The organism is Streptomyces sp. NPDC000345 (assembly GCF_042898825.1).
In the GTDB taxonomy this organism is placed as follows: domain Bacteria; phylum Actinomycetota; class Actinomycetes; order Streptomycetales; family Streptomycetaceae; genus Streptomyces.
On record NZ_JBIAZE010000008.1, the window covers coordinates 158,000 to 215,670 of the forward strand.

The window sequence follows — 57,671 nt, forward strand, 5'->3', positions numbered from 1 at the left end:
CCTGCGGGGTGGGGGGGGGGGGGGGGTGCCCCCGGGCCCCCCCCCCGCGGGGGGGGGCCCCCCGGGGGGCGCCCCCCCCCCACCGCTGTGCTCGCGGGTGATCTCAGACGTTGAAGCCGAGCGCGCGCAGCTGCTCGCGGCCGTCGTCCGTGATCTTGTCCGGGCCCCACGGGGGCATCCAGACCCAGTTGATGCGCAGTTCGCTGACGAGGCCGTCCGTGGCGGACTTGGCCTGGTCCTCGATGACGTCGGTCAGCGGACACGCCGCCGAGGTCAGGGTCATGTCGACGGTCGCGATGTTCGCGTCGTCGACGTGGATGCCGTAGATCAGGCCCAGGTTGACGACGTCGATGCCCAGCTCGGGGTCGACGACGTCCATCAGGGCCTCGCGGAGCTCCTCCTCCGAGGCCGGCTTCATTTCGATGGTCTCACTCATGCCGTCTTCCTTTCGGCGTCGGCTCCGCCCAGGGCCTGGGCCGTCGCGTCCTTCCACGCCATCCAGCTGAGGAGGGCGCACTTGACCCGGGCCGGGTACTTGGAGACACCAGCGAACGCGACCGCGTCCTCCAGCACCTCCTCCATCGCGTCGTCCGGTTCGATCCGGCCCTTGGACTGCATCAGCTCCAGGAAGGTCTCCTGGATCCTCTGCGCGTCCGCCAGGTCCTTGCCGACCAGGAGTTCGTTCAGGACGGACGCACTGGCCTGGCTGATGGAGCAGCCCTGGCCCTCGTACGAGACGTCCTCGATCCTCGTGCCGTCGTACTTCACGCGGAGGGTGATCTCGTCACCGCACGTGGGATTGACGTGATGCACCTCGGCGTCGCTATCGCGCAGACCACGCCCGTGCGGGTTCTTGTAGTGGTCCAGGATGACTTCCTGGTACATGGAGTCCAGCTTCACCTTTTCAGCACGCCCCTCAGCCGAAGAAGTTCCGTACGTGCTCCAGGCCGTCGACCAGTGCGTCGATCTCTGCCGGCGTGGAGTACAGATAGAACGACGCTCGCGTGGTCGCGGGAATTCCGTACCGGAGGCAGACCGGGCGGGCGCAGTGGTGCCCGACCCGGACCGCGATGCCCTGCTCGTCCAGTACCTGGCCCACGTCGTGCGGGTGGATGTCGCCGAGCGTGAAGGAGATCGCCGCACCCCGGTCCTCGGCCGTGGTCGGGCCGATGATCCGCAGGTCGGGGACCTCGCTCAGCCTCTTCACCGCGTACTCGGTGAGCGCGTGCTCGTGAGCGAGGATCTTGTCCATGCCGATCGACTGCAGATAGTCGATCGCCGCGCCCAGACCCACGGCCTGAGCGATCGGGGGCGTGCCCGCCTCGAACTTGTGGGGGGCCGGCGCGTAGGTCGAGGAGTGCATCGACACCGTCTCGATCATCTCGCCGCCGCCGAGGAACGGAGGCAGGTCCTCCAGGAGCTCCTGGCGGCCCCACAGGACGCCGATGCCCGTCGGGCCGCACATCTTGTGGCCGGTGAAGGCCACGAAGTCGGCCTGCAGGGCCTGTACGTCCATCGGCATGTGCGGCGCGGCCTGCGAGGCGTCGATGCAGACCAGCGCACCGACCTCCTGCGCGCGGCGCACTATCGCCTCGACCGGGTTGACCGTGCCCAGGATGTTCGACACCAGCACGAAGGAGACGATCTTCGTCTTCTCCGTGATGATCTCGTCGATGTCGGACAGGTCGAGGCGGCCGTCGTCGGTGAGGCCGAACCACTTCAGCTTCGCGCCCGTGCGCTGCGCCAGCAGCTGCCACGGCACGATGTTGGAGTGGTGCTCCATCTCCGTGATGACGATCTCGGTCTCGCGGTCCACCCGGTAGGGCTCGTCGGCCCAGCCGAGCATGTTCGCCACGAGGTTGAGCGACTCGGAGGCGTTCTTGGTGAAGATCACCTCGTCGCGGCTGGGCGCGTTGATGAACGCCGCCACCTTGTCGCGCGCGCCCTCGTACAGCGCCGTGGCCTCCTCGGCGAGCACATGCACACCGCGGTGGACGTTGGCGTTGTAGCGCTCGTAGTACTCGCTCAGGGCGTCCAGCACCTGGCGCGGCTTCTGCGAGGTCGCCGCGTTGTCCAGGTACACGAGCTTCCGGTCGTCGTGGACCTGGCGGTCCAGGATGGGGAAGTCCTTGCGGATCGCCTCTGTGTCGAGGAGGCCCGGCAGCTGTGTCACTCGGATGCGCCACCCTTCGTGTAAGCCTCGTAGCCCTCGTTCTCCAGCTTGTCCGCGAGCTCGGGACCGCCGGACTCGACGATCTTGCCGGCGGCGAACACGTGGACGTGGTCGGGCTTGATGTAGCGCAGGATGCGCGTGTAGTGCGTGATCAGCAGGGTGCCGACCTCGCCGGTCTCGCGGACGCGGTTGACACCCTCGGAGACGATGCGGAGGGCGTCGACGTCCAGGCCGGAGTCCGTCTCGTCGAGGATCGCGATCTTCGGCTTGAGCAGTTCGAGCTGGAGGATCTCGTGGCGCTTCTTCTCACCGCCGGAGAAGCCCTCGTTGACGTTGCGCTCGGCGAAGGAGGAGTCCATGTGCAGGCGCTCCATGGCCTCCTTGACCTCCTTGACCCAGGTGCGCAGCTTGGGGGCCTCGCCGCGGATCGCGGTGGCGGAGGTGCGCAGGAAGTTGGAGACCGAGACGCCGGGGACCTCGACCGGGTACTGCATCGCCAGGAACAGGCCCGCGCGGGCGCGCTCGTCGACGGACATCTCCAGGACGTCCTCGCCGTCGAGCAGCACGGTGCCGCTGGTGATCGTGTACTTCGGGTGACCCGCGAGCGAGTAGGCGAGGGTCGACTTGCCGGAGCCGTTGGGGCCCATGATGGCGTGCGTCTCGCCCTGCTTCACGGTGAGGTCGACGCCCTTGAGGATCTCCTTCGTGGCGTTGTCGGCCTCGACGGTGACGTGCAGGTCTCGGATTTCAAGCGTTGCCATGGTGGCCTCAGGACTCCTGGGTGAGGGAGACGAGCACGTCGTCCCCTTCGATCTTGACGGGGTATACGGGGACGGGACGCGTCGCGGGAAGGCCGGACGGCTTGCCGGTGCGGAGGTCGAAGCTGGAGCCGTGCAGCCAGCACTCGATCTGGCATTCCTCCACCTCGCCCTCGGAGAGCGAGACGTTCGCGTGGGAGCAGATGTCGTAGATGGCGAACACCTCCCCCTCGGTACGGACGACCGAGACCGGCGTGCCGTCGAGTTCCACCCGCTTGGGGGTGTCCTCCTCCAGCTCGCTCAGTCCGCAGGCGCGTACGAAGCCGGCCGTCGGCGCGGTCACGACACGATCTCCAGCTCGTTCTCGATCCTGGCGATCAGGCGCTCCTCGATGTCCGGGACACCGATCTGCTGGACCAGCTCGGCGAAGAAGCCGCGGACCACCAGGCGGCGGGCCTCGTCGGCCGGGATGCCGCGGGCCATCAGATAGAAGAGCTGCTCGTCGTCGAAGCGGCCGGTGGCGGAGGCGTGTCCGGCGCCCACGATCTCGCCGGTCTCGATCTCCAGGTTCGGCACCGAGTCGACGCGCGCGCCGTCCGTGAGGACCAGGTTGCGGTTCATCTCGTAGGTGTCGGTGCCCTCGGCCGCGGCCTCGATCAGCACGTCCCCGATCCACACGGCGTGCGCGTCCTCGCCCTGGAGGGCTCCCTTGTAGACGACGTTGGACTTGCAGTGCGGGACATTGTGGTCGACCAGCAGGCGGTGCTCCTGGTGCTGGCCGGCGTCGGTGAAGTACAGGCCGAACAGCTCGGCCTCGCCACCGGTGCCCGCGTACCGCACGCGCGGGTGGAGGCGTACGAGGTCACCGCCGAAGGTGACGACGACCGACTTGAGGGAGGCGTCGCGGCCGACGAGCGCGTTGTGCTGGGCCACGTGCACGGCCTTGTCGTCCCAGTCCTGGACCGAGACGACGGTCAGCTTGGCGCCGTCGCCCAGGAGGTAGTCGACGTTGGCGGCGACCACGGCGTCACCGGTGTGGTCGATGACGACGACGGCCTCGGCGAAGGCCTTGAGCTCGATCACCTGGTGGGCGAAGGAGGTGCCGCCCTCGCCGTGCACGCGGATCCGGATCGGCTCGCTGAGCACCGTCTCCTTGGGGACGGTGATCACGCCGGCCTTCTCGAACGCCGAGTAGGCCTGGGCGGCGATCCGGTCCACGGGGGTGCCCGCCCGGCCGATGCGCGGGTCGTCGCGGTCCACGACCTCGACGGTGACGCCCTCGGGGGCCTCGACGGCGACCCTGACGCCCTCGCCGGTCGCGACGGCGGTGCCGTCGTGCAGACCGCGCAGGCGCTCCAGCGGGGTGAACCGCCACTCCTCCTCGCGGCCGTGCGGGACCGGGAAGTCCGCGACGTCGAAGGACGGGGGCGCGCTCATGCGCGTGGCGACGGTCGACTCGGCGGCGACCGCGATCGCGCCCGCGGTGGTCGATCCCACGGGTGGGGGTCCCCCCGCCCGAACGGAGTTGAGGGTGGGGGAGTTCTGAGCCTCAGCCATGGCTGTCGGTTTGCTCTCTTCCTGCGTCAGAAAATCTGCTGCTGCTTCTCGGGAGGGCGGTCAGCCGACCGCGCCTTCCATCTGCAGCTCGATCAGCCGGTTGAGCTCCAGCGCGTACTCCATCGGCAGCTCCTTCGCGATGGGCTCGACGAAGCCGCGCACGATCATCGCCATCGCCTCGAACTCGGAGAGACCGCGGCTCATCAGGTAGAAGAGCTGGTCCTCGGAGACCTTGGAGACGGTCGCCTCGTGGCCCATGGACACGTCGTCCTCGCGGACATCCACGTAGGGGTACGTGTCGGAGCGGGAGATGGTGTCGACGAGCAGCGCGTCGCACAGCACGTTGGACTTCGAGCCGTGGGCACCCTCGCCGATCTCGACGAGACCGCGGTAGGAGGTACGACCGCCGCCGCGCGCCACCGACTTGGAGACGATGTTGGAGGAGGTGTTCGGCGCCATGTGGACCATCTTGGAGCCGGCGTCCTGGTGCTGGCCCTCGCCCGCGAAGGCGATGGAGAGGGTCTCGCCCTTGGCGTGCTCGCCCATGAGGTAGACGGCCGGGTACTTCATCGTCACCTTGGAGCCGATGTTGCCGTCGATCCACTCCATGGTGGCGCCCTCGTAGGCGACGGCGCGCTTGGTGACCAGGTTGTAGACGTTGTTCGACCAGTTCTGGATGGTCGTGTACCGGCAGCGGGCGTTCTTCTTGACGATGATCTCGACGACCGCGGAGTGCAGCGAGTCCGACTTGTAGATCGGGGCGGTGCAGCCCTCGACGTAGTGCACGTAGGCACCCTCGTCGACGATGATCAGGGTCCGCTCGAACTGGCCCATGTTCTCCGTGTTGATACGGAAGTAGGCCTGCAGCGGGATCTCCACGTGGACGCCCGGCGGGACGTAGATGAAGGAGCCACCGGACCACACGGCGGTGTTCAGGGCCGCGAACTTGTTGTCACCGGCGGGGATGACGGTCCCGAAGTACTCCTTGAAGAGCTCCGGGTGCTCCTTCAGCGCGGTGTCGGTGTCGAGGAAGATGACGCCCTGCTCCTCCAGGTCCTCGCGGATCTGGTGGTAGACGACCTCCGACTCGTACTGCGCGGCGACACCGGCGACCAGGCGCTGCTTCTCCGCCTCGGGGATGCCGAGCTTGTCGTACGTGTTCTTGATGTCCTCGGGCAGGTCCTCCCAGGACTCCGCCTGCTTCTCCGTGGAGCGCACGAAGTACTTGATGTTGTCGAAGTCGATGCCGGAGAGGTCGGAGCCCCAGTTCGGCATGGGCTTCTTCTCGAAGAGCTTCAGGCCCTTGAGGCGCAGCTTCGTCATCCACTCCGGCTCGGACTTCTTGCCGGAGATGTCCTTGACGACGTCCTCGTTCAGACCGCGCTTCGCCGCTGCACCGGCCTCGTCGGAGTCGGCCCAGCCGTATTCGTACTTGCCCAGACCCTCGAGTTCGGGGTGGGCAGTCTCCGTGGGGAGAGTCATGCGGGGTTCCTCCCGGCCGTGCTAGCAGATGCGTTGTGGCTCTGGTGATGGGTCTGGGAAATCTTGGGGATGAACGTCGTGCAGACGCCGTCGCCGTGGGCGATGGTCGCCAGTCGCTGGACGTGCGTTCCGAGCAGCTGGGAGAAGATCTCGGTCTCGGCCTCGCAGAGCTGCGGAAACTCTTCCGCGACATGGGCGACGGGGCAGTGGTGCTGGCAGAGCTGCTCGCCCTTCTGGGGGAGCGGCGCGCTGCGTGCCGTAGCAGCGTACCCGTCGGCGCTCAAGGCCTTGGCCAGGGCTTCCGTCCGCTCCTCGGGGGCGGCGGCCTCGACGGCCCTGCGGTAGGCGTCGGCCTGCTCGGCGATCCTCGCGCGCGCGAAGGCGACGACGGCCTCGTCCCCGCCGAAACGCTGCTGGATCCAGCGCAGGGCGTCCGCGGCGAGCCTGTCGTAGGACTGGTCGAAGGCGTCCCGGCCGCAGTCGGTGAGGGCGAAGACCTTGGCGGGGCGCCCGCGGGTCCGCGCTCCGTACACCCGCTGCTCGCGGGCCTCCACGACGTCGTCGGCGACCAGTGCGTCGAGGTGCCGGCGTACGGCGGCGGGGGTGAGCCCCAGCCGTCCGGCCAGCTCGGTCACGGTCGACGGCCCGTGGTCCAGGATGGACCGCGCGACCCGGTTGCGCGTCGAACGATCCGAGCGCATCCCAGCCGCGAGCTCCTCCTGAGGGGCACCCGTGGAGGTCGCCCGAGCCTCGCCGACGTTTTTCACAACGCCATTGTTGCGTAATTCCTCGGAGGCAGGCAAGCCGCGTCCGGATCACCCGACGGTGCCCTGCGTCACTTAGGCATACCTAATCTGACCTGCGGAAACGATCAGTGGACGATCAAGGGACCCGTGGAACCACGGACCCTCCGCACCCCCGCCGGAACGCCGCACCACCATGCCCGCACCCCCTCCCACCGGCCCACTTGTCACCCGGGGCACCCTCACGGCACAGCTGCGCCGACCGGGCGCGGAACCGGGGGAGACGCTCTTCGTCCGCTCCTCGTCCGCTTCTCCCCCGGCCCGCCCGGCCGGGTCCGCGAAGACGCCGGGAGCGATACGCCGACCGGGTCTCCACCGACCCCGCGAGGAGACCGGGTCTCCACCGGTGAGGAAGAGGGGGCGTCCGGGGCTTCTGAGGGCCGTGAGCCCGGTGTGGCAGAAGGGGATGATTCCTCCTATTTTGTAAGGACTGCCGCACTCGGTAGGGATGGCGATGGACTCTTCGCACGCACGCGTACACGTTCTGCTGATCGAGGACGACCACGACGTCAGCGCCCTGCTGGAGCGGCATCTCAGCGGTCTGGGATGCCGGGTGAGCATCGCGGACTCGGGTGAGGAGGGTCTGGACCTGGCGTTCGCCGATCCCCCGGACATGGCCATCGTCGACGTACTGCTGCCCGGCATCGACGGGCGCGAGGTCATCCGCCGACTGCGAGCCGACGAGCGGACCGAGCGGTGCCACCTCGTCGTGTCGTCCGTGCTCGACCCGGAGGACCTGTCCGAGCTCGCGACGGACGAGATGCTGACCAAGCCGTTCCGGCAGGCGGCGGTGGCGCGGCTGCTCGACTCCTACCGCAGCTCCGTATCGCAGGAGGAGTAATGGCTCGTGTCCTGATCGCCGACGACGACGCCGACATTCGGGACCTCGTGGCGTTCAAGCTGGTCCAGAGCGGTCACCAGGTCACCGCCGTGGAGGACGGCATGGCCGCGCTGCGGACGGTGCGCGAGCAGCCGCTGGACCTCGTGCTCCTCGACATACGCATGCCGGGGCTGTCGGGGCTGGACGTGTGCCGGGAGCTGCGCGCCTGCGACGCCACCGCGTCCCTGCCCGTCATCCTCATCACCGCACGGTCCCAGGAAGGAGACGTCGAACTCGGCTTCGCCGCGGGCGCCGACGACTACATCGTCAAGCCCTTCAGCCCGCGTGAGCTGTCCAGCCGGGTCACCGCGGTGCTCACCCGGGTCGAGCGGTGATCCCGGTCCCCGCCGGCCTCGTCACCGGCGCGCTGACGGGGCTGCTGGCCGTCGCCCTGGCGCTGGGCCTGCTGACCGCGGGGATCAGGGGCGTCCGGACGTACCGCCGGCGCCGGCACGAGCGGATCGCGGCGCCGGTGCGCGGGCTGCTGCTGGAACTGCTGTGCGAGCCGGACGACGAGCAGAGCGAGCTGCCGGACCGCATCGCGCGGACCGACCGGCGGACCTGGGCCGCGCTCGAGCCGACGGTGACCGCGATGCTGGGCAAGGTCACCGGCCGGGCGCGCGCGGCACTGGTCCTGCTGTGCGAGCGGCGCGGCTCCGCGGTGGCCGCAACCGCCGACCTGAACAGCCGCAGAGCGCCCCGGCGGGGGCGTGCCGCACAGGTGCTGGGACAGCTCGGTCACCGCCCGGCGGTCCCGGCGCTGTGCCGGCTGCTGGACGACCGTGACCCGGAGGTGCGGCTCGCGGCGGCGCGGGCCCTGGGCCGCATGGGTGAGCCGGTGGCCGTGCCGCCGCTGCTGGGGAGCCTGCGCGGACCGCGGCCGGTGCCCCCCAAGGTGGTCACCGCGGCGCTGACCTCGCTCGGCTCCGAGGCGTGGCCCGGCGTCGTCGCGGGGCTGCGGGACCCGGCTCCCCTCGTCCGGGCGGTGGCCGTCGAGGTGCTCGGGGTGACCGGCGCCCTCGCGCAGACCCCCTGGATCGTCCGGGCGCTGCGCGAGGATCCCGACACCGAGGTGCGCGTCCGGGCGGCCCGTGCGCTGGGCAGGCTCGGCATGCCCGAGGGCCTCGCGCCGCTGCTGGACGCCATCAGGCCCGGCCGGCCCGACGCCCTGCGCATCGTGGCCGCCGGGTCCCTGGGCGGTCTGGGCGCCGTCGCCGCGACGGTCCCCCTGACGAAGCTGCTCGGCGACGCCGACGCCCATCTGGCGGGCACCGCGGCGCGAGCGCTGCTGCGGCTCGGCCCGACGGGTGAGGCGGCACTGCGCGAGGCCGCGGACGGCCGCCCCGGCACACCGGCCACCGCCCAGGCCAGGGCCGCGCTGGCGGAGCGGGCCGTCGGCGGCAGCCGCCACGACGTCCTGGTCGAGGTGACCCTGTGAGCGCGGCGGGCGGGCAGCTGTGGGACGGGGTGCTGGGCACGCTGCACGCGGTGATCGCGGTGTGCGACACCGCGATCATCCTCTACTTCCTGGCCATCAACACCGGCTATCTGGTGCTGATCCTCCTCGCCCTCGCGGAGCTCGTACGGCGGCTGCGCCGGGCCTCCTTCGCCGGGTACGACGACGCCGCCGGCAGCCCGTTCACTCCGCCGATCTCCGTGATCATGCCCGCCTGCAACGAGGCGGCGGGCATCACGGAGGCCGTACGCGCCATGCTCCTGCTGCACTATCCGGTGTTCGAGGTCGTCGTCGTCGACGACGACTCCACCGACGGCACGCTCGACGCCCTCACCGAGGCGTTCGACCTCGCCGCGGTGGATCACGTCGTACCCGAGGACGTCCCCGTGCGGGGCGCGGTCACCTCGCTGCACCTGCCCGCGGGAGGACCGGTGCCGCTGGTGGTGGCCCGCAAGGCCAACGGCGGCAAGGCCGACGCGCTCAACGTCGGGATCAACCTGGCGCGCTACCCGCTGCTGTGCATGGTGGACGCCGACTCCATCCTCGACTCCCAGGCCCTGCTGGCCGTGGCCAAGCCGTTCAGCGACGACCCGCTGCGCGTGGTGGCCAGCGGTGGGGTGGTCGGCATCGCCAACGGCTGCACCGTCGAGGCCGGACGCGTGGTCGAGGCGCACGTCCCCACGGACCTGCTCGGACGTGCGCAGGTCGTCGAGTATCTGCGCGGCTTCTTCCTCGGCCGGACCGGATGGTCCAAGGTCGGCGGTCTGCTGATCATCGCCGGCGCCTTCGGCCTGTTCCGGCGGGACGCGGTGGTGGCGGTGGGCGGCATGGACCCGGACTGTATCGGCGAGGACGCCGAACTCGTCGTCCGTCTCCACCGGCACCTGCGGGAACGGGGCCGCCGCCACGGCGACTACCGCATCGTCTTCGTCACCGAGCCGATCTCCTGGAGCGAGGCCCCCTCGGGACTGCGCGTCCTGGGGCGCCAGCGGCGGCGGTGGCAGCGCGGTCTCACGGAGATCCTGCTCAAGCACCGGCGGATGATCGGCAACCCGCGCTACGGCCGCGTCGGTCTGCTGGCCCTGCCGTTCTACGTGCTCTTCGAACTGCTGGCCCCGCTGGTGGAACTCTCCGGGCTCGTCCTGGTGCCCCTGGGCGTGCTGATCGGCGCGGTCGACACCGACTTCCTGTGGCGCTTCCTGCTCGCCGCCTACGCCTACGCGATGGTGGTCAGCCTGGTGTCGGTCGCCGTCGAGGAGTACGCCTACCACCGCTTCTCCCGGTGGCGGGACATGTGGGGGGCGTTCGTCGGCGTGGCCGTCGAGAACATCGGTTACCGCCAGTACACGGCGTGGTGGCGTCTGCGCGGGCTGTGGGACGCGCTGCACCGGGCCCCGCAGGTGTGGGGGGCGATGACCCGCACCGGATTCGGCCCGGGTGAGCGGGTCGGGCAGGGCGGGGACCGCCCATGAGGATCATCGGTGACCGTGTGGCAAGCCGGCTGACCGGAGCCTTCGGGCTGCTGATCGCGCTGCTTGTGCTGCTGGGGGCGGGGGCCCTGACCGCGGCCCTGGTGGTGGACCGGATCCATGACGAGGTCGTCACACAGCTGGAGCCGGTCGCCCGGGACAACTTGCGGGTGCGTGAGCAGGCCACCCGGATGCACCGGGCCGTGCGCACCTATCTGCTCACCGGGCGCGCGGCGGAGCTGACCGCCTACCGCCAGGCGCGCGACGAGCCGTTCGCCACCCTGGCCGCGGCCGGACGGAACGCCACCGACGCGACCCGGCGGAATCTCGCGGCGCAGGACCGGGAGCTGCGCGACTACGTACGGGTGGCCGACCAGCAGGCGAAGGCCGCACCCGGCAGCATCCGGGCGGCGGAGCTGACCGAGGAGGCCGCCGGGCGGTTCGCGGTCTTCGACAGCACCAACCGACGGCTCGACTCGCAGCTCAACGGGGCCGTCGAGCGGGACGAGGACCGGGCCGACGCCGTCCTCGAAGGCAGCATCGTGGGCATCGGCGTCCTGCTGGCGGCAGGCGGGACCCTGGCCGTCCTCGCGGCGGTGCACACCACGCGTGCCCTGACCCGCCCGCTGCAGAGCACCGCCCGGACGCTGGACCGGCTCGCCTCGGGCGACCACGCGGCGCGGGCGGAGGAGAAGGGTCCGCAGGAGATCAGAGCGGTGGCGCGGTCGGTGAACGCGCTCGCCGACGAGAGCGACCGGATGCGGGCGATCGAACAGGAGCGCACCCGACTGACGCAGACCGCGCGGGCCGTCGGTGTCCGCATCCGGGAGCACCTCGGTGTCGAGCAGCTCCTCGACACGGCCTGCGCCGGTATCGGCGAGGGGCTGGAGGCCGAACACGCCTTCGTCCTGCTGACCGATCAGGACAGCCCCCTCGTGCGCACGGCACGCGCCTGGAGTTCCGAGGCGGGGCTGCTGCCTCCTGAGGAGCAGCCGATCCCGCCCGTTCCCCTCGACGTGGTGCGCGAGCACTACCGGCGGGGAACGGCCTGGTGCCACAACGATCTGCCGGCCGTGCTGGCCGAGGGGGCACCGCTGCCGGGGGCGCCGGGCTCCTTCGGCGAGGGCGGTCTGCCGCGGGACGCCCGGGCGGCGGCCGAGACACTGGGCCTGGTGGGGGTGCTCGTCGTCCCGGTCGGCGTCGGTGACGAACCGCTCGGCGCCCTCTTCCTCGCGCGCGGCCGGCGGGACCGTCCGTGGCGGCCGGTGGAGATCGAGATCGCCGAGTCCATGGCCGCCGGAGTCGGCCGCGCGCTGCACAACGCGCTGCTCTACGAGCGGGAGACACGTCTGGTCGACAAGCTGCGCGCGCTGGACAAGGCCAAGAGCGACTTCCTGTCCACCGTCTCCCACGAGCTGCGCACGCCGTTGACCAGCATCGTGGGGTACATCGAGTTGCTGAAGGACGAGGAGACGGGGCCGCTCACGCCTGCGCAGCGGCACATGCTGGACGTCGTCGACCGCAACGCCAACCGGCTCCGGGCACTCATCGAGGATCTGCTGACCCTGTCGCGCATCGAGTCGGGGGCGTTCAACTCCAGGAAGGAGCCGGTCGACCTGGTCCGGCTGGTGACGTCGGCGGCCGACGCCGTCCGGCCGGCCGCCGAGGCCGCCTCCGTCACCCTGGAGACGCACTGCCCGTCCCGGCCGCTGGTGCTGCAGGCGGACAGCGACCAGCTGGACCGGGTCCTGATGAACCTGCTGTCCAACGCGGTGAAGTTCACCCCGAAGGGCGGGAAGGTCACCGTCCGCGCCGACGCCTGGGACGGGGATGCGGTGCTGACCGTCAGCGACACCGGCATCGGCATCCCCGCGGAGGAGCAGGAGAGGCTTTTCCAGCGGTTCTTCCGCGCCTCGAACGCCACGGACGCGGCCATTCCCGGCACCGGTCTGGGGCTGACGATCGTCCGCACCATCGTCGCGAACCACGGGGGCGAGATGGAGGTGGACTCCGCGGAGGGCCGCGGCACGACCTTCACCGCCCGGCTGCCGATCGCCGCCCCGGACGAGACGGCCCCCTCGCCCTGAGCCGCCCCGCCGTCGGGGGGCTCAGACGGTGTCCTGGAAGGTCACCCCCTGCGACCGGTAGTCGGCGACGGCGGTCTGCACGGCGGCCGGGGTGAGCAGCTGGTCCTGGACGAAGAACACGTAGTCGACCTTCTGCTCGTAGGCACGCGTCTTCCGACTGTTGATCCCGGCCAGGTCGATCAGCCAGTGGTTGAAGCGGATACTCATGGTCGACTCGGGAACGTAGGGCTCGCCGTGCGTGGCGAAGAGCCGGCCGTCGATGTAGTAGGTGACGGTGGTGCTGTCGACGGTGACGACCAGGTCGTGCCAGTCGTTGAAGCTCGCGCGCTCCTGGGTGGAGACGTTCTCCTCCTGCGGCGGGTTCTCCGCGTACGTCTCCCAGGACGTGGCGAGCAGCGCGCTGGAGGGGATGCCCCATCCGCCGTTGGGCAGGTACTCGAAGTCGAGCTCGCTGTAGGCCGGGTCCAGCGGGTGGTCGAGCGGCGAGATGGTGAAGAACGCCTGCACCATGTGGTCGCCGTCGGGCCCGATGGTGGGGCCGTCGCTGAAGCGGACGCGCGCCGCGTAGGTGCCGTACAGGAACTTGCGCTGCTGGTAGATCTCGGTGTGCTCGGTACCGGCCGCCGTGCCGTTGGTGCCGGAGCGCAGGGTCATGACGGAGTTGCCGGAGGCGGTGGCGAAGGTGATGTTCTGCGGCTTCCACGTGGCGCCGGACACACCGGGCCCGCCCTGGCCCGAGCGCAGGGTCCAGCCGTGCTGGGTGAGCTGCTGATCGGTGGCGGAGAGGTAGTTGAAGTCGTCGAACAGCGCCGGACCGACGACGGCCCGCGCGGACCGGGCCGGCTGGTGGCCGGTGACGGCGCCGGCCGGGCCGGGAAGGGCGGCGAGGGCCGCGCACATCAGCGCGGAGGTGACGAGTCCGGCAGCGGCCCTCGTCCGGGAGAGCAGGGCGCGTCTGGTCATGGCTCAACTGCCTTTCAACGGAAGGGAGAAGGCGTCCGCCGCCCGCCTGGGACGGGCCATCGCCAGTGAAGCACCGCCGGATGGACGGAATGGGAGGGATGCCGTCTCTTCACCCGAAAGGACCATTTTGCGTGCGGGGAGGGAGCCGTGGGCCGCCCGTGACGAGGGCCGCACCGGAGGACGGCCTACCCGCCGGTCACGAGCGGTGGACGCGTACCTAGACTCGGGGCCATGCGAAGTGAGCCCGTGGTCCAGGTCCAGGCCCTGGTGATGCGGTACGGCACGAAGACTGCGGTGGACGGCCTCGACCTGACGGCCCGGACGGGTGTCACCGCCGTGCTGGGTCCCAACGGCGCCGGGAAGACGACCACGATCGAGACCTGTGAGGGGTACCGCCGGCCGCACTCCGGCACCGTGCGCGTCCTCGGTCTCGACCCCGTGAGACAGGCCGTCGAGCTGCGCCCCCGGGTCGGTGTGATGCTGCAGTCCGGTGGCGTGTACTCGGGTGCGCGGGCCGACGAGATGCTGCGGCACGTGGCGAAGCTGCACGCGCATCCGCTGGACGTGGACGCGCTGATCGAGCGGCTCGGGCTCGGCTCCTGCGGCCGCACGGCGTACCGGCGGCTGTCCGGCGGCCAGCAGCAGCGGCTCGCCCTGGCGATGGCGGTCGTGGGCCGCCCCGAGCTGGTGTTCCTGGACGAGCCGACGGCCGGCCTGGACCCGCAGGCCCGCCGCGCCACCTGGGACCTGGTCCGGGATCTGCGCACGGACGGCGTCTCGGTGATCCTGACCACCCACCACATGGACGAGGCCGAGCAACTGGCCGACGACGTGGCGATCATCGACGCGGGCCGGGTCGTCGCCCAGGGCTCCCCCGAGGAGCTGTGCCGCGGCGGCGCGGAGAACACCCTGCGCTTCACCGGCCGCCCCGGCCTCGACGTCGGCTCCCTGCTCAAGGCCCTGCCCTCCGACAGCTCCGCCGCCGAGCTGACGCCGGGCTCCTATCGGGTGATGGGCAAGGTCGACCCGCAACTGCTGGCGACGGTCACCTCGTGGTGCGCCCAGCACGGGGTGATGCCGGACCGGATCTCGGTGGAACGGCACACCCTCGAGGACGTTTTTCTGGAGCTCACCGGCAAGGAGCTGCGCTCGTGACCGCCACTGGCACCTACACCCCCAGGCCGGGCGCGGCGCCCCTGCCCCGCATGATCGCGGCGCAGGCGGCGCTGGAGACGAAGATGCTCCTGCGCAACGGCGAGCAGCTGCTGCTCACCGTGGTGATCCCGGCGCTGCTGCTGGTCCTGTTCAGCAGCGTGGACATCATCGACACCGGCGCCGGGGCGGCGGTGGACTTCCTGGCCCCCGGCATCCTCGCGCTCGCGGTGATGTCCACGGCGTTCACCGGCCAGGCCATCGCCACCGGCTTCGAACGCCGCTACGGCGTCCTGAAGCGGCTCGCCTCCTCACCGCTCCCGCGCTGGGGCCTGATGACGGCCAAGACGGCATCGGTGCTGGTCACCGAGGTCCTTCAGGTGATCCTGCTGACGGCGATCGCCTTCGCGCTGGGCTGGAACCCGCACGGAAACCCGCTCGCGGTCCTGCTCCTGCTGATCCTCGGCACGGCCGCCTTCTCCGGCCTCGGCCTGCTGATGGCGGGCACCCTGAAGGCGGAGGCGACCCTGGCCGCCGCCAACCTGGTCTTCCTGCTGCTGCTCGTGGGCGGCGGGGTCGTCGTCCCGCTGGACAAGTTCCCGTCCCCCGCACAGGACGTTCTCGGCCTGCTGCCGATCTCGGCCCTGTCCGACGGTCTTCGGGACGTGCTCCAGCACGGCGCGGGCATCCCCTGGGGCGACCTGGGGATCCTGGCGGTGTGGGCGGTCCTGGGGCTGGCGGCGGCGGGGAGGTTCTTCCGCTGGGAGTGAGGCGTGTTCCGGCCACCGGGGAGGCCGGCGCCGTCCGCCGTGCGAGTGGCATCCGGGCGAAGTGGGAAGAGACGCCCCGTGTACGAGTCCGCGGATTCCTCGAGTGTGCGTGCTCTGCAACCCCTTCTCCACGACGTGGTCATCTGTGTCGCGGCCCCGGCCTTCGCCGCCTCGCCCCGGGACGGGCAGCTGCGCGGCCTGCGGGCGGAGGGCTTCTACGGCCATGACCGCAGGCTGCTGCACACGGCCTGTCTGCTGATCGACCACCGTGAGCCGGAGCCGATCGGCGTGCAGCCGCTCGGCCCCGACCAGGTGCGCTTCACCTCGGTGCACCGCTACCCCCGTGACCGCACGGACGACCCCACCGTGATCATCGAGCGGGTGCGCACGGCCGGCCGGGGCGAGAGCATCCTGCTGCGCAACGTCGGCACCGTCTCCCGGCTGCTGCACGTCGAGCTGGCGCTCGCCACCGACCTTGCGGACATCGCCGACGTGAAGCGGGGCCGTACCGGCGCGCCCGTGCGGTGCGCGGCGGACGAGGGCGCTCTGGTGTGGGAGGCGCCGACCGGCCGGGCGGAGGTCCGCGCGGCCGGGCCGGAGCGGCCGCCCGGCATCACCGACGGGCCGGAGGGCGGCACCTTCACCTGGCCCCGGCTGCTGCTGCGCCCCGGCGAGAGCAGGCAGCTGCGGCTGACCGTCGACGGCGGCGCGGTGCCCACCCCGCCCGGGCATCCGGGCCCCCCGACCTCGGAGGTCCCCTGGAGCGAGCCGGTCGTGCGCGGCGACCGCAGGCTGGTGGCCCTGGTCCGCCGGGGCTTGGGCGACCTGAGCGCGCTGCGGCTGGCGGACCCCGAGCGCACCGCGCCCGACGGCCCGGAGGACCAGTTCATCGCGGCGGGCTGCCCCTGGTATCTGGCGCTGTTCGGCCGGGACTCGATCTGGTCGGCCCGGATGATGCTCCCGCTGGGCACCGGTCTGGCCCGCGGCACCCTGTGGGCGCTGGCCCGCCGTCAGGGCACGGACAACGACGTGTTCCGCGAGGAGGCGCCGGGCCGCATCCTGCACGAGCTGCGCCCCGCGGACGCCGAGCACGGACACGGGCTGCGCCTGCCCTCGCGCTACTACGGCTCGGTCGACGCGACCCCGCTGTTCGTGACCCTGCTGGTGGAGGCCTGGCACTGGGGGCTGCCGGAGCGGGACGTGGACGCGCTGCTGCCGTACGCGCAACGGGCCATGGACTGGGTGCTGCGGACAAGCGCCGAGGACGAGGACGGGCTGCTGCGCTACTACCCGCGGGCGGGCGGGCTGCGCCACCAGTCCTGGAAGGACAGCGACGACGCGGTGCGGGACGCGGCGGGCCGCCGGATCGAGCCGCCGCTGGCGTTGTGCGAGGTGCAGGGGTACGCCTACCAGGCGGCGAGCGGGCTGGCCGGGCTGCTGGCCGCGCGGGGGCGCAGGGAGGAGGCCGAGCGGCTGCGGCTGTGGGCGCGGGGTCTGCGCAAACGCTTCACGGACGCGTTCTGGCTGCCCTCTCCCGGGGGACCCGCCCCGCGCTATGTGGCCATCGCGGTCGGCCGGAACCTGGACCCGGTCAGCGGACCGGCGTCGAACATGGGCCAGTTGCCGGCCACCGGCATCCTCGACGGCCGGGGCTGCCGTGACGTGGCGGCCTGGCTGGACTCGGACGAACTGAACTCGGGCTGGGGGCTGCGCAGCCGTTCGGCGGCCCTGCCCGGCTTCAACCCGATGAGCTACCACGGCGGTTCGGTCTGGACCCACGACACGGCGATCGCGATCCAGGGGCTGTGCGCGGCGGGCTGTGACGCGGAGGCCTCCCGGCTCGCCGAGGGCCTCCTGGAGGCGGCGGCCCATTTCCTCTACCGGATGCCGGAGTTGTACGGCGGGGACGCCCGCACGGGCGACTCCCCCGCCCCGCTCGCCTACCCGGCGGCCTGCCGGCCGCAGGGCTGGTCGGCGGCGTCGGGCGTGGCCGTGCTGTCGGCGCTGCTGGGCCTGCGGCCGGACGCGGGGCGGCGGGTCCTGCACGTACGGCCGACGCCGTTCGGCCCGCTCGAGGTCCAGGGGCTGCGGCTGGCCGGCGGGGAACTGTCGGTGCGGGTGGACGAACAGGGCGCGGCAGAGGTGACCGGTCTGCCGTCCGGCTGGGTCACGGCGGGCTGAGCGGGGCGCGGTACACGCGGAGCATGTGCCGCAGATAGAACTCCAGATCGAAGTGGTGCACGACGTGCTGCCGGGCGCGCCGCCCCACCGCCTGGGCGAGCGCGGGGTCGTCGAGCAGCAGGGCGATGCGGTCGGCCAGCTTGGACACGTTGCGGTCGGGCACGAGGAAGCCGATCTCCTCGTCCTCCTCGATCCCCTCGTCGAGTCCGCCCATCCGGGTGACGACCACCGGCCGGGCGGCGCACATCGCCTCCAGCGGCGCGAGCCCCATGGGTTCGTCGAACATCGACGGATAGACCACTACGGAGGCCTTTTCGTACAGGGCCCTCATATGATCCACGCCGGCCTCGGCGAATTCGACGACCCCTTCTTTCACTTCCAGTTTTTTCAGCAGTTCCTGCAGTTCATTGTAGAAACCGACCGTTTCCCCATGGAAATCGACCGTGTTCTCCACGCCTGTCCGCATGAGGACCAGTCGCGGGGGCACTTTGCTCAGACCGTGCTCGATGATGTGGTGCACGGCCCTGATCGCCAGTTCCGCTCCCTTGTCCGGAATGAGCCGCGCCGGCAGCAGCACCATTCCGGGTTCCTGCACCCCGGCGACGGGCACGTCCAGATAGGTCGCCGTGTCGATGCCCAGATACCGGCGCTCCACGGTGAATCCCAGGTGCAGGGTGCAGGCTTCGGCGAGGAAGTCGGAGACCGCGAAGTGGAGATCCCACCGCGCGCAGGCCTCGGCCGCCGGATTCGCCTCCTCGTGCCAGATGCTGTGATACGTGTGCACGAGCCGCAGACCGAGCTCGTCCCGCAGTTCGGCCAGAGCCCGGGCCGGCCCCTCCGAGAAGTGGTGCAGATTGTGTCCGTGGACCACACGGATCCCCCGGGCGGTGATCAACTCGCGGAACCACGAGCCGAGTTCGGGTTCCTCCGGCGGCTCGGCCACGACACCGGCCAGGTCGAGACCCGGGTGCCGCTCGATGCGGACCGCCCCCTCGCCCTCGACGCCCGTCCGGCCCGGGGCCACCGCTTCCGGCGTCCCGGTGAAGACCGTCACGTCGACTCCGTGGGCCGCGAGCAGGCGCGAGAAGTGCCACAGGTGCGTTTCCACCCCTCCGACACAGGGGGGAAAGGACCAGTGCACCAGTCCCACGTGCATTTTCTGATCTGTCGGCTGACCGTCCACGCCGCCTCCGAAGGGCGAAAATCCGAGGGTGCGCAGACTTCGGAACACATTCTGCTGCACGTATATGGAAGACGGAGTATGGCCCCCGGACAATGGGAGCTTCAACCTGAACCGTGCGGGCAGGGGAGTTTCACACCGGGGGAGCCGCCATGGGAGCAGCCAGGAGCAGCGCAGACACACGACGACGGGGTCTGCGGATCGGCCTGTACACCGCCACGACCGGCTCGGTCGCGGTCCTGCCGATCGTCGCGGACCATGCGAACGGGCCCGCGCTGTGGGCCGTCGTCTCGGTGACGGGCGTCCTCGCCACCGCCTCCGCCTTCTTCACCCGGCACTCGCTGGGCCGGGGCTCGGCGGCCCAGGAGGAGCCGGTCGAGCTCCCGCTGATACCGCCGCACAACCTGCCGTCCCTCTCGCGCTACTTCACCGGCCGGGACGCCGAGCTCCGGCGCATCGACGAGATGCTGGCCGGGACCTCCGAGGCGGCGGCCTCCCGCCGCGTCGTCGTCATCCACGGCATCGGCGGTGCCGGCAAGACCCAGCTGGCCGTGCGGCACGCCCGCACCCACGCGCAGACCCACACCTACGCCCTGACCTGGTGGCTGCCCGCCACCAGCACCGAGCGGCTGCGCGACAAGCTCCTCGAACTCGCCGCCATCGTGGGCATCCCCGCCCACGAGAGCGAGTACGTCGTCCTGTCCCGCCTGTGGGGCTGGCTGCGCGACAACCCGGGCTGGCTGCTCGTGTACGACAACGTCCAGCGGGACACCGACGACACCGAGTCCCCGGCCGACGGCACCCTCGGGCTGCAGCAGTTCCTGCCCCCGGACCAGTGCGAGGGGACGATCCTGATCACCACCCGGGTCCGCCAGGGCTGGGCCGAGCTGACCGACCACCGCCTGGAGCTGCTCGGTCTCGGCCCCACCGAGGGGCGGGCCTTCCTGCGCCGGCGCATAGACGTCGGCCCCGAGGACGCGGACACCGAACAGCTGGACGCGCTGGGCAGGCAGCTGGGCTGGCTGCCGCTCGACCTGGAGACGGCCGGGGCCTACATCGAGCAGGAGGGCATCACCGTCGAGGAGTACCTGGCCCAGCTGCCCGACCACACCTCGACGAACGGCTTCGAGACCTTCCGGCTGTCCGTCGAGAAGATCTCCCGGGACGCCCCGGAGGCCGAGAACCTGCTGCGTCTGTGCTCCTACCTGGCCTCCGAGGACGTGCCGCACGCGGCGCTGTACGAGCACCGCGCGGTCCTGCCGGAGGGGCTGCGGCGGGCGATGGAGAGCCGGCGGGTCTTCCGGCCCATGGTCCGCGAACTCGTGGAGCACTCGCTGCTCACCGTGAGCGGTGACCAGCGCAGGGGTTCGCTGACGTTCGGGGTGCACCCGCGGGTGCGCCAGTTCATCCGCAGCCGGATGGACCAGGAGGCCCGGGTGCAGTGGTCGCAGGTCGCGGTGCGCCTGGTGGAGGCCGCGTTCCCGGCCTGGCCGGAGCAGCCGGAGGTGCGCAGCGCCTGCGAACGGCTGATGCCGCACGCCGACGCGGTGATCACGGAGGTGTCCTGGGCGTCCGACGACCGGATCGAGTACGGCAAGGCCCGCTGGGCGCTGATCGAGTTACTCCACCGCGTCGGCGTCTACCAGGAGCAGCGGTGCAACTGGACGCGCGCGCTCACGTTCTTCCAGTGGGAGGCGGAGCTGCGCCAGGACTCCGGCGCGCCGGACGGCGAGGACGCCCTCGGCCGGGTCACCGCCCAGCTGGCGGTGGCCCGCCAGCACTATCTGCTGGCCCATCTCGACGAGGCCCACGAGGAGTGCCTGAAGGCGCTGGAGCAGTGCCGCCGTCACACCGGCGACGGTCCGGCCTTCGTGGAGCTGGAAGCGCTCTGCCACCGCCAGTACGGCGGCGTGCTGCGCGAGAAGATCCTCTTCGACGAGGCGCTGGACGCGGTCCGCGAGGCGATCCGGATCTACGAGAACTACGAGCACCAGGAGCCGGGCTGGGAGAGCCTGGAGTGGGCCGTCGCCGAACAGGAGATCGGCATGATCCACCGCAACGCGGGCCGTCTCTCCCTCGCCCTGGAGTCGTACGCCCGCGCCGAGGCCCGCATCCCGCAGCGCGGCAGCCAGGTGCCGGCCCGGCACGTGCTGTTCCGGGCGATGCTGCGGCGCGACGTCGGCATCGTCGCACAGGACCGGGGCGACCTGGCCACGGCGGAGACCATGCTCGGGGACGCCCTGGCGGTGTTCCGGGAGCACCGGGGGCTGGAGGACTTCGAGACCTCGCAGGTCGCCAAGTTCCTGGCCGACGTACGGCGCCGGCAGGCCGAGGACCTCCGCGAGCGGGCCCGGGGCGTCTGGCAGCCGCTGCACCGGCGCGAGCTGCGCGGGCAGTGGCGGGAGAAGCTGCGCTCCGCCTCCGAGCTGCTGGAACCGGTGCTCGAACTGCACTACAACCGCAGCGAGGCCGAGCCCCACAAGTACGCCGCCTGCCTGAACAAGATGGGCTCGCTGCAGGCCGCGCGGGGACAGCTGACGGAGGCCCTGCGGACCCTCGACCGGGCCCACGGCATCTACACGCAGAAGTACGGCATCGACCACCACTACCGTGCGAAGACGCTCTCGCGGCTCGGTCCGGTCATGCTCACGGCCGGCGACCGGGCGGGCGCGGAGATGGTGCTGCGGGAGGCCGAACGCATCTTCCGGGCCCGGCTGGGCGACGATCATCCCTCGCTGGTGGCGGTCTACGAACGGCTCGCCGAGTGCACCGACGATCCGGCCGAGGCGGCGGCCTTCCTGGCCGGGGCCCGGCGGATCGGGGCGGCCCTGTGGCTCGACGCCCCGCCCCTGACGGATCCGCTGCCGCCGGGCGGCGCCCTGCTCCCCTCGGAGACCGGACCCTCGTGAAAGCATGCACAAGCGGCCGCCTACGATGGTGGGCGTGCCAAACGTGACCCGCGCCGACGCCCTGGCGGCCCTGCGCAACCCGCTCGCCTTCATCGCCGAACGCTGGACGCCCGCTCCCCGGACGGTTCAGCGAGCGGCCCTCTCCGCGCTCGTGATGTCGGTGGTGATCGTGGTCACCGGCGGTGCCGTGCGGCTCACCGGCTCCGGGCTCGGCTGCCCGACCTGGCCCAAGTGCACCGAGGACTCGCTCACCGCGACCGGTGCGATGGGCTTCCACGGCGCCATCGAGTTCGGCAACCGCATGCTGACGTACGTGCTGTGCGCGGCGGTCGGCTGGGCGATCGTCGCGGCGCGGTCCGAGAAGCCGCGGCGCCGGGGGCTGACCCGGCTGGGCTGGGCGCAGTTCTGGGTCGTGATGAGCAACGCGGTCCTCGGCGGGATCGTGGTCCTGGTCGGCCTCAACCCGTACACGGTGGCCGCGCACTTCGTCGCGACGTCGGCGCTGATCGCGGTGGCGACGGTGATGTGGCAGCGCACCCGGGAGGGCGACGCGGCGCCGCGTCCGCTGGTCGGCGCGTCCGTGCGGCAACTGGTGTGGTTCCTGGTCGCGGCCTCGGTCCTGCTGATCCTGGTCGGCACGGTGGTGACCGGTGCGGGGCCGCACGCGGGCGACTCCAGCGAGGTCGAGCGGATGCCGGTCGACTGGGAGACGGTCAGCAAGGTGCACGCCGTGCTGGCCTGGATCGTGGTGTCGCTGACGTTCGCCCTGTGGTTCGTCCTCAAGGCGGTGGACGCCCCCAGGGCTCCGCTGGACCGCACCCGCGACCTCTTCCTGATCCTGCTCGCCCAGGGCGTCATCGGCTACGTCCAGTACTTCACCGACCTCCCCGAGGTCCTGGTCGGCCTGCACATGCTGGGCTCGGCCCTGATGTGGATCGCGGTGCTGCGGGTGCTGCTGGCGCTGCGCGAGCGCCGGCGGCCGACGCTGGACCTGCCGGGTCCGACGACCGAGGCCCCCGTCGGCTCCCGCGCCTGAGGTCTGCCGGGCCGCGTGGCGGACCGGCATCGCCGAAGGCGCGTCGCCGCACAGGCCCCGAGCGGAGCCCGGGCCCGGTCACCCCAGTCCGTACACCCGGCGCGCGTTGCCCGACGCGACCATCGCGGCCACCCGCCGCGCGTCGGCCGGCGACCACGCGTCCTCGGCGACCCAGGTGCCCAGCACCCGTCCGAGGGCCTCGCGGAACAGCCGGGCGCCGACGACGTGGAGCTCGGGCAGTGCCTGTGCCCCGCTGGAGAACAGGATCTTGCCGAAGGGGGCCAGTTCCAGGATCTCCGCGAGGACCGTCGCGGCGCGGGCGCCGGTGCGCACGAGCGCGGCGCCGGAGTCGGCGTAGACGTGCGGGAAGACACCGGCGAGGTGGGCGGCGTGGCGGTGGTAGGGGTAGCCGTGGAGCAGGACCAGGTCGGTGCCCAGGCCGGCCGTGGCGCGGACGAAGTCCGTGAGCAGCGCGGGGTCGGTGCGGTCGATGCGCAGGCCCGGCTCGCCGAGCCCGGCGTGCAGTTGGAGGGGCAGTCCTGAGGCGACGGCGATCCACAGCAGGTGCCGTAGCAGCACGGGGTCGCTCAGCTCCCCGCCGACCCGGCGGGCGGCCAGCCAGCGGCCCGCCGCGCCCCGCACCTCCCCCGGGCCGGGCGGCTCGGGCGCGAGCGCCAGGCCGTGCCGGACGCCGGCGACGGAGGTGAAGGCGACGGCGGACCCGGCGGCCGAGTGGACCGCCTCGGCGAGGTTGGCGAGGAAGGACTCGACGGTGCCGGAGGTGTCGGCGACCTGCTCGGCGAGGAGTTCCAGGCGCACGATCTCGCGGGCCTCGGCGGCTGCGGCGGAGGCCAGCTCGTCCGGGCCGGTGAGATCGCCGGGCAGGCCGGTGTCGACGAGGTAGGTCGTGATGCCGCTGCCGCGCAGCAGCCGGCGGCCCGATTCCAGTACGCCGAGTTCACGACGGCGGGCGAGATAGCGGGCGGGCGGGCAGTGCGCTTCCAGGCCGAGCAGCGGTGGGCACCAGCGGCGTACGGCGAACCCGGTCTGGGTGTCGAAGAGGGTCGTGCCGGCGGCGGGCGGGCCCTCGGTGCGGGCCAGCTGGGCCTCGAAGGTGCCGAGGCCCAGCTCCGTTCTCAGGACGCCGTGGCAGTACTGGTCCACCAGGGACGGCGTTTCGATCATCGGGACTCCCGTGACTGGACCTCGTACTCCTGAAGGTCCTAACGGGTGAACCGGGTGTCAGGTGTTGCGTGAGAAGACGCTCAGGCGTTCTTCGGGCCGCCGACCTGGATCCCGGCCATGCGGGACCACTCGTACGGACCTGTCTTCACCTTGGCCGCGAACTCGCCGTCGAAGGACTCGTGGACCGTGATCCCGGCCTTCTCCACGGCCTTCCGGGCGATCTCCACCGAGGGGGCCACGAGGTCGCCCCAGGCGCCGTCCTCGCCGACGAGGACGATGCGGGCGCCGCGCTCGCCGATGTGGGCGACCTGGCCCTCGGCCCCGCCGTGCTGCTGGGAGAAGGCGCCGATCTGCTTGGTGAGCCGGGCGACCTTGCGCCCGTCCTTCGCGTCAACCTGCTGCGTGTCTGCCATGGTCAGGATGCTACCGACGGGTAGATCGCACGGCGACGGCCGGGGCGAGTGACGCTCACCTCAGGAAGGGGTCCACGGCGACCGCCACGAACAGCAGCGAGACGTACGTGATGGACCAGTGGAACAGGCGCATCTCCTTGAGCTTGCCGCCCGTGGCCCCGGCCTTCGCCCGGTTCTGCAGGGCGTGCGCCTCCCAGAGCCACCAGCCGCCCGCCGCGAGGGCGACGGCCGTGTAGAACCAGCCGGTGTAGCCGAGCGGCGTCAGCAGGAGCGAGACGGCGACCATGACCCAGCTGTAGATCACGATCTGCCTGGCGACGACCTTGTTGGAGGCGATGACCGGCAGCATCGGAACGCCCACGCGCGCGTAGTCCTCCTTGACCTTCATGGACAGCGGCCAGTAGTGCGGCGGCGTCCAGAAGAAGATCACCATGAAGAGGATCAGCGGGGCCCAGGAGAGCGAGTTCGTCACGGCCGACCAGCCGATCAGCACCGGCATGCAGCCGGCGATGCCGCCCCACACGATGTTCTGCGAGGTCCGCCGCTTCAGGATCATCGTGTAGACGACGACATAGAAGAGGAGCGCTCCGAGCGACAGCCAGGCGGACAGCCAGTTGACGGCGAGGCCGAACAGCAGCGTCGAGACCACCGCGAGGGTGACGCCGAAGGCGAGGCACTCGCGCGGGCTGACCATGCCGGTGACCAGCGGGCGCTGCGAGGTGCGGTCCATCAGGGCGTCGATGTCGCGGTCGATGTACATGTTCAGCGCGTTGGCGCCGCCCGCGGAGAGGTAGCCGCCGACGCAGGTGAGCAGCACCAGGCCGAGGTCCGGCACACCACGCTGCGCGAGGAACATCACCGGAACGGTGGTGATCAGCAGCAGCTCGATGATCCGCGGCTTGGTCAGCGCCACGAACGCCTTGACCCGGGCCCCCACCGGCCGCCGGCTCGGGCTCTGGCTCGTCCCGACGATCCCCACTGGACGGGATTCAACGGCCGTCACGCACACCCCTGACAGAGACTCCCAGCAAGCCTCCCCATGTGAATGCGGGGTAAAGGCTCGCGCGTACCACGCCACTGTAGACGTTGCCCATACCCCGGCCTTCGCGGGGGTGGGGTCGTGTTGGGAGAGGCGCGGGGAAGGGGCGCGGATGAGTCGTACTCAGGCTCGATTGAGCAGTCATGTGAGCGCCTCCGTATTCAAGTGCCAAGTGCGGTTCCGGCCAGTCAGCGGGCGGACCGCAGCAAGGCCCGGCAGTCTGGAACGACTCGAAAAAACGCACGTCCCCACGGGGGTAGGCTCGACAGCGGCCGGTGGGCATCCAGTGCACCGGCAGCCGGTGGGCGCGCGCCCAGAACAGCCGGTATTCGACATGTGGAGAGGAGCCCTGACCCAGGGTGAGCACCAAGCCGACCACCACAGACCTCGAGTGGACCGAGTTGGACCAGCGGGCCGTCGACACCGCCCGTGTCCTGGCCGCCGACGCCGTACAGAAGGTCGGCAACGGCCATCCCGGTACGGCGATGAGCCTGGCGCCTGCCGCCTACACCCTCTTCCAGAAGGTGATGCGGCACGACCCGGCGGACGCCGACTGGGTCGGCCGCGACCGCTTCGTGCTGTCCGCGGGCCACTCGTCCCTGACCCTCTACACCCAGCTGTACCTGGCCGGCTTCGGCCTGGAGCTGGACGACCTGAAGTCGTTCCGTACGTGGGGTTCGAAGACCCCGGGTCACCCGGAGTACGGCCACACGGTGGGTGTGGAGACGACGACCGGCCCGCTCGGCCAGGGTGTCGCCAACGCCGTCGGCATGGCGATGGCGGCCCGCTACGAGCGCGGTCTGTTCGATCCCGAGGCCCCGGCCGGCGAGTCCCCGTTCGACCACTTCGTCTACGTCATCGCCGGTGACGGCTGTCTGCAGGAGGGCATCTCCGCGGAGGCGTCCTCGCTGGCCGGCCACCAGAAGCTCGGCAACCTGGTCCTGCTGTGGGACGACAACCACATCTCGATCGAGGGCGACACCGAGACGGCCGTCTCCGAGGACACCGTCAAGCGGTACGAGTCCTACGGCTGGCACGTGCAGCGGATCGCCCCCAAGCCGGACGGCGACCTCGACCCGCACGCCCTCTACAACGCGATCGAGGAAGCGAAGAAGGTGACGGACAAGCCGTCCTTCATCGCGATGCGCTCGATCATCGCCTGGCCCGCCCCGAACGCCCAGAACACCGAGGCAGCGCACGGCTCGGCGCTCGGCGACGACGAGGTCGCGGCCACCAAGCGCGTCCTCGGCTTCGACCCCGAGCAGAGCTTCGAGGTCGCCGACGAGGTCATCGCCCACGCCCGCAGGGCCCTGGAGCGCGGCGCGGACGCGAAGGCGCAGTGGGAGAAGTCCTTCCAGCTGTGGCGGGACGAGAACCCGGAGCGGGCCGCCGAGTTCGACCGGATCGCCGCGGGCGAGCTGCCGGCCGGCTGGGAGGAGAAGCTCCCGGTCTTCGAGCCCGGCAAGGGCGTCGCCACGCGTGCCGCCTCCGGCAAGGTGCTGCAGGCCCTCGGCGCGGTCGTCCCCGAGCTGTGGGGCGGCTCCGCCGACCTCGCGGGCTCCAACAACACGACGATCGACAAGACGTCGTCGTTCCTCCCGGCGGGCAACCCGCTGCCCGAGGCGAACCCGTACGGCCGGACCATCCACTTCGGCATCCGCGAGCACTCCATGGCCGCGGAGATGAACGGCATCGCCCTGCACGGCAACACCCGCGTCTACGGCGGCACGTTCCTCGTGTTCTCCGACTACATGCGCAACGCCGTGCGGCTGTCGGCGCTGATGCACCTGCCGGTGACCTACGTGTGGACGCACGACTCCATCGGTCTCGGCGAGGACGGCCCCACCCACCAGCCGGTCGAGCACCTCGCGTCGCTGCGCGCCATCCCGGGCCTGAACGTGGTCCGCCCGGCCGACGCCAACGAGACCGCGATCGCCTGGCGCGAGATCCTCAAGCGCTGGACGAAGGAGTTCGGCAAGGGCGCCCCGCACGGTCTGGCCCTCACCCGCCAGGGCGTGCCCACGTACGAGCCCAACGAGGACGCCGCGAAGGGCGGTTACGTCCTCTTCGAGGCGTCGAACGGCACCCCGGAGGTCATCCTCGTCGCGACCGGCTCCGAGGTGCACGTGGCCGTCGAGGCGCGTGAGCAGCTCGAGGCGGACGGGGTCCCGACCCGGGTCGTGTCCATGCCGTCCGTGGAGTGGTTCGAGGAGCAGGACCAGGGGTACCGGGACAGCGTCCTTCCGCCGTCCGTGAAGGCTCGGGTCGCGGTCGAGGCCGGCATCGGTCTGACCTGGCACAAGTACGTCGGGGACGCCGGCCGCATCGTTTCCCTGGAGCACTTCGGTGCTTCGGCCGACGGCAAGGTCCTCTTCCGCGAGTACGGCTTCACTGCCGAGAACGTGGCCGCGAAGGCGCGGGAATCCCTCGCCGACGCCCGGCGCTGACGCTCACATACGACACGTAGGAGATGTAATTCCATGACAGACGCACTCAAGCGCCTCTCCGAGGAAGGCGTGGCGATCTGGCTGGACGACCTGTCGCGCAAGCGGATCACGTCCGGCAACCTCGCCGAGCTGATCGACCAGCAGCACGTCGTGGGCGTCACCACCAACCCGTCGATCTTCCAGAAGGCGATCTCGCAGGGCGACGGGTACGACCAGCAGCTGACGGACCTCGCCCACCGCAAGGTCACCGTCGAAGAGGCCATCCGCATGATCACCACGGCGGACGTCCGCGACGCCGCCGACATCCTGCGCCCGGTCTTCGACGCCACCGGCGGTCAGGACGGCCGTGTGTCGATCGAGGTGGACCCGCGCCTGGCGCACAACACCCGGGCGACGGTCGCCGAGGCCAAGCAGCTGGCCTGGCTGGTCGACCGCCCCAACACGCTGATCAAGATCCCGGCCACCAAGGCGGGTCTGCCGGCGATCACCGAGGTCATCGGCAACGGCATCAGCGTCAACGTCACGCTGATCTTCTCGCTGGAGCGCTACCGCGAGGTCATGGACGCCTACCTGGCGGGCCTGGAGAAGGCCCGCGAGAAGGGCCTGGACCTCTCGCTGATCCACTCGGTGGCGTCCTTCTTCGTCTCCCGCGTGGACACCGAGATCGACAAGCGTCTCGACGCGCTGGGCACCGACGAGGCCAAGGCCGCCCGCGGCAAGGCCGCCCTCGCCAACGCCCGGCTCGCCTACCAGGCGTACGAGGAGGTCTTCGCGAGCGACCGCTGGCGCAAGCTGGAGAGCGCGGGCGCCAACAAGCAGCGTCCGCTGTGGGCCTCCACCGGTGTGAAGGACCCGGCGTACAAGGACACCCTGTACGTCGACGAGCTGGTCGCGCCGAACACGGTCAACACCATGCCGGAGGCCACCCTCCAGGCGACCGAGGACCACGGCGAGATCACCGGCGACACCGTCGCCGGCACCTACGAGCAGGCTCGCGCCGACCTCGACGCGGTGGAGAAGCTCGGGATCTCCTACGACGACGTGGTCCAGCTGCTGGAGGACGAGGGCGTCGAGAAGTTCGAGGCGTCCTGGAACGACCTGCTCAAGTCGACCGAGGCGGAGCTGGAGCGCCTCGCCCCCTCGGAGGGCTGAATTGTCCCCCTTCTCCGGTTCCGGAGCGAACCCGCTTCGTGACCCCGCGGACCGACGGCTCCCGCGCATCGCGGGGCCGTCGGGCCTGGTCATCTTCGGCGTCACGGGCGATCTCTCCCGCAAGAAGCTCATGCCCGCCGTGTACGACCTCGCCAACCGGGGTCTGTTGCCGCCGGGCTTCTCCCTGGTGGGCTTCGCCCGCCGCGAGTGGGCGAACGAGGACTTCGCGCAGGAGGTCCACGACGCCGTCAAGGAGCACGCCCGCACGCCCTTCCGCGAGGAGGTCTGGCAGCAGCTCATCCAGGGGATGCGCTTCGTCCAGGGCACCTTCGACGACGACGACGCGTTCGAACGGCTGCGCGCCACGATCGACGAGCTCGACAAGGCGCAGGGCACGGGCGGCAACTTCGCCTTCTACCTGTCGGTGCCGCCGCGCTCCTTCCCGGTGGTCATCCAGCAGCTGAAGAAGCACGGCCTGGCCGACCAGACGAAGGACTCCTGGCGCCGCGCCGTCATCGAGAAGCCCTTCGGCCACGACCTCGGGTCGGCCAAGGAGCTCAACCAGGTCGTCCACGAGGTGTTCGCCCCGGACCAGGTCTTCCGCATCGACCACTACCTGGGCAAGGAGACCGTCCAGAACATCCTGGCGCTGCGGTTCGCCAACACGATGTTCGAGCCGATCTGGAACCGGTCCTTCGTGGACCATGTGCAGATCACCATGGCCGAGGACATCGGCATCGGCGGCCGGGCCGGCTACTACGACGGCATCGGCGCCGCCCGCGACGTCATCCAGAACCACCTGCTGCAGCTGATGGCGCTGACGGCCATGGAGGAGCCCGCCTCCTTCGACGCGGACGCGCTGGCGGCGGAGAAGACCAAGGTGCTCGGGGCGGTACGGCTGCCCGAGGACCTCGGCCGGGACACCGTGCGCGGACAGTACGCGGCCGGATGGCAGGGCGGCGAGAAGGCCATCGGCTACCTCGAAGAGGACGGCATCGACCCCCAGTCGAAGACCGACACCTACGCGGCCATCAAGCTGTCGGTGGACAACCGGCGCTGGGCGGGCGTCCCCTTCTATCTGCGCACCGGCAAGCGCCTGGGCCGCCGGGTCACCGAGATCGCGGTCGTCTTCCAGCGGGCCCCCCACTCCCCCTTCGACCACACGGCGACGGAGGAGCTCGGCAAGAACGCGATCGTCATCCGGGTCCAGCCCGACGAGGGCGTGACCGTGCGCTTCGGCTCCAAGGTGCCCGGCACCTCGATGGAGATCCGGGACGTGTCCATGGACTTCGCCTACGGCGAGTCGTTCACGGAGTCCTCGCCCGAGGCGTACGAGCGCCTCATCCTCGATGTGCTGCTCGGCGACTCGAACCTCTTCCCGCGCACGGAAGAGGTGGAGCTGTCCTGGCAGATCCTCGACCCGATCGAGCGGTACTGGGACCGGAACGGGCGGCCCGCGCAGTACCCGGCCGGTACCTGGGGTCCCGTCGAGGCGGACCAGATGCTCGAACGAGACGGACGGAGCTGGCGCCGGCCATGAAGATAGACCTCACGGACACCACCGCCAGCAAGATCAACAAGGCGCTGGTGCAGGGCCGCCGGGCGATCGGCACCCCGGCCGTGGGCATGGTGCTCACGCTGGTCATCGTCACCGACGAGGAGAACGCGTACGACGCGCTCAAGGCCGCGGGCGACGCCTCGCGCGAGCATCCCTCGCGCACGCTCGTGGTGATCAGGCGCGTCTCCCGCACTCCCCGCGACCGCACCCAGTCCCGGCTGGACGCCGAGGTGCGGGTGGGCGCGGACGCGGGCACCGGCGAGACGGTCGTTCTGCGGCTGTACGGCGAGGTGTCCGACCACGCCCAGTCCGTCGTGCTGCCGCTGCTGCTGCCGGACGCCCCGGTCGTCGTCTGGTGGCCGGTGAACGCGCCGCTCGACCCTGCCGCCGACCCGCTCGGCGCGCTGGCCCAGCGCCGCGTCACCGACACCTACGCCGCCGAGCAGCCGGTACGCGAGCTCGACGCCCGCTCCGACACCTACACCCCGGGTGACACGGACCTGTCCTGGACCCGCATCACGCCCTGGCGCTCGATGCTGGCCGCGGCCCTGGACCAGGTCACCTGCACGGTGGAGTCGGTCGAGGTGGAGGGCGAGGAGTTCAACCCGAGCTGCGAGCTGCTCGCGATGTGGCTCGCGGACCGGCTGGACGTGCCCGTCAGGCGCTCGCTGTCGGGCGGCCCCGGGCTCACGGCGGTCCGGATGGCGACCTCCGCCGGCCCGATCGTGCTGGACCGGGCGGACGGCTCGCTGGCCACGCTCTCCATCGAGGGCCAGCCCGACCGCGCGGTGGCGCTCAAGCGCCGCGACACGGCCGAGCTGATCGCGGAGGAACTGCGGCGGCTCGACCCGGACGACACCTACGCCTCGGCCCTGCGGTTCGGGGTGGAGCGGCTGAACGCCTCGGCGGCGGCGCCGGAGTCGGCCGGGGTCGAGAAGGCCAGGGCAGCCCTGGAGAAGGCCGAGGCGGCGCTGGTGCAGGCCGGAGCCGCCGTGGAGCAGGCCGAGGAGGACGCCGGGGCGGCCAAAGGGGAGCAGGCCGAGGGGGACGCCGGGCCGGCCAAAGGAGAACCGGACGGCGCCGAAGGACCTGCGGAAGCTTCCGGGGAGGAAGGGCAGGCGCCGGCACCGCTGAACCCGGTCCCTTCCGGTCTGTCCGGGAAGGCCACGCGGTGAACGCCCCGCAGCTGGTCGTGCACCACGACAAGGAACTGATGGCGCAGGCCGCGGCCGCCCGTCTGATCACGAAGATCGTGGACGCGCAGGCCTCCCGGGGCTCCGCGTCCGTGGTCCTCACGGGCGGCCGCAACGGCAACGGCCTGCTGGCCGCGCTGGCCGCCGCCCCGGCCCGGGACGCCGTCGACTGGGGCCGGCTCGACCTGTGGTGGGGCGACGAGCGGTTCCTGCCCGAGGGTGACCCGGAGCGCAATGTCACCCAGGCCCGCGAGGCCCTGCTGGACGCGGTGCCCCTCGACCCCAAGCGCGTGCACGCCATGCCCGCGTCCGACGGTCCCCACGGCGCCGACGTCGAGGCCGCCGCGGAGGCGTACGCCGAGGAGCTGGCCCGCGCGGCCGGCCCCGAGAACCACGGCGCTGTGCCCACCTTCGACGTCCTGATGCTGGGCGTCGGCCCGGACACCCATGTGGCCTCGCTCTTCCCCGAGCTGCCTGCCGTCCGGGAGACCGAGCGCACGGTGGTCGGCGTCCACGGCGCGCCCAAGCCGCCGCCGACCCGGGTCACCCTCACCCTCCCGGCGATCCGGGCGGCCCGTGAGGTGTGGCTGCTGGCGGCCGGTGCGGACAAGGCGCAGGCCGCGGCGATCGCGCTCTCGGGCGCGGGCGAGATCCAGGCCCCCGCCGCGGGCGCCCGGGGCCGCGCCCGGACCCTGTGGCTCCTGGACGCGGCAGCGGCCTCCCGGCTCCCGAGGTCGCTGTACCCGCCGGCGTCACCGTGACCGCGGGGCGGTCGGGGCTCCGCGCCTCCACCGCCCCGACGTGACCGTGGGGCGGTCGAGGCCTCGCGCCTCCACCGCCCCACCCGCTCCGCACGGGAGGTCACTTGACCGACCCGGCCATCACCCCCTGGACGAAGTGCCGCTGGAACGCGAAGAACACGGCCACCGGTACCACGAGCGACAGGAACGCTCCCGGTGCCAGCACGTCGATGTTGCTGCCGAACTGCCGTACCTGGGACTGCAGGGCGACCGTGAGCGGCTGGGCGGAGCTGTCCGCGAACAGCAGGGCCACGAGCATGTCGTTCCACACCCACAGGAACTGGAAGATGGCGAGGCTCGCGATGGCCGGCCGCCCCACCGGCAGTACCAGCCGGGTGAAGATCCGCCATTCGCCGCCACCGTCCATCCGGGCCGCCTCCAGCATCTCCTTCGGCATCTCGGCGAAGTAGTTGCGCAGCAGGAACACCGCGAACGGCAGCCCGTAGGCCACGTGGAACAGCACGACACCGGGGATCGTGCCGAACAGCCCCAGCTGCCCGAAGAGTTTGGCCACCGGCAGCAGCCCGATCTGCACCGGCACCACCAGCAGCGCCACCACGCCCAGGAAGACGGCGTCCCGGCCCGGGAAGTCCAGCCACGCGAACGCGTACCCGGCGAGTGCCGCGAGGACCACGACCAGGACGGTCGTCGGCACCGAGATCAGCACCGTGTTCCAGAACGCCTGCGTCATGCCGGAGTTCTTCAGCAGCGCCGAGTAGTTGTCGAAGGACAGCTGCCCGGGACTGGCGAACACCGTCCACCAGCCGCCCTTCGCGGTGTCCTGGGCGGACCGCAGGGAGGACAGGAAAAGTCCCGCCAGCGGGGTCAGCCAGATCAGGCCGATGACCACGAGGAAGGCCTGCACGGCACCGTTGCCCAGTCCGCGCCGTACCGCGTTCATCGCTGGCTCCTTCGGAATCGACGGACGTTGAAGACCATGGCGGGGACGACGAGGAGAAGCAGCAGGACGCCGAGGGCGCTGCCCAGCCCCTGGTTGTTGCCGCCGCCGAAGGACACGAGCCACATCTGGGTGGCGAGCACGGTCGCGTCCTCCTGCACGGGGCCCGGCGCGATGATGTAGACGAGGTCGAAGACCTTCATCACGTTGATCACCAGGGTCACGAAGACCACGGTCAGGACGGGCGCCAGCAGCGGCACGGTGATCCGCCGGAAGATCTGCCACTCGTTCGCCCCGTCCATACGGGCCGCCTCCAGCGCGTCCCGGGGCAGTGCCGAGAGCCCGGCGCCGATCAGCACCATCGCGAAGCCGGTCCAGATCCACAGGTACGCCCCGATGATCGCGGGCGTGACGAGCGCGGGCCCGAGCCAGGAGACGCCGTCGTAGGGCTGGGCGAAGTTCGACGCGGGCAGCCTCACCGTGTAGGCGCCGGACTCCAGACCCGGCAGGCGGAAGGAGCCGTCCGAGGCCGTGGTGGTGCTCGCGACCGTCGTGCCGTCGCGCACCGCCTCGACCTCGACCCCCGGCAGCCCGCTCTCGCGCCGGTCCACCACGCCCTGCTCCCCTCCCCCGCCGGGCGTGAAGTCCAGGTAGACGACCCCGCGCAGCTCGTCCGGCGCCGCCTCGCGGCCGGCAGCCGCGTACGCGGGTTCGGCGTCGCCGGGCAGCTCCTGCGGCGGGACCCCGACCAGGCCGAGGCTCAGCACGTCTCCCGGCGAGGCGCTCGCCGCGTAGGAGCCGTCCTTCCCCGCGGTCAGCCCCTGGCCGTCCCGCGCCCGGGCGGTCGGATAGGCCGAGGCACCCTTGAAGGCGTCGTGCACGGACACCACGGCCGCGTTCAGCACGCCCTTGTCCGGGTTCTCGTCGTAGGCGAGCCGGAAGATGATGCCCGCGGCGAGGAAGGACACCGCCATCGGCATGAACAGCAGCAGCTTGAAGGCCGTGGCCCAGCGGACCTTCTCCACCAGGACGGCGAGGACGAGTCCCAGGCCGGTCAGCAGCGTGGGGGCCACCACGACCCAGACGGCCGTGTTCCGCACGGCCTTGAGGGTCGCCGGGTCGCGGAACATCTCGCCGTAGTTCTCGCCGCCCACGAAACGGGTGCCGGACGCGTCGAAGAAGCTGCGGCCGATCGAGAAGAGCACCGGGTAGACCACCAGCGCGCCGAGCAGGAGCAGCGCCGGGAACGCGAACAGCAGGGAGATGATCCGGCCCCGCCGCCGCGTGCGCCGTACACGGGCGGGGGCACCGGCGGGCGGTGCACCCGCCTCTTTCACAAGGGTCGCGGTCATCGACCCGTCAGCCCTTGTACGCCTTGGCGGCAGCGTCCTCGAGCCGCGCCGCGGTCCCCTTCGGGTCCGACGGGTCGCGCAGGAAGTCCTGCAGCAGCTTCCACTCGCCCGCGCCCTTGGTGCCGCCGAAGGCCGCCGGGGCCTGGTCGGACATGTCGAAGCGGACCGAGTCGCCGGCCGCCACCAGGGACTTGGCGGTCGCGCGGGTGACGTCGTCGCCGTAGGAGGCGAGGTCGAGCTTGGTGTTCGGGGACAGGAAGCCGCCGGTCTTCGCCCACACGGCCGCGGCCTCGGGGGTGGCCAGGTATTCCAGGAGCGCCATGCCGGCCTTGGCGTTCTTGCCGTCCTTGAGCACCACGGCCGCGTCGCCGCCGCTGACCACCGGGGCCTTTCCGCCGCCGACCGCGGGGAAGGGGAAGAAGTCGGCGTCCTCGCCGATCACCTTGCCGAACTGGTCCTTGGCGACCCCCGCGACGAAGTCGCCCTCGTAGACCATGCCGGCCTTGGGCTCGGGTCCGAACACCTTCTCCACCGAGCCCGGGAAGTCGGTGTTCAGGGCCTCCTTCTGGCCGCCCGCCACCAGCTGCTTGTCCTTGAAGAGGGCGCCGAGGGTCGTCAGCGCCTCGACGACCGACGCGTCGGTCCACTTCAGCTCGTGGGCGGCGAGGGCGTCGTACTTCTCGGGTCCGGCCTGGGAGAGGTAGACGTTCTCGAACCAGTCGGTGAGCGTCCAGCCGTCCTGCCCGGCCACCGAGAAGGCGGCGAGACCGGAGTCGGAGACGGTGTGCCCGGCCTTCAGCATGTCGTCGTACGTGGTCGGCGGCTTGACGCCGGCCTGGGCGAGCGCGTCGGGGCTGTACCAGACCGTCGACTTGTGGGCGGCCTTGAAGTAGAGGCCGTAGAGGGTGCCCTCGACGCTGCCGTACGTCTTCCACACGTTCGCGTAGTTGGCGTCGACCGCCTGCTGGGCGGTCTTGGACAGCGGCTTGAGCCAGCCGCTCCGGGCGAACTGCTGCAACACGCCGACCTGCGGGACCATCACGACGTCGGGTGCGTTGCCGCCTTCTATCTTGCTGCCGACGACGGTGGACACGTTGTCCCCCGTGGACACGAACTGCGTCTTGGCGCCGGTCTTCTCGCTGAACGCGTCCAGGACCTTCTGGAAGTTCTTCTGCTCGCTGCCGGACCAGACGCCGGCCACGGTGACCGTCTGGCCGCTGAGCGCCTTGTCGCCGCCGCCGGCCGAGACCGGGCCGCCGCCTCCGCAGGCGGTTGCGCCCAGCGCCAGGGCGAGGGCGGTGCAGCCGGTGAGCAGGGTGGTACGTCGTCGCATCATCGTTGATGTCCCTTCGGGGATGGTGGGAAACGGACGGGCGGTCAGGGAGGTCAGAGGTCGCTGAGCCACCAGGCCGCGGTCGAGCCGGGGAGCACCCCGGCCGGGCAGGGGCCGCTGGAGAGCAGGGGGGTGCCGGAGACCGGCGCGGGCGTGGGCGCCGTACCGAAGTTGACGGCGCAGACGAGGCCGTCGCCGCGGGTGAAGGCGAGGACTCCGGGCGGGGTGTCCAGCCAGTGCAGCGTGCCCTCGCCCAACTGGGGCAGCGCGGCGCGTAGTTGGAGGCCGTCCCGGTACAGGTGCCAGAAGGAGCGGGTGTCGGCGACGGCTCGGTCGGTGGCGTACTCGGCGAAGTACTCGGGCTGCGGCAGCCACGGCCTGGCGCCCTCGGCACCGGAGGTGAAGCCGAACGGCGAGGCCTGCCCCGACCAGGGCAGCGGCACCCGGCAGCCGTCGCGGATGCGGGCGCGGCTTCCGGTGCGGCGGAAGATCGGGTCGGTGAGCACGTCGTCGGGCAGGTCGACGACCTCCGGCAGGCCGAGCTCCTCGCCCTGGTAGATGTACGCGGCTCCGGGCAGCGCCAGCATCAGCAGCGCGGCGGCGCGGGCGCGGGCGGCACCGAGGCCGCTGCCGCCGGGGGCGGGTTCGCCGTACCGCGTGACGGTGCGGACCTGGTCGTGGTTGTTGAGGACCCAGGTGACCGTCGAGCCGGTGCCGGCGATGTCCTGCATGGCCTCGGAGATGACCTTGCGGAAGGCGTCCGGGTCCCAGGGTGCGCCGAGCAGGTCGAAGAAGAAGGCCTGGTGGAGCTCGTCCGGGCGGACGTACTGGGCGTGTTCGCGGGCGGTGGGGACCGAGACCTCGCCGACCAGCAGCCGCTCGCGTCCGTCCCGTGCCGCGTAGCCGTCGCACACCGCGCGCCAGTGCCGCCACACGTCGTGCACCTCGGGCTGGTTCCAGGCGAGCGGGTTGACCGAGTCACGGGTGCGGGCGTCGGCCTCCGGGTCCGGGGAGTCGGGGAGGTCGGGGTGCTTGAAGAGGCCGGCGGCCACGTCGATGCGGAAGCCGTCCACGCCCCGGTCGAGCCAGAAGCGGAGGGTCCGGTCGAACTCCTCGGCCACCTCGGGGTTGCGCCAGTTCCAGTCCGGCTGCTCGGGCGTGAACATGTGCAGGTACCACTGGCCGGGCCGCCCGTCGGCCTCCGTCACCCGGCTCCACGCCGGGCCGCCGAACATGGCGTGCCAGTTGTTGGGCGGCTCGGCGCCGCCGGGGCCGCGGCCGTCGGCGAAGTGGAAGCGGGCGCGGGCCTCGCTGCCGGGGCCGGCGGCGAGCGCCTCGCGGAACCAGGGGTGCTCGCTGGAGCAGTGGTTGGGGACGATGTCCAGGAGCACCTTGACGCCGAGCCGGCGAGCCGCGGCGATCAGCAGGTCGAACTCGGCGAGGTCGCCGAAGGTCGGGTCGACGTCGCGGTACTCGGCCACGTCGTAGCCGTGGTCGTGCTGCGGCGAGGGGTAGAAGGGGCTCAGCCAGATTCCGTCGACGCCCAGCTTCTTCAGGTAGGGCAGTCCTGCCCTGACCCCGGCGAGATCGCCGATGCCGTCGCCGGTGCTGTCCAGGAAGCTGCGGACGTACACCTGGTAGATCACGGCGTCGCGCCACCAAGGGAGCTTGTTCAACCCATTGACCCGTCTCTGTAAGAGGCCAGCTGTTATGCATGCATGTTAAGTAGGCGTGTCGTGAGGGTGTCAATGAACAGGAAGAAGCTACTGAATGGTTGGCCCTTTATATGTGGATTTATCAGGGCACATCGCGGCAAGGTGAGACCGCTGCGTTACCTAACATGTAACTAGCGGCCGGAGACGGCGGCGAGTTCGCGCGCCAGCCGCCGCACCGCGTCCTCGGGCGTCTCGCGCCCGGTCATCGCGTCGCGCACGACCGCCTGCACGACCAGGCTGACCTGGTCGTACCGGGGGCTCTTGGGGCGCGGCGCGGCCGCGAGCACGCTCGCCCGCAGGGTCGGCAGGTACGGGAACCGCCGCACCAGAGCGGGGTCCTCGTACAGCGCGGCACGCACGGGCGGCAGCGCGCCGCGCGTGAGGACCCGGCGCTGGACGGGCTCACTGGTGAGGTAGGCGAGCAGACGCGCGGCCGAGTCGGGGTGCCGCGCGTGTGTGCCGACGGCCAGGTTGGAGCCGCCGAGGACGCTCGTGCCGGGCCCGTCCGGTCCGGGCAGCGGTACGGCGCCGATCTTCCCGGCGACCGGTGACCCCGCGGCCGAGGCGACGGCATAGGCGTACGGCCAGTTGCGCAGGAACAGCAGCCGCCCGTCCTGGAAGGCCTGCTTGGACTCCTCCTCCTTGTACGTGAGCGCCTGGCGCGGTATCCAGCCCTCGCGCACACCCCGGGCGAGGAACCCGATGCCCTCGCGGGCGGCGGCGGAGTTCACGGTGACACGGGCGCCCTCGTCGCCGAGGATCGTGCCGCCCGCCGAGTAGACGGCCTCGGCGGCATTGACCGTGAGGCCCTCGTAGGGCAGGAACTGCCCCGCGTACCCGTCGAGCCCGTACTTCGGGGCGATGGTCTTCGCGTCCTGCTCCAGTTCGGCCCAGGTGCGCGGCGGCGGGACGCCCTCCTTGGCGAGGACGTCCTTGCGATAGAGGAGCAGTCCGGCGTTGGTCACGTACGGGACGGCGTAGAGCTGCCCGTCGTAGGTCGCCGTGTCCACGACCGGCGGCAGGAAGCTGCCGAGCGGGAAGCGCTCGCGCGGGAGCGGACGTATCCAGCCCGCGGCGGCGAACTCCGGGGTCCAGTTGACGTCGATGTTGAGGACGTCGAAGCGGCTGCGGCCGCCGTCGCGCAGGTCGGTGGCCATCTGCGCATGGGTCTCGTCCGCGGAGTCCGGCAGCTCGACGAGGGTGACCCGCTCCCCGGGGTGGGCGCGGTTCCAGCCCTCCAGGAGGGGGCCCAGGTAACCCGTGAGATCTCCGGCGGTGGCGAGCGTCAGGGGCCCGCGGCCGCCCGCCGCCCCTTCGCCGGCCCGCGCTCCCGAGGCGAGGTACCCCGTCATGACCACGACGAGAACGAGGAGGCCCCTACCCGCGGCACGTATCCACCGCATAGGTTCCTCCCAGTACACCGGCGCCGGGCACCTTCGCCCGGAGTCAGAGGCCATGTATACCTGTTAGGTATGGGCGATACTAGGGCCTGGCGTCAAACTTACGCGGACTAGGAGGACAGCACGAGTGCGCCTGTCCCTGCTGGCCCTCCTCGCGCGCGGCCCGGCCCATGGCTACGAGCTCAAGCAGGACCTTGAGCAACTGCTGGGGTCCGCGTACCCTCAGCCGAACGTCGGCCAGATCTACGTCACCCTCGGCCGCCTCGAGAAGACGGGACTCATCGAGGGCGAAGAGGTCGAGCAGTCGAGCCGGCCCAACAAGAAGATCTACCACCTCACCGACGCCGGGCGGGACGAGCTGCGCGCCTGGTACGACGAGACGGCGGACGAGCCGCGGGTGCGGGACGAGTTCTTCATGAAACTGGCCCTCGCCTCGCAGACCGGCCTCGCCGACCAGATCACCCTCATCAACAAACAGCGGCGCCAGTACCTCAACACCATGCGCAACCTCTCGAAACTGGCCGCCGCCGAGAACCGGGACAACCGCATCGCGCACCTTCTGATCGAAGGCGCGATGCTGCACCTGCAGGCCGACCTCGACTGGCTGGAACGGTGTCAGGAAGAGCTGGAGGAGCTGGAATGAGCGACAGTCCCGCTCCTGTGCTGCGCGCCGAGCGCCTGGTCAAGACGCACCACGGCGAGGGCGCCCCGGCGCATGCCGTACGGGGCGTCGACCTGCGCGTCGGGCGGGGCGAGTTCGTGGCGGTCACCGGCCCGTCCGGTGCCGGCAAGTCGACCCTGCTGCATCTGCTCGGCGGCCTGCAGCGGCCGGACAGCGGAAGCATCTGGCTGGACGGCGAGTGCACCGACGACTACAGCGAGGCGCGCTGGGCGGTGGAGCGCCGCCGGCGCATCGGGATCGTCTTCCAGTTCTTCAACCTGGTGTCCAACCTGTCGGTCGCCGACAACGTGGAGCTGCCCGCCCTGCTGGCCAAGGCCTCCCCGCGGCAGGCGCGCGCCGAGCGGGAGGAGCTGCTGGCCGAGCTGGGGCTGACGGGCAAGGAGCGGAGCATGCCGGGTGAGCTCTCCGGCGGAGAGCAGCAGCGGGTGGCGCTCGCGCGGGCCCTGGTCAACCGGCCGCCGCTGCTGCTGGCCGACGAGCCCGCGGGCAGTCTGGACAGCAAGGGCACCCGCGAGGTGATGCGGCTGCTGACCCGTTTCCACCAGCGCGGCCAGACGATCGTACTGGTCACCCATGACGCCCGGCTGGCGAGCGCCGCGGACCGGGTGATCAGCTTCTTCGACGGGCGGATCGCCGACGACGCGGAACTGGACGGCACGCCGTCGCGCGGGACCGGGCTGTCGGGCGTGCTGGAGCTCAGGGACTGAGATGCGGGTGGACGAACGCGCCGTCGCGTCACGCGAGACGGGAGGCTGAGCCGTGCGAGCCGTCCTGCGCTGGGCGCACTCCGATCTGCGCACCCACCGCGGCGAGGCGCTGTTCCTCGTCCTCGCCACCGCCGGCATCGTCGTCTCGCTGCTGCTGGCCACGGCGCTGTTCGGGTACGCCACCAACCCCTGGCAGCGGGTCTTCACCCAGGCGCGCGGCGCCCATGTGTGGATCCACACCGCTCCGTCCGCGCAGGTGGGGAAGCTGTCGGGGCTGGACGGCGTCGACTCCGTGGCAGGGCCGTACCCCACCGCCGCCGCCACCCTCGCCTCGCGCGGCGCCCGCGCCTCCGTCGAGCTGCGGGGCACACCCGAGCAGCCCACCGTGGGCAGACCGCTGCTCGCCTCCGGCACCTGGCTGACCCCGGCCGCTCCGGACGGCGTCGTCCTGGAGAGCCGCCTCGCCCGCGCGCTGCTGGCCGAACCCGGCGACACCCTCACCGTGCCCGGCACGGCCCGCAGACTGACCGTCCTCGGCATCGCCGACAGTGCCGAGCCGCGCTACCGGCCGGGCGAACGGCCGGGGCTCGTGTGGGCGCTCCCGTCCGCCGTGCCGGCCCCGGACGGCCTGGTGACCGGACTGCGTCTGGCGGACCCCGGGGACACGGACTACGCCGTCCAGCGCGCCGTCACGGTGCTGGGCGCCGGTACCGTCGGCGAGGTCTCGACCTGGCAGCAGGCACGGGCCGAGGCCCAGGGCGACAACCGGCTCCTCGGCCAGGTGCTGGGCCTGTTCGGACTCGGCGCGCTGGTCGCGGCGGGGCTCGCCGTGCACGGGGCGATCGCCACCCGTATCCGGGGCCACCTGCGGGACATCTCCGTCCTGAAGGCGATCGGCTTCACGCCGGGGCAGGTCGTCCGTGTCTTCCTCGTCCAGCACATCGCCTACGCGCTGCTGGGCGCCGTGGCCGCGGCGGCGCTCACCCAGGCGGCGGGCAGCCGGATCCCGGGGCGGTTCGGCGACGCGGTCGGCGTGTGGCAGGGGCTGCCCGGGACCACCGTGGCGCTGTTCGTGGTGCCGGCGGGGGCGGTTCTCTTCATCGGTGCGACGACCGGCCTCGCCGCCTGGCGGGCGGGGCGGGTGCCCCCGGTTCCGGTGCCGCGGCCCGCCGCCGCGGTGGGCGGGCCTCTGTCGGGCCCGGCGCGCCGGGCGCTCGGGCTGCGACTGCCTCCGGCGCTGGTCCTCGGCTGGCACAAGGTGTTCCCCGGGCGCCCGCGGTCGGTGGCGACGATGGCCCGGCTGACGCTGCCGCTGCTGCTGATCGTGGTCGCGATGAGCGCCTGGACCACCATCGACCGCTTCCACAGCGAGCCCGAGCGGATCGGCCTCCCGGCCGCGCTCAGCGTCCACGCGGACTCCGGCCTGGCCGACGCGGACGCCCGCGCGCTGCTGGAACGCGATCCGCAGGTCGCCGCCGCCTACCCCGGTGTGCAGGTGGCGGCCCTCGTGCCGGGCCAGACGGCCACGATCGCGCTGCGCGGCCTCGGCACCCGCCAGGACCCGTACCCCTACGCCCTGGCGGAGGGCCGTCCCGCGCGCGGCCGTGACGAGGCGGTGGCCGGGCAGGGCCTGCTCGACCTGCTCGACGTGCGGGTGGGCGACTGGGTGCGGATGACCGTCGGCGAGCAGCCGCAGATCCTGCACATCGTGGGCCGCAGCATCGAGCCGGAGAACGCCGGCCGGGTCATCTCCACCTCGCTCGACACCCTGCGCGAGAACGACCCGGGCCTCGGCCCCACCCTCTACCAGCTCCGGCTGCGCCCCGGCGCGGACCCGCGCACGGTCGCCGGCCGGCTGACCACCGCCGGGCAGGGCCATCTGGACGTGCACACCGTGCCGAACCCGGCCGACGGGCTGTCGCCGCTGCGCGCGGTGGTCGCGGGCCTGATCGGCGTCCTCGCCCTGATCGGGCTGATCGAGCTGCTCACCGCGATCGGCGGCACCGTGCGCGAGGGCGAGCGCGACCTGCTCGCGCTCAAGGCCATCGGCCTGTCCCCGCGGCAGATCACCGCCGTCACCGTCACGGCCACGGGCTGTACCGCGCTGGCCGCGGTGCTCGCCGCCACGGCCCTCGGCACCCCCCTCGCGCACTGGCTGATCGACGCCCAGGGCCGGTCGAGCGGCATCGGCGCGGGGATCGCCCGGGTGCCGTCCCCGGGCCTGCTGGCGCTCTTCGGCGCGGCGGCGGTGCTGGGGGCGTCCGCTCTCGCCGCCGTCCCGGCGTCCCGAGCGGCCCGGCACCGGCTCGCGGACACCCTGAGCGCGGTGGCCTGACCCGGGTTCCTGCCGTCAGCCGCCGTAGGGGTGCCGGCGGGGCGGGTGGTACGGCGGGTGGTACGGCGGGGTCGGACCGTACGGGTTTCCGCCGCCGGCCGGGTAGGGGTTGCCCTGCGGATACGGCTGCCCCGCACCCGGCGCGTACGGGTGGCCGTGGGGATGCCCCTGCCGCGGGATGTGCGGCGGTGCCGTCGGCGGCATCGGCGTGGGCAGGGGCGGGAGGGTGGCCGGGTGGGCCGTGAGGCGGATGCCGTAGCGCTGCTTGAGGCGGCGGGTCTCCAGGAAGGCGATCGCCGTGACGGTCACCGGCGCGCCCAGGATGAACAGGACGCCCATGGTGAGGCTCAGACCGTGCAGCTCGCCCGTGACGAGGTCGGGGACGGCCATCAGCCAGGCCGTCACCGTGGCGAGCAGCGGCGGGAGGGAGCGGTGGACGGCGGCGGTGCCGAAGAAGTTCCCGGTGAGCCTGATCGCGCCCGCCATGACGAACAGGGCCATCCAGAAGCCGGCGAGGGTGAGGAGGAGTTTCGCGACGAACCCGAACGCGTCGCCCAGCCGGAAGAGCATCACGGTCGTGAAGACCGACCCGATGAAGAACAGCAGCAGCTTGAGCGAGTTGAAGAGCGGCACCTTCAACTGGCGTACGGTGCCGCCGCGCCGCCAGACGTAGAGCATCACGCCGATGGTCAGCGGGGTGAGGAAGAACAGTACGGCGGAGGCCGTGGCCGCGTTGTCCAGTATCTCCTCGAAGGCGAAGCCGCCCTCCACATAGGTGTAGACGCCGAGGGCCGCGACCGCCCCCGCGATGACCCGGATGCGTTTGAGCTGTTCCACGGACGGGTCGAGCGCTGGCGGGATCCACGCCGGGTGGAACACCGCCCGCGCCACCTGATGCGGCTTCAGGAACGAGCGGGCGGTGAGTGTGCCGCCGGTCCGACTCCGGTGCGCAGTCGTCATCGTGAGCTCCCCCGAGCGATCGTGTTCATGATCGCCCGGGAGTCTACGGGAAGCGGACGGCCGTACGCCGCCCGCTTCCCGGCAGCGGGCCCTCAGCTACGGCCGCGCAGCTCCCGGTACCGGGCGACCAGCGCCCTGGTGGACGCGTCCAGCCCCGGCACCTCCGCCCCCTCCGTCAGCGCGGGCTCGACCCGCTTGGCGAGGACCTTGCCCAGCTCCACGCCCCACTGGTCGAAGGAGTCGATGTTCCACACGGCGCCCTGCACGAACACCTTGTGCTCGTAGAGCGCGATGAGCTGGCCGAGCACCGAGGGGGTCAGCTCGCGGGCCAGGATCGTCGTGGTGGGGTGGTTGCCCCGGAACGTCTTGTGGGCCACCAGCTCCTCCGGCACACCCTCCGCGCGCACCTCCTCGGGCGTCTTGCCGAAGGCCAGCGCCTGGGTCTGGGCGAAGAAGTTGGCCATCAGCAGGTCGTGCTGCGCCGTGAGCTCGGCGCTGAGCTCGTCGACCGGGCGGGCGAAGCCGATGAAGTCCGCCGGGATCAGCTTCGTGCCCTGGTGGATCAACTGGTAGTAGGCGTGCTGGCCGTTGGTGCCGGGGGTGCCCCAGACGACCGGGCCGGTCTGCCAGTCGACGCCCTTTCCGTCGCGGTCGACGGACTTGCCGTTGGACTCCATGTCCAGCTGCTGGAGGTAGGCGGCGAACTTGGACAGGTAGTGGCTGTAGGGCAGCACGGCGTGCGACTGGGCGTCGTGGAAGTTGCCGTACCAGATGCCCAGCAGGCCGAGCAGCAGCGGCACGTTGGCCTCGGCGGGCGCGGTGCGGAAGTGCTCGTCGACCAGGTGGAAGCCGTCGAGCATCTCACGGAAGCGGTCCGCTCCGATGGCGATCATCAGGGAGAGGCCGATCGCCGAGTCGTAGGAGTAGCGGCCGCCGACCCAGTCCCAGAACTCGAACATGTTGGCCGTGTCGATCCCGAAGGCGGCCACCTTCTCCGCGTTGGTCGACAGCGCCACGAAGTGGCGGGCGACGGCCGCCTCGTCGCCCAGGGCGGCCAGCAGCCACTGGCGGGCCGAGGTGGCGTTGGTGATCGTCTCGATGGTGGTGAACGTCTTGGACGCGATGATGAACAGCGTCTCGGCCGGGTCCAGGTCGCGGATGGCCTCGTGCAGGTCGGCGCCGTCGACGTTCGACACGAAGCGGACCGTGAGGTCGCGGTCGGTGTAGCTGCGCAGCACCTCGTAGGCCATGGCCGGGCCCAGGTCGGAGCCGCCGATGCCGATGTTGACCACGTTCCTGATGCGCCGCCCGGTGTGGCCGGTCCACGCACCGGAGCGGACGCGGTCCGAGAAGCCGGCCATCTTGTCCAGGACGGCGTGGACGGCCGGGACCACGTTCTCCCCGTCGACCTCGATCACCGCGTCACGCGGGGCGCGCAGGGCGGTGTGCAGCACCGCGCGGTGCTCGGTGGTGTTGATCTTCTCGCCGCGGAACATGGCGTCCCGCAGGCCGAAGACGTCGGTGGCCGCGGCCAGCTCGCGCAGCAGCCGCAGCGTCTCGTCGGTGACGAGGTGCTTGGAGTAGTCGATGTGCAGGTCGCCGACCTGCAGCGTGTAGCCGCTGCCGCGCTCCGGGTCGGCGGCGAACAGCTCTCGCAGCTGTACCTCGCCGAGCTCCTCGCGGTGCTTGGCCAGCGCCGTCCACTCGGGCGTCTGGTTGAGCCTCGTACGGCCGTCTGCGTTCATGTCGGACTTCTGCCCTTCCTCACCTGTCCGTGCTGCTGCGCACGCCTTGCCCCGCCGGTCCCAACCTAGTTGATCAGCGCGTCGCACGAGCGGACGCCGAACCGTCCTGCGGGACAACAACAGGTACGTCCGCCCGGCCCGCGGGTATCAACGCGGCGACGGACAGGGCGAAAAGAAGGGCCGCCAGCAGCGCGGGGGCGGCGAGCCCGAGGGCGTCGGCGGCGGCTCCGCCGAGCAGGGCGCCCAGAGGCGCACCGGACGTGGAGGCCGTACGGAAGGCGGAGGCGATACGGCCGACCATGGGCGCGGGGCTGCGCTGCTGCATGAGCGTGACCTGGTTGACGTTCCACACCATGCCCATGGTCCCGAGCAGCAGCATGCCCACGAGGAGCGCGGCGAGGTGCCGGACGGTGCCCATGAGCAGCAGTGACCCGACCTGGACGCAGCCGCCGAGCAGCAGGGCCCGCGCCCGGCCGGTGCGGCGCGCGACGTGCTGGGCGACGAAGCCGCCGGCGAGGCTGCCGAGCGCGTACACCGTCATGGCGGCGGCGTACCCGGTGGTGCCCGCGTCCAGCCATCGCGTCACGTGCAGCACCAGGGTGGCGATGAGGGCGCCCATGCCGATGTTGCAGAGCAGGGTGGCCGCGCAGACCGGTCGCAGGACGTCGTCGCGCCAGAGGCGGCGCAGCCCTTCGGCGATCTCCGCCCGCAGGGTGCCGCCGGCGGGGCGCGGCTCCCGCTCGGGCGGCCGGGTCCGCAGGGAGGCCACGAGGGCGGCGGCCAGCAGATAGGTGCCCGCGTCGACCGCGAACGGCATGAACGCGCCGGCGCCCAGCAGCAGCGGCACGAACGGTCCGGCGAGCAGGCCGCCGGCGAGCTGCTGACCGGTCATGAGCCGTGCGTTGGCGCTCCCGAGGGCCGCGCGGGGCACCAGGGCCGGCAGCAGGGCCGTGGAGGCGTTGTCGAAGAGGGTCTGGAGGGTGGTCAGCAGGAAGGCGAGAGCGAGCAGCAGCGGGACGGAGGCATGGCCGAGGCCCACGGCGAGCGCGAATCCGGCGACGAGCAGTCCTCGTGCGGTGTCGACGGCCCACATGGCGCGCCGCTGGTCCACCCGGTCGGCGACGGCCCCGCCGAGCAGTCCGAACAGCAGCCAGGGGAGATGGGCGCAGGCGGTCACGGAGGCGACGACCAGCGGCTCGTCCGTGAGCCGTACGGCGAGCAGCGGCAGGGCGGCCGCACGCAGCGCGTCTCCGAAGCGCGAGATCACGGCGGCGCTCCACAGCCGCCCGAATGCTCCGCGCCACGTCGGCGCACGCCTCTGGTCCGCCTCGGTCCCCGTCACGAATCCCCCTCGGTCCGCCGGTTCACCGCAGACGCGGGAACCTGCACGAAAGACCGTAGAGGAGACCACTGACAACGGGCTCGGCCGCGGTCACCGCACGAGGGAGAAGCGGTCCGGCCAGGTACCCTCACGGTCCCCGGCCGGTCTCAACTCCTAGATCTCGCCCCGCAGTTTGGCGAGCGCCTCGGCGAGGATCGCCTCGCCGTCCGCGTCGCTGCGCCGCTCCCGCACATAGGCGAGGTGCGTCTTGTAGGGCTCGGTGCGCGGCGGGTCCGGGGGGTTGTCCCGGTCCTGTCCGGCAGGGAAGCCGCAGCGGGGGCAGTCCCAGGTGTCGGGAACCTGCGCGTCGCTGGCGAAGCTGGGCTGCGTCTCGTGCCCGTTGGAGCACCAGAAGGAGATGCGCAGACGGGGCGCGGACTCGCCCCGCTCGGCCTCGCCCATCGGCCCCGCCCCGACCCGGCTTCCTCGGATCGCGTTGCCACTTGCCACGGTCGTAACTCCCTGCGTAATGGTGCCGCAAAGCGAGTCGGCGTTTCGCTTCGCTGCGAGCGCCTCAGTCTACGTAAGGCCCAACGCGCGTCCAGTGACTGGAGTTACAGCTCCCTTACCCAGACGCAAGCCCCATGATAGGCCGCGCTCAGCTGCGCGTACCGAACATGGGGCCTTACGTACGGAATGTGCGTGCCTGTGAGAGGCTGATCAGCTGTTCGTCTTCATGACAATGCCGAGGACGATGATGCAGGCGAACCAGAGCAGACCGATCACGACGGTGATGCGGTCGAGGTTGCGCTCGGCGACCGAGGAGCCGCCGACGGAGGACTGCATGCCGCCACCGAACATGTCGGAGAGACCGCCGCCCTTCCCCTTGTGCATCAGCACCAGCAGCATCAGCAGCAGGCTGAAGACGATCAGGGCGATCGAGAACCCCAAAACCACGGCTGGACCAACTTCCTCGGAATCGGATAACGACGGGGGCACAGCACCTGGGCTGTGCCCCCGCAAGGGTACGACGGATCGCCGCTACCGCATACTCACAGCTCGGCTCACTGGTCGCGGAAACGCACGATCTTGACGAACTCGTCGGCGTCCAGCGAGGCGCCTCCCACCAGCGCGCCGTCGATGTCGGCCTGCGCCATGATCTCGGCGACGTTGCCGGCCTTGACGGAGCCGCCGTACTGGATGCGGACCTTGTCGGCCAGCTCCTGCGAGTACAGCTCGGCGATCTTCCCGCGGATCGCGGCGCAGACCTCCTGGGCGTCCCCGGCGCCGCAGACCTTGCCGGTGCCGATGGCCCAGACGGGCTCGTAGGCGATCACGACGGTCTCGGCCTGCTCGGCCGGGAGGTCCTTCAGACCCCCCTCGACCTGGGCGAGGGTGTGGGAGACGTGGTTGCCCGCCTCGCGGACCTCCAGCTCCTCGCCGACGCACAGGATGGGGGTGATGCCGTGCTTGAAGGCGGCCTTGACCTTGGCGTTGACCAGCTCGTCGGTCTCGCCGTGGTACTGGCGGCGCTCGGAGTGGCCGATCGCCACGTACGTGCACTTCAGCTTGGCGAGCATCGGGCCGGAGATCTCGCCGGTGTAGGCGCCCGACTCGTGCGCCGAGATGTCCTGGGCGCCGTACTTGATGGCGAGCTTGTCGCCCTCGACCAGGGTCTGCACGGAGCGCAGGTCGGTGAAGGGCGGCAGGACGGCGACCTCGACGGCCTCGTAGTCCTTGTCGGACAGGGCGAAGGCGAGCTTCTGGGTGTGCGCGATGGCCTCGAGGTGGTTGAGGTTCATCTTCCAGTTGCCCGCCATCAGCGGCGTGCGCGTGCTCATCGGGTCAGTCCTCCAGTGCGGCGAGGCCGGGGAGCGTCTTGCCCTCGAGGTATTCGAGGGAGGCGCCGCCGCCGGTCGAGATGTGGCCGAATGCGTTCTCGTCGAAGCCCAGGAGGCGCACGGCAGCGGCGGAGTCGCCACCGCCGACGACCGTGAAGGCCGGGGAGTCGATGAGGGCCTGGGCGACCGCCTTGGTGCCCTCGGCGTAGTCGGGGTGCTCGAAGACGCCCATCGGGCCGTTCCAGAAGACGGTGGCCGCGTCGGCGAGCTTCGAGGCGTACAGCTTGCGGGTCTCGGGACCGATGTCCAGACCCTCCTGGTCGGCGGGGATCGCGTCCGCGGCGACGGTGGTGGGGTTGGCCGGGGCCTTCGTCCTCAGGTCCGGGAACTCGCCGGCGACGAGGACGTCGACGGGCAGGACCAGCTCGACGCCGGTCTTCTCCGCGCGCTCGATGTACTCCCGCACCGCCGGGACCTGGTCCTCCTGCAGGAGGGAGATGCCGACCTCGTGGCCCTTGGCCTTGAGGAAGGTGTACGCCATGCCGCCGCCGATCAGGATGCGGTCGGCCTTGGCGAGCAGCTCGTCGATGACGGCGAGCTTGTCGGAGACCTTGGCGCCGCCGAGCGCGACCACGTAGGGGCGCTGGACGTCCACGGTGAGCTTCTTCAGGACGCCGACCTCGGTGGCGATGAGGAAGCCCGCGGCGTGCGGCAGCCGGGCCGGGAGGTCGTACACGGAGGCGTGCTTGCGGTGGACCGCCCCGAAGCCGTCGCCGACGTAGACGTCGGCGAGCTGGGCGAGCTGGTCGGCGAAGGCGCCGCGCTCGACGTCGTCCTTGGACGTCTCGCCCGCGTTGAAGCGCAGGTTCTCGATGACGGCGACCTGGCCGTCGGCGAGGCCGGCGACCGTGGCCCGGGCGGAGTCGCCGATCGTGTCGGTCGCGAAGGCCACGGCGGAGCCGAGGAGTTCGCCGAGCCGGGAGGCGGCGGGGGCAAGGGAGAACGCCGGGTCCGGGGCGCCCTTGGGGCGGCCCAGGTGGGAGGCGACGACCACCTTGGCGCCCGCGTCCGCGAGGGCCTTGACGGTCGGCAGGACGGCGCGGATGCGGCCGTCGTCGGTGATGGTGCCGTTGTCCAGCGGCACGTTGAGGTCGGCGCGGACGAAGACCCGCCGGCCGGACACTCCTTCGGAGAGGAGTTCGTCGATCGTCTTCATGAAAAGGACTCCCGGGAGGGCTGGTGATGCTCCGTGATCGTAGACAGGGGCGCTGCGTACGTGAGTCAGGGCCCGGGCGGCGCGTCCCTGCGCCGCCCGAGCCCTGCTCTCACCTCAGGTGCCTGATCCGACGATCAGAGCTGGCCGCCGACGAAGACGGTGAGGTCGACGAGGCGGTTGGAGTAGCCCCACTCGTTGTCGTACCACCCGATGACCTTCACGTTCTTGCCGTCCTGGACCATGGTCAGGGAGGAGTCGAAGGTGCAGGACGCCGGGGCGTTGACGATGTCGGAGGAGACGATCGGGTCCTCGGTGTACTCGAGGATGCCCTTCAGCTCGCCCTCGGCCGCCTTCTGGAAGGCGGCGTTGATCTCTTCCTTGGTGACCTCGCGGCCGAGCTCCAGGACGAGGTCGGTGACCGAGCCGGTGGGGACCGGGACGCGCATGGCGATGCCGTCCAGCTTGCCCTTGAGCTGCGGGAGGACCAGGGCGGTGGCCTTGGCGGCGCCCGTCGTGGTCGGGATGATGTTCTCCGCGGCGGCACGGGCGCGACGCAGGTCCTTGTGCGGGAAGTCCAGGATGCGCTGGTCGTTGGTGTACGCGTGGACCGTGGTCATCAGGCCCTTGACGATGCCGAAGTTCTCGTCGAGGACCTTGGCCATCGGCGCCACACAGTTGGTGGTGCACGAGGCGTTGGAGATGACGTGGTGGTTGGCGGCGTCGTACTTGTCCTGGTTGACGCCCATCACGATGGTGATGTCCTCGTCGGAGGCCGGAGCCGAGATGAGGACCTTCTTGGCGCCGCCGGCGAGGTGCTTCTCGGCGTCGGCCTTCTTCGTGAAGATGCCCGTCGACTCGATGACGATGTCGACGCCGAGGTCGCCCCACGGGATGTCGGCGGGGTTGCGCTCGGACAGGACCTTGATGGTGTGGCCGTCGACGGTGATCGTGTCGGCGGTGTGCGACACCTCGGCCTTCAGGCGGCCCAGGATGGTGTCGTACTTGAGCAGGTGAGCGGTTGTCGCGGTGTCACCCAGGTCGTTGACAGCCACGATCTCGATGTCAGCACCCTGCTCCAGCAGCGCGCGGAAGTAGTTACGACCGATGCGGCCAAAGCCGTTGATGCCTACGCGGATCGTCACGAACCGATCTCCTCGTTGGTACGCCGGCCATGCGGTGCCGGCGAGCTGTATTTGGGATGTCCCCGACCACCCCCGACCCTACCTCTCCGAGGCGCCGTCGGTGACATCGACTTCGCCCATACACGGCAGGACGGTCCGTACCCGCCAGTAGGGGTACGGACCGCCCTGGTCGGAAGGCATTTCCGGCCGATTTCACTACGGAGCGTCAATTGCGGTGGGGCGGAGCGTCACTGATCAAGTGATGCGAGGGCCTTTCCGATGAGCGCCGAGCGGTCGGCCGCCGAGGTCACGTGCTCCAGGCCGAAGCCGAGCAGCACGGTGTCGTCGGTGGTGACCGCGCCGTACGTCTGGAACAGCGCTCCCGTCCGCGTCCAGTTCTTCAGGACGGCCGGGCTGCCCGCGGGCGGTCCGGCGGCCTGCCAGGCGCCCAGCGAGGTCTCGAAGCCCTCGGTCTCGGTGGCGGTGCCGCCGACGACCAGCGAGGCGTCGTCGGCGAGGACGCCGTGGCCGCCGGTGCCGGGGTCGGTGACGTAGCTGATCGAGACCTCGATGTTCTTGCCCGCGTAGGCGCTCAGGTCGAAGCTGACCTGCTGCCAGCCGCTGGAGGCGCCGGTGAGGGCGTTCCAGGAGCCGGTGGTGCCGGTCGCGGCGCAGTCGTTGGTCCCGAGGGTGAGGTAGTGCCGGAGCCAGGGGTGCTCGCCGATGTAGAAGCCGGCGCCGCACTCCGCCGGTACGGCGGTGCCGGTGGCGCCGCCCGCCTCGGGGAGCGTGGTCCAGTCGTCGGCGCCGACGGTGTGGACCTCGACGATCGCGTTGTCGTAGCCGGGCTCGGTGTCCCACAGCAGCCGGGTCCGCAGCGCCGGCTTGCCCGCCGCGCCGACACCGCTGAGGTCGATGGTGCGGGTGAGGCGCTTGTAGGCGTCGTCGGTGTGCACCGCGGCGGCCATGTACGCGCCCGAGTACGGCCCGTACGGGTTGACGGTCCCGCTGAACCGGCCCGCGCCCGCGCTCGTGAACTGCGGGTACGCGGAGGCCGGCAGTTCGTCCGAGGTGACGCCGTACGTACCCGCCTTGTCCAGCGGGTTGCCGGTGGCGGCGCCGAGGGCCCCGCCGGCGCCCGCGAGCGCGCCGGAGCCGGTGAAGCCGGTGGCGCCGGGGGTCGACGTACGGGAGTAGGCGCCCAGGTAGTACTGACTGAAGTCGTCGGACGGGGTGCCGTCCCCGAGGTCGACGGTGCCGCCGGCCAGCTCGCCCGCCTCGATCAGCTTGCCGCCCTCGTTGAGGAAGGCGCGCAGTTCGAGCTGGGTCGGGTTGCCGGGGGCGCTCGCGCCCGTGTAGTGGACGACGGTCCTGAAGTGGCGCAGCACGCCGAGCGCGTCGGGCACGCCCTGGGTGGCGACGTCCCAGACGACCGCCTTGCGCCCGTTGGCCTTCAGCGCGTCGACGTAGGTCCGCGCCTGCGTGGCGGCCGCGCCCTCCTCGGCGACGACCAGGGTGTCGGCCTTGGGCCGCGCGGCGACCGTGTAGGTGAAGTGCGAGCTGGCGACCTTCTTGCCGGCCCTGGTCTCACCGGTGAACCACACCTCGACCTTGTCGCCCGGCTCACCGTCCCGCACCTTGGCGCGGTACTCGTCGAAGTAGAGGTTGTCGTCCCCGCCGAAGGTCTCGCCGCCCTTCCAGGCCCGGAGCGCCTTCTCGTGCGTACGGCCGCCGTTGACGCGGTACTTGAGCTCCTTGTCGCGGATCGCCTTCCGCACGACGACGGAGACCTCCTGGTCCGCGCCGCGCGAGTACGACGTGCCGAACGGCGCGGGGGTGAAGTCGGCGGCGGTGCGGCCGACCGCGGACTTCGGCTGGTCGGGGCGCGCGGCGGACTCGGCGACGGAGAGCGCGAACGGGATGTTCTTGGTGAACTCCTGCTGGATCAGCTTCTCGTCGTCCGGGAAGTTGAACACCGACTGGCAGTCGGAGGCGTTCCACTGGTCGTTCGGGTCGATGTTCGACGCGGTCTGACAGGTCGACATCTCCGGGGTGAACATCGCCGTGCCGTTGACGTTCGCCGCGTGGCCGTCCGCCTCGCCGTTCGTCGTGTACAGCTCCGAGGACACCTGCGGGTGGTAGCCCGGGATCGCGGAGTCGTCGGGGGTGCCGGCGAGCGCCTTGTAGAGGACGTCGTCCGGGGTGTCGGTGGCGACCTGCCAGCCGACGCCGTAGAGCAGCAGTTCGGCGGCGGAGTGGTAGTTGATGCCGTACGTGAACCCGATCCGCTTCTCGAAGGCGTCGAGCGCCTTGGTCTCGGGCTCGGAACCGGGGCTCGCGCCGCGGTAGGTCTGGCTGGTGGGGTTGGGGGACGAACCCTCGTCGTCGTAGCCCCACTTGAAGGGGAAGTTGCGGTTGAGGTCGACGCCGTCGCCGGTGGAGATCGCGCCGTCGCCGTTGACGTCCCGCAGGTTCTTGCGCCACAGGCGGTTGTCGGCGCTCTGGAACGTGTAGTCGTAGCCGTCGGGGTTGGCCGACAGCACGAACCACAGCTCGGTGGAGTCGACGATCTTCTTGATGCGCCGGTCGGTCCCGTAGTGGTCCAGGTAGTGGTGCATCAGCCGGCGGGTCATCTCCGGCGTGATCCACTCGCGCGCGTGCTGGTTGGACACGTACAGGACGGAGGGTTTGGAGCCGTCCTTGGTCTTCTTCGCGTTCTTGGTCAGTTTGAGCGCGAGGATGTCCTGGCCGTCGACCGTCCTGCCGATGGAGACGACCTTGGTGAGACCCGGGTTCTGCTGCCCGGTGCGCAGGATCTCCTCCTTCAGGCCGCCGCTGCCGCTGTAGGGGCGGAACACTCCGTCGGAGGCCGCCTCGACCCGGTCCTCGGCCTTGGCCGAAAGGGTGTGCTCGGTGAGCTCGACGCCCTGCTTCTCGAGCTTGTGGGCCTGCTTGTCGGTGAGGTAGACCTCGACGGTCGCGGTGCCCTGCTCGGGCGCCTGCTCACTGAGTTCGTGCCCGTCCTGGCCGGCCGCCAGCAGCAGGGGTACCTGCTTCTTGGTGACTTCGGCGCGGAACACCTTGACCTCGTCCGGGTCGGGTTTCGGTGCGTCTGCGGGCTGCGCCTGGGCGATGGGTGCGAGTGCCGCTCCGCCGAGCAGGAGTGCGCCGACGGCGAGGATCGATCTCGCTCTGCGTCTCATGAACCCCCCTTGCGTAGGTTCGCCACAGCAGCGAACTCTGCCAGGCTCATGACAGTTCATGATCCAGTCAAGGGCGCCTCGAAGACAGCAAAACGCCGGTGGTATCACCCGATCGGGGCACACCACCGGCGTCCTGAGGGACCGTCAGCCCACGAGGTTGTCGGCCAGCTCTTCGCTGAGATTGGCCTCCGTGCCCGGAATGCCGAGGTCTGCGGCGCGCTTGTCGGCCATCGCCAGCAGGCGGCGGATCCGGCCGGCGACCGCGTCCTTGGTCAGCGGCGGGTCGGCGAGCGCGCCCAGCTCCTCCAGGGAGGCCTGCTTGTGCTCCATGCGCAGCCGGCCGGCCGCCGCGAGATGCTCGGGCACCTCGTCGCCGAGGATCTCCAGGGCGCGCTGGACGCGGGCCCCGGCGGCCACGGCCGCGCGGGCGGAGCGGCGCAGGTTGGCGTCGTCGAAGTTGGCGAGCCGGTTCGCCGTGGCGCGCACCTCGCGGCGCATCCGGCGCTCCTCCCAGGCCAGCACCGACTCGTGCGCGCCGAGGCGGGTGAGCAGGGCGCCGATCGCGTCGCCGTCGCGGACGACGACCCGGTCGACCCCGCGCACCTCGCGGGCCTTCGCGGCGATCGACAGCCGACGCGCGGCACCGACCAGCGCGAGCGCGGCCTCGGGACCGGGGCAGGTCACCTCCAGGGAGGAGGAACGGCCGGGCTCGGTGAGCGAGCCGTGCGCCAGGAAGGCTCCGCGCCAGGCCGCCTCGGCGTCACAGGTCGCACCGGAGACCACCTGCGGGGGAAGCCCCCGGATCGGACGTCCCCGGCCGTCGACCAGGCCGGTCTGGCGGGCCAGCTGGTCACCGCCGGCGACCACTCGGACGACGTAACGCGAGCCGCGGCGCAGACCGCCGGGGGCCATCACGATCAGTTCCGAGCTGTGGCCGAAGATCTCCAAAATGTCCCGCTTGAGCCGGCGGGCCGCCATCGCCGTGTCCAGCTCCGCCTCGATCACGATGCGGCCGCTCACCAGGTGGAGGCCGCCGGCGAACCGCAGGATGGCGGAGACCTCCGCCTTTCTGCAGCAGGTCCGGGTGACGGGGAGCCGGGAGATCTCGTCCTTCACCGCTGCCGTCATCGCCATGGGCCGATCCTTCCATGCATCCGAAAAATACGGTCGTACGCGGCGGCGAGGAGCTCCGGGTCGTGCCGGGGCGTTCCGTCGGTCCGGGCCACCGTCGCCAGCTCGACAGCGGCCCCGAACCGGGTGGCGGCGTCGGTCAGGGAGTCGCGGTCGGGCACGGCGGCCTCGTCGGCCAGCACCACGTCCAGGGCGAGTTTAGGGGCGTGTCGTCCCAAAACCTCCAAATGACGCTGCGGGGAGAAGCCCTCGGTTTCTCCCGGCTGCGGCGCGAGGTTCAGCGAGAGTACCCGGCGCGCCTTGGTCTCCATGAGGGCGTCCAGCAGTTCGGGCACGAGGAGGTGCGGGATGACCGAGGAGAACCAGGAGCCAGGGCCGAGGACCACCCAGTCCGCGTCCAGGACCGCCGCCACCGCCTCGGGGACCGCCGGCGGGTCGTGCGGCACGAGGTGCACGGACTGCACCTCGCCGGGCGTGAGGGCCACGGTCGCCTGCCCGCGCACGGTGCCGACGTCCTCCGGCCGCCGCGGGTCGTGCCCCTTGACCAGGGCCTGCAGCTCCAGCGGTACGGCGGACATGGGCAGCACACGCCCGTGCGCGCCCAGCAGCCTGCCCACCAGGTCCAGGGCCTGGACGTGGTCGCCGAGCTGCTCCCAGAGCGCGACGATCAGCAGATTGCCGACCGCGTGCCCGTTGATCTCGCCCTGCGACTGGAACCGGTGCTGGATGACCCGGGCCCAGGTCTGGCCCCAGTCGTCGTCACCGCACAGTGCGGCCAGCGCCTTGCGCAGGTCGCCGGGCGGCAGCACGCCCAGCTCGTCCCGCAGCCGTCCGCTGGAGCCGCCGTCGTCGGCCACCGTCACGACGGCGGTGAGGTCGCCGGTGATCCGGCGCAGTGCGGCGAGCGAGGCGGACAGGCCCATGCCGCCGCCGAGGGCGACGACCTTGGGCTGGGCACCGCGCCGGCGCGGCCTGGCGCCCCGTGCCTCCACCGGCCGGCTCACCCGCCCCTCGGGCGTCACCCTGCGCAGCCGGCTCAGCCGCGGAGTACGTCCTGTCATTCCCGTCCCATGTCCCGGTGCACGACCACCGTCTCCACGCCCTCGGCCGCGAGACGCGCGGCGAGCTTCTCCGACATCGCGACAGAACGGTGCTTGCCGCCCGTACAGCCGACCGCGATGGTCACATAGCGCTTGCCCTCCCGGCGGTAGCCCGCGGCAACCAGCTGGAGGAGCTCCGCGTACCGGTCGAGGAACTCCTTCGCGCCGGGCTGGTTGAGGACGTACGCCGCGACCTCCTCGTTGAGGCCGGTGTAGGGGCGCAGCTCCGGGACCCAGTGCGGGTTGGGCAGGAAGCGCATGTCCACGACCAGGTCGGCGTCGACCGGGAGGCCGTACTTGAAGCCGAAGGACATGACGGTCGCCCGCAGCTCGGGCTCCTCCTCCCCGGCGAACTGGGCGTCCATCTTGGCGCGCAACTCGTGCACGTTGAGGCTGGAGGTGTCGATCACCAGGTCGGCGTCGCCGCGCAGCTCGCGCAGCAGCTCGCGCTCGGCGTCGATGCCGTCGACGATCCGGCCGTCGCCCTGCAGCGGGTGCGGGCGGCGCACCGACTCGAAGCGCCGCACCAGGGCGTCGTCGGAGGACTCCAGGAAGACGATCCGCCGGGTGACGTTCTTCGACTCCAGGTCGGCGAGGGACTCGCGGAGGTTGTCGAAGAAGCGGCGGCCGCGGACGTCGACGACGACAGCGATCCGCGCGACGTTGCCCTGGGAGCGGGCGCCCAGCTCCACCATGGTGGGGATCAGGGCGGGCGGGAGGTTGTCGACCACGAACCAGCCGAGGTCCTCCAGACACTTGGCGGCCGTCGAGCGGCCGGCCCCGGACATGCCGGAGATGATCACCAGCTCGGGGATGGCCGCCTCGGGGATCCCGGGCGGCGTGCTGTCCGTACTCACCTGTGCTCCGTCTTCGTGGCGTGCGTCGTCTTCGTGCGGCGCCGCGACCTGCGCCTGATCTCGCTCGTCCGTGGGATGTGCGTCGTGCTCGTGCTCGGTCATGTCTCCTGC

Annotated in this window: 49 protein-coding genes (1 of these 49 cut by a window edge); 18 read left to right on the forward strand and 31 right to left on the reverse strand. The window is 71.3% G+C overall.

Features of this window, described 5'->3' with window-relative positions:
• Positions 1–103 precede the first annotated feature (103 nt).
• The 8 genes from ACFY30_RS20815 to ACFY30_RS20850 are packed head-to-tail and all read right to left on the reverse strand — an operon-like array spanning position 104 to position 6,737.
• Complete coding sequence (locus ACFY30_RS20815; RefSeq protein WP_390656026.1) at positions 104–436, reverse strand: metal-sulfur cluster assembly factor; 333 nt, start codon at positions 434–436, stop codon at positions 104–106.
• Complete coding sequence (sufU, locus tag ACFY30_RS20820; protein ID WP_390846650.1) at positions 433–900, reverse strand: Fe-S cluster assembly sulfur transfer protein SufU; 468 nt, start codon at positions 898–900, stop codon at positions 433–435. The genes ACFY30_RS20815 and sufU overlap by 4 nt, the downstream gene beginning before the upstream one ends.
• A gap of 16 nt (positions 901–916) precedes the next feature.
• On the reverse strand, positions 917–2,173 hold the full coding sequence (locus tag ACFY30_RS20825; protein WP_390846651.1) for a cysteine desulfurase: 1,257 nt from the start codon (positions 2,171–2,173) through the stop codon (positions 917–919).
• The gene (gene sufC, locus ACFY30_RS20830; protein ID WP_390846652.1) at positions 2,170–2,934 is read right to left on the reverse strand and encodes a Fe-S cluster assembly ATPase SufC; all 765 of its coding nucleotides are present in this window, start codon (positions 2,932–2,934) and stop codon (positions 2,170–2,172) included. Before sufC ends, ACFY30_RS20825 begins: the two co-directional genes overlap by 4 nt.
• Before the next feature lie 7 nt (positions 2,935–2,941).
• Positions 2,942–3,274, reverse strand: a complete 333-nt coding sequence (locus tag ACFY30_RS20835) for a non-heme iron oxygenase ferredoxin subunit (RefSeq protein ID WP_390846653.1) — start codon at positions 3,272–3,274, stop codon at positions 2,942–2,944.
• A complete protein-coding gene (gene sufD, locus ACFY30_RS20840) occupies positions 3,271–4,488 on the reverse strand; it encodes a Fe-S cluster assembly protein SufD (protein WP_390846654.1) in 1,218 nt (405 codons plus the stop codon). Before sufD ends, ACFY30_RS20835 begins: the two co-directional genes overlap by 4 nt.
• A gap of 60 nt (positions 4,489–4,548) precedes the next feature.
• Positions 4,549–5,970 (reverse strand): Fe-S cluster assembly protein SufB, encoded by a 1,422-nt coding sequence (gene sufB / locus ACFY30_RS20845; protein ID WP_390656021.1) that lies wholly within the window; start codon positions 5,968–5,970, stop codon positions 4,549–4,551.
• Positions 5,967–6,737 (reverse strand): helix-turn-helix transcriptional regulator, encoded by a 771-nt coding sequence (locus tag ACFY30_RS20850; protein WP_390846655.1) that lies wholly within the window; start codon positions 6,735–6,737, stop codon positions 5,967–5,969. Before ACFY30_RS20850 ends, sufB begins: the two co-directional genes overlap by 4 nt.
• A 490-nt stretch (positions 6,738–7,227) precedes the next feature.
• Between ACFY30_RS20850 and ACFY30_RS20855 the strand changes: the two genes are divergently transcribed.
• From ACFY30_RS20855 to ACFY30_RS20875, 5 genes are read left to right on the forward strand one after another with little or no spacing between them, the layout of a single operon-like run.
• Positions 7,228–7,614: a response regulator gene (locus tag ACFY30_RS20855; protein ID WP_390846656.1), complete on the forward strand. Its 387-nt coding sequence runs from the start codon at positions 7,228–7,230 to the stop codon at positions 7,612–7,614.
• Entirely contained in the window at positions 7,614–7,988 is a 375-nt protein-coding gene (locus ACFY30_RS20860) for a response regulator transcription factor (RefSeq protein WP_390656018.1), read from the forward strand. The genes ACFY30_RS20855 and ACFY30_RS20860 overlap by 1 nt, the downstream gene beginning before the upstream one ends.
• A complete protein-coding gene (locus tag ACFY30_RS20865; RefSeq protein WP_390846657.1) occupies positions 7,985–9,091 on the forward strand; it encodes a HEAT repeat domain-containing protein in 1,107 nt (368 codons plus the stop codon). Before ACFY30_RS20860 ends, ACFY30_RS20865 begins: the two co-directional genes overlap by 4 nt.
• Positions 9,088–10,581, forward strand: a complete 1,494-nt coding sequence (locus ACFY30_RS20870; RefSeq protein WP_390846658.1) for a glycosyltransferase — start codon at positions 9,088–9,090, stop codon at positions 10,579–10,581. Before ACFY30_RS20865 ends, ACFY30_RS20870 begins: the two co-directional genes overlap by 4 nt.
• Positions 10,578–12,665: an ATP-binding protein gene (locus ACFY30_RS20875; protein ID WP_390846659.1), complete on the forward strand. Its 2,088-nt coding sequence runs from the start codon at positions 10,578–10,580 to the stop codon at positions 12,663–12,665. Before ACFY30_RS20870 ends, ACFY30_RS20875 begins: the two co-directional genes overlap by 4 nt.
• A gap of 21 nt (positions 12,666–12,686) precedes the next feature.
• On the opposite strand, the gene ACFY30_RS20880 is transcribed toward ACFY30_RS20875, so the two are convergent.
• Entirely contained in the window at positions 12,687–13,628 is a 942-nt protein-coding gene (locus ACFY30_RS20880) for a glycoside hydrolase family 16 protein (RefSeq protein WP_390846660.1), read from the reverse strand.
• A gap of 231 nt (positions 13,629–13,859) precedes the next feature.
• On the opposite strand from ACFY30_RS20880, the gene ACFY30_RS20885 reads away from it, so the two are divergent.
• From ACFY30_RS20885 to ACFY30_RS20895, 3 genes are all read left to right on the forward strand, one after another.
• On the forward strand, positions 13,860–14,783 hold the full coding sequence (locus ACFY30_RS20885; protein WP_390846661.1) for an ABC transporter ATP-binding protein: 924 nt from the start codon (positions 13,860–13,862) through the stop codon (positions 14,781–14,783).
• A gap of 50 nt (positions 14,784–14,833) precedes the next feature.
• Positions 14,834–15,550: an ABC transporter permease gene (locus ACFY30_RS20890; protein WP_390846846.1), complete on the forward strand. Its 717-nt coding sequence runs from the start codon at positions 14,834–14,836 to the stop codon at positions 15,548–15,550.
• Positions 15,551–15,655: 105 nt separating this feature from the next.
• On the forward strand, positions 15,656–17,731 hold the full coding sequence (locus tag ACFY30_RS20895; RefSeq protein WP_390846662.1) for a glycogen debranching N-terminal domain-containing protein: 2,076 nt from the start codon (positions 15,656–15,658) through the stop codon (positions 17,729–17,731).
• Here the strand turns inward: ACFY30_RS20895 and ACFY30_RS20900 are convergent.
• Entirely contained in the window at positions 17,718–18,839 is a 1,122-nt protein-coding gene (locus tag ACFY30_RS20900; protein ID WP_390846663.1) for a glycosyltransferase family 4 protein, read from the reverse strand. The two genes, ACFY30_RS20895 and ACFY30_RS20900, sit on opposite strands and share 14 nt — an antisense overlap.
• Positions 18,840–19,063: 224 nt before the next feature.
• On the opposite strand from ACFY30_RS20900, the gene ACFY30_RS20905 reads away from it, so the two are divergent.
• On the forward strand, positions 19,064–21,820 hold the full coding sequence (locus ACFY30_RS20905) for a tetratricopeptide repeat protein (protein ID WP_390846664.1): 2,757 nt from the start codon (positions 19,064–19,066) through the stop codon (positions 21,818–21,820).
• Between the two features lie 25 nt (positions 21,821–21,845).
• Positions 21,846–22,856, forward strand: a complete 1,011-nt coding sequence (locus ACFY30_RS20910) for a heme A synthase (RefSeq protein ID WP_390846665.1) — start codon at positions 21,846–21,848, stop codon at positions 22,854–22,856.
• 78 nt (positions 22,857–22,934) lie between these two features.
• Here ACFY30_RS20910 and ACFY30_RS20915 read toward each other — a convergent pair whose 3' ends face one another.
• From ACFY30_RS20915 to ACFY30_RS20925, 3 genes are all read right to left on the reverse strand, one after another.
• Positions 22,935–24,041, reverse strand: a complete 1,107-nt coding sequence (locus ACFY30_RS20915; protein WP_390846666.1) for an amidohydrolase family protein — start codon at positions 24,039–24,041, stop codon at positions 22,935–22,937.
• Positions 24,042–24,121: 80 nt separating this feature from the next.
• Positions 24,122–24,454 carry a hypothetical protein gene (locus tag ACFY30_RS20920; RefSeq protein WP_390846667.1) on the reverse strand — a complete coding sequence of 111 codons (333 nt, stop codon included), beginning with the start codon at positions 24,452–24,454 and terminating at the stop codon, positions 24,122–24,124.
• A gap of 55 nt (positions 24,455–24,509) precedes the next feature.
• Positions 24,510–25,463, reverse strand: a complete 954-nt coding sequence (locus ACFY30_RS20925) for a heme o synthase (protein ID WP_390846668.1) — start codon at positions 25,461–25,463, stop codon at positions 24,510–24,512.
• Positions 25,464–25,852: 389 nt separating this feature from the next.
• On the opposite strand from ACFY30_RS20925, the gene tkt reads away from it, so the two are divergent.
• The 5 genes from tkt to pgl are packed head-to-tail and all read left to right on the forward strand — an operon-like array spanning position 25,853 to position 32,604.
• Positions 25,853–27,940, forward strand: coding sequence for a transketolase (gene tkt, locus ACFY30_RS20930; protein WP_390846669.1), 2,088 nt, complete (start codon positions 25,853–25,855; stop codon positions 27,938–27,940).
• Positions 27,941–27,973: 33 nt separating this feature from the next.
• Positions 27,974–29,092: a transaldolase gene (gene tal, locus ACFY30_RS20935; protein WP_390846670.1), complete on the forward strand. Its 1,119-nt coding sequence runs from the start codon at positions 27,974–27,976 to the stop codon at positions 29,090–29,092.
• 1 nt (position 29,093) lies between these two features.
• Positions 29,094–30,632 (forward strand): glucose-6-phosphate dehydrogenase, encoded by a 1,539-nt coding sequence (gene zwf, locus ACFY30_RS20940; protein ID WP_390846671.1) that lies wholly within the window; start codon positions 29,094–29,096, stop codon positions 30,630–30,632.
• Entirely contained in the window at positions 30,629–31,825 is a 1,197-nt protein-coding gene (opcA, locus tag ACFY30_RS20945; RefSeq protein WP_390846672.1) for a glucose-6-phosphate dehydrogenase assembly protein OpcA, read from the forward strand. Before zwf ends, opcA begins: the two co-directional genes overlap by 4 nt.
• Positions 31,822–32,604, forward strand: a complete 783-nt coding sequence (gene pgl, locus ACFY30_RS20950; RefSeq protein WP_390846673.1) for a 6-phosphogluconolactonase — start codon at positions 31,822–31,824, stop codon at positions 32,602–32,604. The genes opcA and pgl overlap by 4 nt, the downstream gene beginning before the upstream one ends.
• 100 nt (positions 32,605–32,704) lie before the next feature.
• Here pgl and ACFY30_RS20955 read toward each other — a convergent pair whose 3' ends face one another.
• The 5 genes from ACFY30_RS20955 to ACFY30_RS20975 all read right to left on the reverse strand — a co-directional run bounded on the left by ACFY30_RS20955 (position 32,705) and on the right by ACFY30_RS20975 (position 39,344).
• Positions 32,705–33,544, reverse strand: coding sequence for a carbohydrate ABC transporter permease (locus ACFY30_RS20955; RefSeq protein ID WP_390846674.1), 840 nt, complete (start codon positions 33,542–33,544; stop codon positions 32,705–32,707).
• Positions 33,541–34,893 (reverse strand): carbohydrate ABC transporter permease, encoded by a 1,353-nt coding sequence (locus ACFY30_RS20960; RefSeq protein WP_390846675.1) that lies wholly within the window; start codon positions 34,891–34,893, stop codon positions 33,541–33,543. The genes ACFY30_RS20955 and ACFY30_RS20960 overlap by 4 nt, the downstream gene beginning before the upstream one ends.
• A gap of 7 nt (positions 34,894–34,900) precedes the next feature.
• Positions 34,901–36,229 (reverse strand): ABC transporter substrate-binding protein, encoded by a 1,329-nt coding sequence (locus ACFY30_RS20965; RefSeq protein ID WP_390846676.1) that lies wholly within the window; start codon positions 36,227–36,229, stop codon positions 34,901–34,903.
• Positions 36,230–36,279: 50 nt separating this feature from the next.
• Complete coding sequence (locus ACFY30_RS20970) at positions 36,280–37,902, reverse strand: glycoside hydrolase family 13 protein (RefSeq protein ID WP_390846677.1); 1,623 nt, start codon at positions 37,900–37,902, stop codon at positions 36,280–36,282.
• A 170-nt stretch (positions 37,903–38,072) separates the two neighbouring features.
• Complete coding sequence (locus ACFY30_RS20975) at positions 38,073–39,344, reverse strand: ABC transporter substrate-binding protein (protein ID WP_390846678.1); 1,272 nt, start codon at positions 39,342–39,344, stop codon at positions 38,073–38,075.
• A 124-nt stretch (positions 39,345–39,468) separates the two neighbouring features.
• On the opposite strand from ACFY30_RS20975, the gene ACFY30_RS20980 reads away from it, so the two are divergent.
• The 3 genes from ACFY30_RS20980 to ACFY30_RS20990 are packed head-to-tail and all read left to right on the forward strand — an operon-like array spanning position 39,469 to position 43,065.
• On the forward strand, positions 39,469–39,984 hold the full coding sequence (locus ACFY30_RS20980; RefSeq protein ID WP_390846679.1) for a PadR family transcriptional regulator: 516 nt from the start codon (positions 39,469–39,471) through the stop codon (positions 39,982–39,984).
• Positions 39,981–40,730, forward strand: a complete 750-nt coding sequence (locus tag ACFY30_RS20985; RefSeq protein ID WP_390846680.1) for an ABC transporter ATP-binding protein — start codon at positions 39,981–39,983, stop codon at positions 40,728–40,730. The genes ACFY30_RS20980 and ACFY30_RS20985 overlap by 4 nt, the downstream gene beginning before the upstream one ends.
• A 52-nt stretch (positions 40,731–40,782) precedes the next feature.
• Positions 40,783–43,065 (forward strand): ABC transporter permease, encoded by a 2,283-nt coding sequence (locus ACFY30_RS20990; RefSeq protein WP_390846681.1) that lies wholly within the window; start codon positions 40,783–40,785, stop codon positions 43,063–43,065.
• 15 nt (positions 43,066–43,080) lie between these two features.
• Here ACFY30_RS20990 and ACFY30_RS20995 read toward each other — a convergent pair whose 3' ends face one another.
• The 13 genes from ACFY30_RS20995 to uvrC all read right to left on the reverse strand — a co-directional run.
• Complete coding sequence (locus ACFY30_RS20995) at positions 43,081–44,025, reverse strand: hypothetical protein (RefSeq protein ID WP_390846682.1); 945 nt, start codon at positions 44,023–44,025, stop codon at positions 43,081–43,083.
• A gap of 92 nt (positions 44,026–44,117) precedes the next feature.
• On the reverse strand, positions 44,118–45,770 hold the full coding sequence (pgi, locus tag ACFY30_RS21000) for a glucose-6-phosphate isomerase (protein ID WP_390846683.1): 1,653 nt from the start codon (positions 45,768–45,770) through the stop codon (positions 44,118–44,120).
• A 73-nt stretch (positions 45,771–45,843) separates the two neighbouring features.
• Entirely contained in the window at positions 45,844–47,037 is a 1,194-nt protein-coding gene (locus ACFY30_RS21005; protein ID WP_390846684.1) for an MFS transporter, read from the reverse strand.
• 228 nt (positions 47,038–47,265) lie between these two features.
• Positions 47,266–47,601, reverse strand: a complete 336-nt coding sequence (locus ACFY30_RS21010; protein ID WP_003957010.1) for an RNA polymerase-binding protein RbpA — start codon at positions 47,599–47,601, stop codon at positions 47,266–47,268.
• A gap of 210 nt (positions 47,602–47,811) precedes the next feature.
• Positions 47,812–48,042 carry a preprotein translocase subunit SecG gene (secG, locus tag ACFY30_RS21015; RefSeq protein WP_020131907.1) on the reverse strand — a complete coding sequence of 77 codons (231 nt, stop codon included), beginning with the start codon at positions 48,040–48,042 and terminating at the stop codon, positions 47,812–47,814.
• A 113-nt stretch (positions 48,043–48,155) separates the two neighbouring features.
• Positions 48,156–48,932, reverse strand: a complete 777-nt coding sequence (tpiA, locus tag ACFY30_RS21020) for a triose-phosphate isomerase (protein ID WP_390846687.1) — start codon at positions 48,930–48,932, stop codon at positions 48,156–48,158.
• Positions 48,933–48,936: 4 nt separating this feature from the next.
• A complete protein-coding gene (locus tag ACFY30_RS21025; protein WP_390846688.1) occupies positions 48,937–50,148 on the reverse strand; it encodes a phosphoglycerate kinase in 1,212 nt (403 codons plus the stop codon).
• Between the two features lie 134 nt (positions 50,149–50,282).
• Positions 50,283–51,290, reverse strand: a complete 1,008-nt coding sequence (gene gap, locus ACFY30_RS21030) for a type I glyceraldehyde-3-phosphate dehydrogenase (protein ID WP_390846689.1) — start codon at positions 51,288–51,290, stop codon at positions 50,283–50,285.
• A 227-nt stretch (positions 51,291–51,517) separates the two neighbouring features.
• Complete coding sequence (locus tag ACFY30_RS21035; protein WP_390846690.1) at positions 51,518–54,472, reverse strand: M14 family zinc carboxypeptidase; 2,955 nt, start codon at positions 54,470–54,472, stop codon at positions 51,518–51,520.
• Between the two features lie 144 nt (positions 54,473–54,616).
• On the reverse strand, positions 54,617–55,606 hold the full coding sequence (gene whiA / locus ACFY30_RS21040; protein ID WP_351217830.1) for a DNA-binding protein WhiA: 990 nt from the start codon (positions 55,604–55,606) through the stop codon (positions 54,617–54,619).
• Positions 55,597–56,664, reverse strand: a complete 1,068-nt coding sequence (yvcK, locus tag ACFY30_RS21045) for a uridine diphosphate-N-acetylglucosamine-binding protein YvcK (protein ID WP_390846691.1) — start codon at positions 56,662–56,664, stop codon at positions 55,597–55,599. The genes whiA and yvcK overlap by 10 nt, the downstream gene beginning before the upstream one ends.
• Complete coding sequence (rapZ, locus tag ACFY30_RS21050; RefSeq protein WP_390846692.1) at positions 56,661–57,662, reverse strand: RNase adapter RapZ; 1,002 nt, start codon at positions 57,660–57,662, stop codon at positions 56,661–56,663. Before rapZ ends, yvcK begins: the two co-directional genes overlap by 4 nt.
• Positions 57,659–57,671: the 3' portion of an excinuclease ABC subunit UvrC gene (uvrC, locus tag ACFY30_RS21055; RefSeq protein WP_390846693.1), read on the reverse strand. The gene runs 2,114 nt beyond the window's last position; only the last 13 of its 2,127 coding nucleotides appear in the window; the start codon falls outside the window, past its right edge; its stop codon occupies positions 57,659–57,661. The genes rapZ and uvrC overlap by 4 nt, the downstream gene beginning before the upstream one ends.

Coding starts and splice junctions, on each gene's coding strand:
- ACFY30_RS20815 (WP_390656026.1), bottom strand. CDS start 436: ATGAGTGAGACCATCGAAATGAAGCCGGCCTCGGAGGAGGAGCTCCGC.
- sufC (WP_390846652.1), bottom strand. CDS start 2,934: ATGGCAACGCTTGAAATCCGAGACCTGCACGTCACCGTCGAGGCCGAC.
- sufD (WP_390846654.1), bottom strand. CDS start 4,488: ATGGCTGAGGCTCAGAACTCCCCCACCCTCAACTCCGTTCGGGCGGGG.
- sufB (WP_390656021.1), bottom strand. CDS start 5,970: ATGACTCTCCCCACGGAGACTGCCCACCCCGAACTCGAGGGTCTGGGC.
- ACFY30_RS20855 (WP_390846656.1), top strand. CDS start 7,228: ATGGACTCTTCGCACGCACGCGTACACGTTCTGCTGATCGAGGACGAC.
- ACFY30_RS20860 (WP_390656018.1), top strand. CDS start 7,614: ATGGCTCGTGTCCTGATCGCCGACGACGACGCCGACATTCGGGACCTC.
- ACFY30_RS20875 (WP_390846659.1), top strand. CDS start 10,578: ATGAGGATCATCGGTGACCGTGTGGCAAGCCGGCTGACCGGAGCCTTC.
- ACFY30_RS20880 (WP_390846660.1), bottom strand. CDS start 13,628: ATGACCAGACGCGCCCTGCTCTCCCGGACGAGGGCCGCTGCCGGACTC.
- ACFY30_RS20885 (WP_390846661.1), top strand. CDS start 13,860: ATGCGAAGTGAGCCCGTGGTCCAGGTCCAGGCCCTGGTGATGCGGTAC.
- ACFY30_RS20890 (WP_390846846.1), top strand. CDS start 14,834: ATGATCGCGGCGCAGGCGGCGCTGGAGACGAAGATGCTCCTGCGCAAC.
- ACFY30_RS20905 (WP_390846664.1), top strand. CDS start 19,064: ATGGGAGCAGCCAGGAGCAGCGCAGACACACGACGACGGGGTCTGCGG.
- ACFY30_RS20910 (WP_390846665.1), top strand. CDS start 21,846: ATGGTGGGCGTGCCAAACGTGACCCGCGCCGACGCCCTGGCGGCCCTG.
- ACFY30_RS20915 (WP_390846666.1), bottom strand. CDS start 24,041: ATGATCGAAACGCCGTCCCTGGTGGACCAGTACTGCCACGGCGTCCTG.
- ACFY30_RS20920 (WP_390846667.1), bottom strand. CDS start 24,454: ATGGCAGACACGCAGCAGGTTGACGCGAAGGACGGGCGCAAGGTCGCC.
- tal (WP_390846670.1), top strand. CDS start 27,974: ATGACAGACGCACTCAAGCGCCTCTCCGAGGAAGGCGTGGCGATCTGG.
- opcA (WP_390846672.1), top strand. CDS start 30,629: ATGAAGATAGACCTCACGGACACCACCGCCAGCAAGATCAACAAGGCG.
- ACFY30_RS20955 (WP_390846674.1), bottom strand. CDS start 33,544: ATGAACGCGGTACGGCGCGGACTGGGCAACGGTGCCGTGCAGGCCTTC.
- ACFY30_RS20960 (WP_390846675.1), bottom strand. CDS start 34,893: ATGACCGCGACCCTTGTGAAAGAGGCGGGTGCACCGCCCGCCGGTGCC.
- ACFY30_RS20965 (WP_390846676.1), bottom strand. CDS start 36,229: ATGATGCGACGACGTACCACCCTGCTCACCGGCTGCACCGCCCTCGCC.
- ACFY30_RS20975 (WP_390846678.1), bottom strand. CDS start 39,344: ATGCGGTGGATACGTGCCGCGGGTAGGGGCCTCCTCGTTCTCGTCGTG.
- ACFY30_RS20985 (WP_390846680.1), top strand. CDS start 39,981: ATGAGCGACAGTCCCGCTCCTGTGCTGCGCGCCGAGCGCCTGGTCAAG.
- ACFY30_RS20995 (WP_390846682.1), bottom strand. CDS start 44,025: ATGACGACTGCGCACCGGAGTCGGACCGGCGGCACACTCACCGCCCGC.
- pgi (WP_390846683.1), bottom strand. CDS start 45,770: ATGAACGCAGACGGCCGTACGAGGCTCAACCAGACGCCCGAGTGGACG.
- tpiA (WP_390846687.1), bottom strand. CDS start 48,932: ATGAGCACGCGCACGCCGCTGATGGCGGGCAACTGGAAGATGAACCTC.
- ACFY30_RS21025 (WP_390846688.1), bottom strand. CDS start 50,148: ATGAAGACGATCGACGAACTCCTCTCCGAAGGAGTGTCCGGCCGGCGG.
- ACFY30_RS21035 (WP_390846690.1), bottom strand. CDS start 54,472: ATGAGACGCAGAGCGAGATCGATCCTCGCCGTCGGCGCACTCCTGCTC.
- whiA (WP_351217830.1), bottom strand. CDS start 55,606: ATGGCGATGACGGCAGCGGTGAAGGACGAGATCTCCCGGCTCCCCGTC.
- yvcK (WP_390846691.1), bottom strand. CDS start 56,664: ATGACAGGACGTACTCCGCGGCTGAGCCGGCTGCGCAGGGTGACGCCC.
- rapZ (WP_390846692.1), bottom strand. CDS start 57,662: ATGACCGAGCACGAGCACGACGCACATCCCACGGACGAGCGAGATCAG.